Source organism: Cytophagales bacterium, from assembly GCA_019456305.1.
Classification (GTDB): domain Bacteria; phylum Bacteroidota; class Bacteroidia; order Cytophagales; family VRUD01; genus VRUD01.
Window position 1 is genome coordinate 1 of sequence record VRUD01000004.1, and the last position, 57,671, is coordinate 57,671.

The 57,671-nt window shown below is 37.1% G+C and carries 53 protein-coding genes and 3 pseudogenes; 28 read left to right on the plus strand and 28 right to left on the minus strand.

Features of this window, described 5'->3' with window-relative positions; genetic code table 11:
- From neuC to FVQ77_01300, 8 genes are all read right to left on the minus strand, one after another.
- The coding region (gene neuC / locus FVQ77_01265; GenBank protein MBW8048973.1) for a UDP-N-acetylglucosamine 2-epimerase (hydrolyzing) at positions 1–1,113 on the minus strand (1,113 nt) is incomplete at its 3' end.
- Between the two features lie 20 nt (positions 1,114–1,133).
- Positions 1,134–1,475 (minus strand): hypothetical protein, encoded by a 342-nt coding sequence (locus tag FVQ77_01270; GenBank protein MBW8048974.1) that lies wholly within the window; start codon positions 1,473–1,475, stop codon positions 1,134–1,136.
- Positions 1,468–1,797, minus strand: coding sequence for a hypothetical protein (locus tag FVQ77_01275; GenBank protein ID MBW8048975.1), 330 nt, complete (start codon positions 1,795–1,797; stop codon positions 1,468–1,470). The genes FVQ77_01270 and FVQ77_01275 overlap by 8 nt, the downstream gene beginning before the upstream one ends.
- A gap of 45 nt (positions 1,798–1,842) precedes the next feature.
- Positions 1,843–2,058 (minus strand): hypothetical protein, encoded by a 216-nt coding sequence (locus FVQ77_01280; protein MBW8048976.1) that lies wholly within the window; start codon positions 2,056–2,058, stop codon positions 1,843–1,845.
- Positions 2,059–2,262: 204 nt separating this feature from the next.
- The gene (locus tag FVQ77_01285; GenBank protein ID MBW8048977.1) at positions 2,263–3,294 is read right to left on the minus strand and encodes an N-acetylneuraminate synthase; all 1,032 of its coding nucleotides are present in this window, start codon (positions 3,292–3,294) and stop codon (positions 2,263–2,265) included.
- Between the two features lie 6 nt (positions 3,295–3,300).
- Positions 3,301–4,719, minus strand: a complete 1,419-nt coding sequence (locus FVQ77_01290; protein ID MBW8048978.1) for a hypothetical protein — start codon at positions 4,717–4,719, stop codon at positions 3,301–3,303.
- Positions 4,700–5,404, minus strand: coding sequence for an acylneuraminate cytidylyltransferase family protein (locus FVQ77_01295; protein ID MBW8048979.1), 705 nt, complete (start codon positions 5,402–5,404; stop codon positions 4,700–4,702). The genes FVQ77_01290 and FVQ77_01295 overlap by 20 nt, the downstream gene beginning before the upstream one ends.
- A 170-nt stretch (positions 5,405–5,574) precedes the next feature.
- Entirely contained in the window at positions 5,575–6,528 is a 954-nt protein-coding gene (locus FVQ77_01300) for a hypothetical protein (protein MBW8048980.1), read from the minus strand.
- Between the two features lie 108 nt (positions 6,529–6,636).
- Here FVQ77_01300 and FVQ77_01305 point away from each other — a divergent pair, with 108 nt between their 5' ends.
- On the plus strand, positions 6,637–9,054 hold the full coding sequence (locus FVQ77_01305; GenBank protein ID MBW8048981.1) for a polysaccharide biosynthesis tyrosine autokinase: 2,418 nt from the start codon (positions 6,637–6,639) through the stop codon (positions 9,052–9,054).
- 225 nt (positions 9,055–9,279) lie between these two features.
- Here the strand turns inward: FVQ77_01305 and FVQ77_01310 are convergent, their stop codons facing one another.
- The gene (locus tag FVQ77_01310) at positions 9,280–9,654 is read right to left on the minus strand and encodes a YraN family protein (protein ID MBW8048982.1); all 375 of its coding nucleotides are present in this window, start codon (positions 9,652–9,654) and stop codon (positions 9,280–9,282) included.
- A gap of 172 nt (positions 9,655–9,826) precedes the next feature.
- Between FVQ77_01310 and FVQ77_01315 the strand changes: the two genes are divergently transcribed.
- From FVQ77_01315 to FVQ77_01350, 8 genes are all read left to right on the plus strand, one after another.
- Entirely contained in the window at positions 9,827–10,825 is a 999-nt protein-coding gene (locus tag FVQ77_01315) for a bifunctional phosphoglucose/phosphomannose isomerase (protein ID MBW8048983.1), read from the plus strand.
- Between the two features lie 25 nt (positions 10,826–10,850).
- Entirely contained in the window at positions 10,851–11,051 is a 201-nt protein-coding gene (locus FVQ77_01320; GenBank protein MBW8048984.1) for a type II toxin-antitoxin system HicB family antitoxin, read from the plus strand.
- Positions 11,044–11,256, plus strand: coding sequence for an addiction module toxin, HicA family (locus tag FVQ77_01325; GenBank protein MBW8048985.1), 213 nt, complete (start codon positions 11,044–11,046; stop codon positions 11,254–11,256). The genes FVQ77_01320 and FVQ77_01325 overlap by 8 nt, the downstream gene beginning before the upstream one ends.
- A 36-nt stretch (positions 11,257–11,292) precedes the next feature.
- Positions 11,293–12,012 (plus strand): lipoyl(octanoyl) transferase LipB, encoded by a 720-nt coding sequence (gene lipB / locus FVQ77_01330; protein ID MBW8048986.1) that lies wholly within the window; start codon positions 11,293–11,295, stop codon positions 12,010–12,012.
- A 4-nt stretch (positions 12,013–12,016) separates the two neighbouring features.
- Positions 12,017–12,421, plus strand: coding sequence for a hypothetical protein (locus FVQ77_01335; GenBank protein ID MBW8048987.1), 405 nt, complete (start codon positions 12,017–12,019; stop codon positions 12,419–12,421).
- A gap of 259 nt (positions 12,422–12,680) precedes the next feature.
- Entirely contained in the window at positions 12,681–13,403 is a 723-nt protein-coding gene (locus tag FVQ77_01340) for a 3'-5' exonuclease (GenBank protein ID MBW8048988.1), read from the plus strand.
- A 50-nt stretch (positions 13,404–13,453) separates the two neighbouring features.
- Entirely contained in the window at positions 13,454–13,708 is a 255-nt protein-coding gene (locus FVQ77_01345) for a hypothetical protein (protein MBW8048989.1), read from the plus strand.
- Between the two features lie 177 nt (positions 13,709–13,885).
- Positions 13,886–20,275, plus strand: coding sequence for a hypothetical protein (locus tag FVQ77_01350; GenBank protein MBW8048990.1), 6,390 nt, complete (start codon positions 13,886–13,888; stop codon positions 20,273–20,275).
- A 332-nt stretch (positions 20,276–20,607) separates the two neighbouring features.
- Here FVQ77_01350 and FVQ77_01355 read toward each other — a convergent pair whose 3' ends face one another.
- Positions 20,608–20,796, minus strand: a complete 189-nt coding sequence (locus FVQ77_01355; protein MBW8048991.1) for an addiction module toxin, HicA family — start codon at positions 20,794–20,796, stop codon at positions 20,608–20,610.
- Positions 20,797–20,867: 71 nt separating this feature from the next.
- Positions 20,868–21,011: pseudogene (locus FVQ77_01360) on the minus strand (type II toxin-antitoxin system HicB family antitoxin).
- 425 nt (positions 21,012–21,436) lie between these two features.
- On the opposite strand from FVQ77_01360, the gene FVQ77_01365 reads away from it, so the two are divergent.
- Positions 21,437–24,274, plus strand: coding sequence for a T9SS type A sorting domain-containing protein (locus tag FVQ77_01365; GenBank protein ID MBW8048992.1), 2,838 nt, complete (start codon positions 21,437–21,439; stop codon positions 24,272–24,274).
- Between the two features lie 36 nt (positions 24,275–24,310).
- On the opposite strand, the gene FVQ77_01370 is transcribed toward FVQ77_01365, so the two are convergent.
- Together FVQ77_01370 and FVQ77_01375 are read right to left on the minus strand one after the other, a co-directional pair.
- Complete coding sequence (locus tag FVQ77_01370; protein MBW8048993.1) at positions 24,311–24,658, minus strand: DUF2442 domain-containing protein; 348 nt, start codon at positions 24,656–24,658, stop codon at positions 24,311–24,313.
- On the minus strand, positions 24,633–24,878 hold the full coding sequence (locus FVQ77_01375) for a DUF4160 domain-containing protein (GenBank protein ID MBW8048994.1): 246 nt from the start codon (positions 24,876–24,878) through the stop codon (positions 24,633–24,635). The genes FVQ77_01370 and FVQ77_01375 overlap by 26 nt, the downstream gene beginning before the upstream one ends.
- A 250-nt stretch (positions 24,879–25,128) precedes the next feature.
- Here FVQ77_01375 and FVQ77_01380 point away from each other — a divergent pair, with 250 nt between their 5' ends.
- A complete protein-coding gene (locus FVQ77_01380) occupies positions 25,129–27,207 on the plus strand; it encodes a PKD domain-containing protein (protein ID MBW8048995.1) in 2,079 nt (692 codons plus the stop codon).
- A 37-nt stretch (positions 27,208–27,244) separates the two neighbouring features.
- Here the strand turns inward: FVQ77_01380 and FVQ77_01385 are convergent, their stop codons facing one another.
- A complete protein-coding gene (locus FVQ77_01385) occupies positions 27,245–27,436 on the minus strand; it encodes a hypothetical protein (GenBank protein ID MBW8048996.1) in 192 nt (63 codons plus the stop codon).
- A 174-nt stretch (positions 27,437–27,610) separates the two neighbouring features.
- On the opposite strand from FVQ77_01385, the gene FVQ77_01390 reads away from it, so the two are divergent.
- From FVQ77_01390 to FVQ77_01410, 5 genes are all read left to right on the plus strand, one after another.
- Entirely contained in the window at positions 27,611–29,101 is a 1,491-nt protein-coding gene (locus tag FVQ77_01390; protein MBW8048997.1) for a hypothetical protein, read from the plus strand.
- A 69-nt stretch (positions 29,102–29,170) separates the two neighbouring features.
- Positions 29,171–30,328 (plus strand): S-methyl-5-thioribose-1-phosphate isomerase, encoded by a 1,158-nt coding sequence (mtnA, locus tag FVQ77_01395; protein MBW8048998.1) that lies wholly within the window; start codon positions 29,171–29,173, stop codon positions 30,326–30,328.
- Between the two features lie 78 nt (positions 30,329–30,406).
- Positions 30,407–30,895: a hypothetical protein gene (locus tag FVQ77_01400; protein ID MBW8048999.1), complete on the plus strand. Its 489-nt coding sequence runs from the start codon at positions 30,407–30,409 to the stop codon at positions 30,893–30,895.
- A gap of 12 nt (positions 30,896–30,907) precedes the next feature.
- Positions 30,908–31,324: a hypothetical protein gene (locus FVQ77_01405; GenBank protein MBW8049000.1), complete on the plus strand. Its 417-nt coding sequence runs from the start codon at positions 30,908–30,910 to the stop codon at positions 31,322–31,324.
- Positions 31,325–31,352: 28 nt separating this feature from the next.
- The gene (locus FVQ77_01410; GenBank protein ID MBW8049001.1) at positions 31,353–31,709 is read left to right on the plus strand and encodes a hypothetical protein; all 357 of its coding nucleotides are present in this window, start codon (positions 31,353–31,355) and stop codon (positions 31,707–31,709) included.
- A gap of 178 nt (positions 31,710–31,887) precedes the next feature.
- Here FVQ77_01410 and FVQ77_01415 read toward each other — a convergent pair whose 3' ends face one another.
- Positions 31,888–32,271: a RidA family protein gene (locus FVQ77_01415; protein ID MBW8049002.1), complete on the minus strand. Its 384-nt coding sequence runs from the start codon at positions 32,269–32,271 to the stop codon at positions 31,888–31,890.
- 91 nt (positions 32,272–32,362) lie between these two features.
- Between FVQ77_01415 and FVQ77_01420 the strand changes: the two genes are divergently transcribed.
- Entirely contained in the window at positions 32,363–33,085 is a 723-nt protein-coding gene (locus FVQ77_01420; protein ID MBW8049003.1) for a 3-hydroxyacyl-CoA dehydrogenase, read from the plus strand.
- Between the two features lie 214 nt (positions 33,086–33,299).
- Here FVQ77_01420 and glmS read toward each other — a convergent pair whose 3' ends face one another.
- The 4 genes from glmS to FVQ77_01440 form a co-directional block, all read right to left on the minus strand.
- Positions 33,300–35,135 (minus strand): glutamine--fructose-6-phosphate transaminase (isomerizing), encoded by a 1,836-nt coding sequence (glmS, locus tag FVQ77_01425; protein MBW8049004.1) that lies wholly within the window; start codon positions 35,133–35,135, stop codon positions 33,300–33,302.
- A gap of 61 nt (positions 35,136–35,196) precedes the next feature.
- On the minus strand, positions 35,197–35,451 hold the full coding sequence (locus tag FVQ77_01430; protein MBW8049005.1) for a hypothetical protein: 255 nt from the start codon (positions 35,449–35,451) through the stop codon (positions 35,197–35,199).
- A gap of 171 nt (positions 35,452–35,622) precedes the next feature.
- Positions 35,623–36,975: a DUF4270 domain-containing protein gene (locus FVQ77_01435; GenBank protein MBW8049006.1), complete on the minus strand. Its 1,353-nt coding sequence runs from the start codon at positions 36,973–36,975 to the stop codon at positions 35,623–35,625.
- A 122-nt stretch (positions 36,976–37,097) separates the two neighbouring features.
- The gene (locus FVQ77_01440; GenBank protein ID MBW8049007.1) at positions 37,098–37,910 is read right to left on the minus strand and encodes a glycogen synthase; all 813 of its coding nucleotides are present in this window, start codon (positions 37,908–37,910) and stop codon (positions 37,098–37,100) included.
- A gap of 117 nt (positions 37,911–38,027) precedes the next feature.
- Between FVQ77_01440 and panC the strand changes: the two genes are divergently transcribed.
- The 6 genes from panC (at position 38,028) to FVQ77_01470 (ending at position 43,985) form a co-directional block, all read left to right on the plus strand.
- Positions 38,028–38,972, plus strand: a complete 945-nt coding sequence (gene panC / locus FVQ77_01445) for a pantoate--beta-alanine ligase (protein MBW8049008.1) — start codon at positions 38,028–38,030, stop codon at positions 38,970–38,972.
- Positions 38,973–39,239: 267 nt separating this feature from the next.
- A complete protein-coding gene (locus FVQ77_01450; protein MBW8049009.1) occupies positions 39,240–40,247 on the plus strand; it encodes a flippase-like domain-containing protein in 1,008 nt (335 codons plus the stop codon).
- Between the two features lie 72 nt (positions 40,248–40,319).
- On the plus strand, positions 40,320–40,802 hold the full coding sequence (gene rfaE2 / locus FVQ77_01455; protein ID MBW8049010.1) for a D-glycero-beta-D-manno-heptose 1-phosphate adenylyltransferase: 483 nt from the start codon (positions 40,320–40,322) through the stop codon (positions 40,800–40,802).
- 18 nt (positions 40,803–40,820) lie between these two features.
- Positions 40,821–41,525: a zinc metallopeptidase gene (locus tag FVQ77_01460; protein MBW8049011.1), complete on the plus strand. Its 705-nt coding sequence runs from the start codon at positions 40,821–40,823 to the stop codon at positions 41,523–41,525.
- A gap of 292 nt (positions 41,526–41,817) precedes the next feature.
- Positions 41,818–42,957, plus strand: a complete 1,140-nt coding sequence (locus FVQ77_01465; protein ID MBW8049012.1) for an acyl-CoA dehydrogenase — start codon at positions 41,818–41,820, stop codon at positions 42,955–42,957.
- A gap of 104 nt (positions 42,958–43,061) precedes the next feature.
- Complete coding sequence (locus tag FVQ77_01470) at positions 43,062–43,985, plus strand: helix-turn-helix transcriptional regulator (GenBank protein MBW8049013.1); 924 nt, start codon at positions 43,062–43,064, stop codon at positions 43,983–43,985.
- A 103-nt stretch (positions 43,986–44,088) separates the two neighbouring features.
- Here the strand turns inward: FVQ77_01470 and FVQ77_01475 are convergent, their stop codons facing one another.
- The 8 genes and pseudogenes from FVQ77_01475 to FVQ77_01510 all read right to left on the minus strand — a co-directional run bounded on the left by FVQ77_01475 (position 44,089) and on the right by FVQ77_01510 (position 52,232).
- Positions 44,089–44,718 (minus strand): threonylcarbamoyl-AMP synthase, encoded by a 630-nt coding sequence (locus FVQ77_01475; protein MBW8049014.1) that lies wholly within the window; start codon positions 44,716–44,718, stop codon positions 44,089–44,091.
- A gap of 15 nt (positions 44,719–44,733) precedes the next feature.
- Positions 44,734–44,994 carry a DUF4160 domain-containing protein gene (locus FVQ77_01480; protein ID MBW8049015.1) on the minus strand — a complete coding sequence of 87 codons (261 nt, stop codon included), beginning with the start codon at positions 44,992–44,994 and terminating at the stop codon, positions 44,734–44,736.
- On the minus strand, positions 44,981–45,265 hold the full coding sequence (locus tag FVQ77_01485; GenBank protein ID MBW8049016.1) for a DUF2442 domain-containing protein: 285 nt from the start codon (positions 45,263–45,265) through the stop codon (positions 44,981–44,983). The genes FVQ77_01480 and FVQ77_01485 overlap by 14 nt, the downstream gene beginning before the upstream one ends.
- 102 nt (positions 45,266–45,367) lie before the next feature.
- A complete protein-coding gene (locus FVQ77_01490) occupies positions 45,368–48,457 on the minus strand; it encodes a T9SS type A sorting domain-containing protein (GenBank protein ID MBW8049017.1) in 3,090 nt (1,029 codons plus the stop codon).
- Between the two features lie 20 nt (positions 48,458–48,477).
- A complete protein-coding gene (locus tag FVQ77_01495; GenBank protein MBW8049018.1) occupies positions 48,478–48,822 on the minus strand; it encodes a 3-dehydroquinate synthase in 345 nt (114 codons plus the stop codon).
- 264 nt (positions 48,823–49,086) lie between these two features.
- Positions 49,087–49,821: pseudogene (locus FVQ77_01500) on the minus strand (3-dehydroquinate synthase).
- A gap of 47 nt (positions 49,822–49,868) precedes the next feature.
- A complete protein-coding gene (locus FVQ77_01505) occupies positions 49,869–51,134 on the minus strand; it encodes an insulinase family protein (GenBank protein MBW8049019.1) in 1,266 nt (421 codons plus the stop codon).
- Between the two features lie 18 nt (positions 51,135–51,152).
- Positions 51,153–52,232, minus strand: a complete 1,080-nt coding sequence (locus tag FVQ77_01510) for a 3-deoxy-7-phosphoheptulonate synthase (GenBank protein ID MBW8049020.1) — start codon at positions 52,230–52,232, stop codon at positions 51,153–51,155.
- Between the two features lie 102 nt (positions 52,233–52,334).
- Between FVQ77_01510 and FVQ77_01515 the strand changes: the two genes are divergently transcribed.
- Positions 52,335–53,540, plus strand: a complete 1,206-nt coding sequence (locus FVQ77_01515) for a proline dehydrogenase (GenBank protein ID MBW8049021.1) — start codon at positions 52,335–52,337, stop codon at positions 53,538–53,540.
- 309 nt (positions 53,541–53,849) lie between these two features.
- Here the strand turns inward: FVQ77_01515 and ruvC are convergent.
- Positions 53,850–54,248, minus strand: a pseudogene (gene ruvC, locus FVQ77_01520) (crossover junction endodeoxyribonuclease RuvC).
- Positions 54,249–54,280: 32 nt separating this feature from the next.
- Between ruvC and FVQ77_01525 the strand changes: the two are divergent.
- The 4 genes from FVQ77_01525 (at position 54,281) to FVQ77_01540 (ending at position 57,642) form a co-directional block, all read left to right on the plus strand.
- Positions 54,281–55,690 carry a glycosyltransferase gene (locus FVQ77_01525; protein MBW8049022.1) on the plus strand — a complete coding sequence of 470 codons (1,410 nt, stop codon included), beginning with the start codon at positions 54,281–54,283 and terminating at the stop codon, positions 55,688–55,690.
- A 28-nt stretch (positions 55,691–55,718) separates the two neighbouring features.
- Positions 55,719–56,120: a hypothetical protein gene (locus FVQ77_01530; GenBank protein ID MBW8049023.1), complete on the plus strand. Its 402-nt coding sequence runs from the start codon at positions 55,719–55,721 to the stop codon at positions 56,118–56,120.
- Complete coding sequence (locus FVQ77_01535; GenBank protein MBW8049024.1) at positions 56,089–56,244, plus strand: hypothetical protein; 156 nt, start codon at positions 56,089–56,091, stop codon at positions 56,242–56,244. Before FVQ77_01530 ends, FVQ77_01535 begins: the two co-directional genes overlap by 32 nt.
- A gap of 147 nt (positions 56,245–56,391) precedes the next feature.
- Positions 56,392–57,642, plus strand: a complete 1,251-nt coding sequence (locus FVQ77_01540; protein MBW8049025.1) for an ABC transporter permease — start codon at positions 56,392–56,394, stop codon at positions 57,640–57,642.
- Positions 57,643–57,671: the final 29 nt, after the last annotated feature.

The following is a 57,671-nucleotide window of genomic DNA, read 5'->3' on the forward strand; positions in this document are numbered from 1 at the left end:
AAGCAAATCAGCGATATTCTCCCCTGCCTCCCCATTCCCATATATAAAACTTTGTTCGTATTTTCCGTTTGAGATCTGTTTCCCGATTGCATTTATTATTTCGTTCTTATTATAACCGGTATCCATCACATTGCCGGCTCTTTCCCTGTTATTCTGACGTGTACCAATATTTATGATGGGCACGCCCATATATGAGCTTTCCCTTATACCGATAGAAGAATTACCCACCATGCATTTACAATTATACATCAGCTTCAGAAAATCACCGGAACGCATATTTTTAAAAAACCGTATATTCTCAGGATTTTCCAGTTCCCTGAAAGTTCTGATCGCCTTTGATGTACCATCAGAGCCGGCATCAATATTGGGCCAAAACCAAAAAGTGGGCATGTTTATATCTTTTATTGCATGCAAAGTTTCTAATGCCTGAACCTTTGCAACTTCATATTCGGTGGTAACCGGATGCTGCATAACAACTATATAGCCATCAGAAAAATCTATTTCATTCCCCACCCCTCCATATTTTTTAATAGGATCAAAGTCCAGTGCGGGATCATTAAGGATTTCCTTTGCCAGATCTATGGAAGGACAGCCGGTATGATAAACACACTCCGGGTCTTCACCCATGCTTATCACTTTTTCTGCAGCTTTATGCGTTGAAACAAAATGAAAATCTGCTAATTTAGTAATTGCGTGGCGCACTTTATCATCTATGGAACCTGTTTCTTCCCCACCCTGCACGTGAACCAAAGGGATATTCATATAAGCGGCTGCTATGGCAGTCGCTATGGTCTCAAATCTATCAGCAACGGTTATTACAACATCAGGGGAAAGATTTAAAAAAACATTTGATAGCTCCAACATTCCCAATCCTGTTGTTTTTGCCATACTCGTTAGGTTATCCCCCTCTATCACGTTATAAACTTTGGCAGCAATCTCAAATCCGTCTTCCTTAATATAGTTGATAATTGAACCTAATCTTTCAAGCAAAGCAGAGGTGCTTACAACCAATTGAAGTTCCATGTCTTTGTGCTTGTTTATTGCCTGCAGCGCTGTTTTAATTCTACTATAACTTGGCCGGGCGGTTATTACTACACAGACTTTACGTTTCATAATGAAAAAAATGAGTATATCTATTTATCTCTTAATCTACTTGCGATATATCTAAACACGTCAATGAGTTTATACTTTGAAGGCAAAATTTTATCTTCCACATGCTTATGATGGGGAAAAGACGCTATATTGGAGTGGTGGGGTGCATTATCCCACCCAATTATCTGCTTGTTTAATTCATCCAGCCAATAGTAGCTATAACGTTGCAAAGATTTATTAAATCTTTTTTCCCAAATCCTTAAACTACTTCCGTCAATAAGCCTCAATCTGATTTTAGTAAACTCAAAACCATATCTTTGTATTGTAGAGGTAAATTCTATGGTTTCAATAATATCACCAAATTCTTCTAAAATATCAGTCATTAGATTTTCCTAACACAAATCTCAAATCTTTTACTAAACTTTGTGCTTTATTGAAAACATCATTCCAAAAGGACCATTCAACAAAGTCTTCATGCAGCTTATGATCAGCATTCTTAGGAAGCGTTTTTTTGAAACCTTCAAAACTTCCATGGTATATCTGCTCAAATTTCAGTATGTTCTTTTTTGCTTCTCCTAACTCCACCTCTTTCTCCTTTAGTTGTATAGCAGCCACTTCTCGTAAGGCGCCTGTCAAAAGCTTATCGCGCAATTCAGGATCTATATTAGAAAATCTATCAGGTATTGATAATTCTATTTTAGTCATAATTGTGATATGTTTTTAATTATTAATAAACTACTAAATCTTACCTCAATCATCTTTGTCTAACATTTTTTTTAAATCTTCAATATTATCTGAAAAGGTCAACAATCCTTTCTCAAATTCACTTAATGAATCAATATGATTTTGGTAAATTTTTTCACGTTGGCTTTTAATTAAATAGCGTTTAGTAATAAAATATAAATCCTTGATTTCTTCTGTACTTAACTCTTTTATTTCTCCTACTATTTTTGTAAAAGTATTCATAGTATATGGATTGTGGATTACAAATTTAGCAAATTATTTCAATTCTAAAAAATAAACCAACCAAATGTCAGAAAAGTTTGGTAGGTGTGGCACACCTGTCGTTAAAAAGCCTTAGGACACCTTTAAGGTTTTTAAAATCTTATTAAGGGGAGGTGTGCCACATCTTACTTTCGTTTTGGTAGGTGTGGCACACCTTAAATCATATCAACCTAAATCATCCATGCTCAGAAAATGATCTTCCGGCACGTCCCTTATTAGCTTTTTCCCTATTATATTATTAATTTCACCGGGAGGTATCCCGTTTCCCGGCTTCTTAAAAGTGAGGTCTTCGTTTTTAAGGATCGTTCCTTTTTTTAATTTATTTTTTGTGATGATGCTTTTTGTAAAAAGCTTCCTTACAGACCGCATTTCAGAATAGATCTCATCTTTTTTTACAGGGTTTGCGTTCACCAGTTCAATATACCTAATCCCTTCCACTAAGGTTTTTAGCTCTTCAAGAGTAACTGATGCCGCTACATCCGGGCCGAACATCTGGCGGCTGAATGTTACGTGAATTTCCAACAGATCCATCCCTGATGCTGCACCTGCCAGGCCCGGGAAAATTGTCCCGGAGTGGTCAGAAAGCCCGGCCGGGCATTTGTATCTTCGCCTGAAATCATGGATTAAATTCAAACCTATTTTCTCTGGCGGACAAGGATAGGCTGCTGTACATTGCATTACAGCGTACTGGATCCCTTTCTTTTTAAATAAATTTACAGCCTGGTCTAACTCTTTAATGGCGCTCATTCCCGAAGAGATAATAACAGGCTTTTTTGTTTGTGCAATTTTATCCAACAGTGGTGTATTATTTACTTCTCCGGAGGCAATCTTCCAAACTTTAATCCCTATATCTTCCAGAAGATCAACAGCTTCAAAAGAGAAAGGCGAACTTAAAAACAACAATCCTTTTTCTTCTGCATGTTCTTTCAGGCCTTTCCATTGCACTTTTGTAAATTCCATCCTTTTCCAATAGTCATAGCGGGTTTTGTCTTGTTTGCTAAATTTCACCCGCCAGGGTTCTTCAGGAGTACTCTCTGCCTCTGCAATATGTGTTTGAAATTTAACAGCATCTGCACCGGCATCTGCAATGGCATCAATATAGGCATGCGCTGTACCTAAGCTGCCATCATGTGCCTGGGCCACTTCAGCAATTAAGCAGCATTTGTGCGTATTTTTATTAATACTTTCAAATAACATGGATTATTAGTCATTTAAAATTTTATACAAAGCATCGGCAACTCTTTCAGATGCCTTACCGTCACATACCCCGCACTCTATATATTTAGTTTTTTCTCTTTGTTCCAGATCCACGTCAGGGTTCTCCAAATATTTAATAATATATCTTTCTAATTCTTCAAATGATTTAGCTACTTTAACGCCTTTTAGGTCAATTAATTTCTTCAAATGCAAATATTCCTGCGTTCTTCTTACAGATCTAAACCATGGTAGCTGCTGGTCAGCATCAAAGGAGGTCAAAATTACAGGCTTATTTTGTACAATTGCATCAATTGATAATGTAGAGCCGGAATTCATTGATACGGAACAGCCGAAAATTAAGTTCACTAATTTAATTAAATCTTCGTCTTTCATATTCCAACGTAATTTACTTTCCTCTTCAAGTAAAGGAAAATCAACTGCCACCCTTTCATTTTGTATTTTTTTTAAACGAGGCAGCCAATTAAGATCCGCCAAATTACCCTGCACATTTTGAGGGTGCGGCCTGACCACCAACTGCATATCCCTGCCAAAATCATTTTTCGTGATCTTATTTGCCAGCCATTCAACGATGTCTATTTCATGTGGTGCGAAATAAGGAGAACTCATTCCCAAAAACAGGTATGGTTTTTCAGGATCAAGTTTTAAAAGTTTCATGTAATGGTTCAATTTCTCAGTATCAGGACTTAAAATATGTTTATCAAAATGCGGGACACCTGTTTCAAATATTTGCTTTTTTTCAAAATTGTAATATTCCACAATTTCACCTGACATAATAGGCCCCCAGGAAATAAAATAATCTGAAACTGCCGGGAAATGGCCTTTGCAGGTAATATTATCCCAACTTAATAGCTGGGTAACAGTTTTTATTTTATTGCGTACTCCCATGTGAATAAATGAACCCTCCAGAAAATCTGCCGGATACGTAGCAATTATCAAATTTGGGTTAATTTTTTTGATCAATTGAGCTACATTTTTATTTTTAAGCATGATTTTTTCAAACTTTTTGAAAAGTTCAACCATCCATTGATTTTTTCTTGAAAACAGGTGCAAAGGATAATAAATATAAGGAGTTATCTTTTTCCAGGGAATAATGCTTTCGTTAAATTTGATGCTTCTCAGATGTTTTGACCAAAGTGCAGGGTTATTTTTGATATCTTCGTAAATATAGCTTCTTAAAACTAAATATTCAGAGATCAATAAACGATTGGTTTTGGGGGTTTGAAATATCGAAATTCCTAGCCTGTTGGCAGTGGATTGCATACTTTCCTCATTGGCATTTGGTGTGACGATTGCTATTGACAATCCTTTATGCTTTAAATGAGGTATCAAATCTGAATCAAAGATCATTCTGGCAGAAAAACCGTGGCTTATAATATAACATATATCAAAGTTCATTCTTTTCATACAAAAAATTTGCAAACTCCAGATCAAATTCATCATTAATATCAATAGATCTTTCCCGTGGCATTACGTAGCCTTTACAAACGTCTCCGATTATTTTTCGACTGTCTATAACACGCCTTTTTGATGCATATACCGAACCATTCCTGATATACAATTTTGGTATCTGATGTGCTGCCGTAAGCCCTTTTTCATCTTCAAAATATGGTAACAGCACCGAATCTTTCAGTAGCTTTATTTTTTTTGGATGAAGGGCATGACTCAATTCACAAACGCTAACACTGCTGTCAACATTAGCATCTTCTAATAAGCGAATGGTATTTTCTATGTCTTCATTTGTAGTAAATGGGGAGCTGGGCTGTAAAATAACTATGTACTCAAAAAGGTTATCATTATCTTCTGTCTCATTCAGTGCATGTCTTACATATTCGATAGCTAAAGATTTATCACCTGAAATTTTCCCGGGTCTTTTGAGTTTGGTTATTTTATTGTATTGACTTGCCAGGTTCAATATTTTTTCATCATCTGAAGACAAAACGATCGTGGTCAATACGCTGGTATTAATAGCAGCCTCTATGATCCACTCAACAAGACGCTTTCCGCCAATTTCTCTTAGGTTTTTATTTTTTACCCTTTTAGAATCGCTTCTTGCAGGGATAATTGCCAATATGTTTTTTTTACCATTCAATTTAAACTATGATTTTATTCTAATGTCAAAATTAAAATTCATAATATCCACGATTTTAACCTGATGAAAATCCCTATGTAAAGGATTCAAAATAAAGTTATATTCCTGCGGAACAATAGTTGAAGGTATACGAATTATTAAAAATTCATTTTTTATTAAAATTTTTGAACCTAATTTTTTATTTTCAAATACTCAACCACCTTTTTTGCAATAAACACTTCTGTCTTCTCAAAAGATTCCTTTGTATTTCCACCAATATGCGGAACGATCAATAAGTTGGAATTATTATTTGCATAATTGATCAAAGGATGATCTTCGGTAATATCCGGCTCTCCATCCAAAACATCCACGGCAGCGCCAGCGAGTTGTTTTTTGTTTAATACATCAATCAGCGCCTGTTGGTCTACCACACCACCTCTGGAAGTGTTGATCAAAATTGAGCCCGGTTTAAAGTAAGAGAGTTCCTCTTTTCCTATCAAATTTCTTGTTGTGTCATCATAGTTTACGTGTAAGCTCACAATATCAGACTTGCTGATCAAATCATCCAATGTATTCACCTTGATCGCCAGGTCATCGGGAAAGTCCGGCCGAATATCATAACCTAATACATTCATTTTAAATGCCTTAAAGTAACCGGCAACAATTTTACCTAATCTCCCCATACCAACAATTCCAACGGTTTTCCCATACAGCTCAGTTCCCTGGAACAGATCTCGTTTCCAGGCGCCCTGCCTGACAGAATTTACAGCTTCGGGGATTTTTCTAATTAAAGCCAGGGTAATTCCAATAGTCAATTCTGCTGTGGCCCTTATCTCTTTTAAAAATTCCGTTTCCCCTTTCAGGCTGATCACTTTAATGCCGTACCGGCTGCAAGCTTCCGCGTCAATATGGTCAATACCTGTAACCGGACACGCAATTACACAGCAGCGATTATTTTTATTTATCATTTCACGGGTAACCCTATCAGAAAGCCTAAGCCACACAACATCAAAATCTTTGATTGCTTCTCTTATGCCTGATTGCCGGGTATGATCAAAAAAAATCTGACCGGCTTCTTTTAAAATATTGATCGCCTGATTGCTAAACTTTTCAGGAGCTGCTATATAAATCTTGATTTGCTTCAATTAATTCGTATTTTTGCACAAAATAAACATTTTTTTATTAAAAATCCTTATTTTTACCCGTATTAGGTGTCGCACACCTTGAAGAAATTATTTTGAACTATCAAACCCATGCCAGATCCAAAACAATACATAATCCAACAAAACGAAGTTGATTTTAAAAGAATAATCTTTCTGATTGCAAGAAACTGGCTGCTGATCTCTATTATCACAGCCATTACTTTGTCAATTGGTTATTTTATGATAAGATATTCAACACCTATCTATACATCAAGTGGAACGCTGCTCATTAAAGACAAAATGAACACTAGTGTAGGTACGGATGCAATATTAGAAGAATTGGACTTGTTTAATATAAAACGAAATATTGAAACTGAAGTAGAGATACTTCTGTCACGCTCGCTGATCAAAAGAGCATTATCCGGTATTGATGTTAATGTTTCATACTTTCATGCCGCACGGCAAAAACTAAAAGACCATGAATACTATAAAGATCCTCCTTTCATTGTTGAAACTAAGTATGCAGCCAAAGAACTTTATAACAAAGTTTTTAATGTAGAACTATTGGATAATAACAAATTTGTATTAACAAATAATGGAAATAAAAGCACCCACCATTTTGGCGCTGCCATAAATGAGTGGGGGATTACAATTACTAAAAATTTAAAAAATCTTAACAACATGCCTGATGTAACCTATTCATTTATTGTACATGATACTCTTACTCTTATTAATAAATTTAAAGCAGGGCTGGAAATATTTCCTCCCGGTAAGAAAATTTCAGTAATAAAAGTATCCTTTAAAGACCGCATACCTGAAAGGGCAAAAGATTTTATTAATGCTGTATTAGACGCTTATATATCCCGGGAGAAGGAAGATAAAACACAGATATTAACAAATACTATTAAATTTATTGACTCACAACTGAAGGATATCCAAAATAATTTAATATTCGCAGAATTCAGCCTTGAGAAATATAAAACAGATCACGGAATAGTTGATTTAGAAAAAGAAACAGAATTATCAATTACCAGATTATTTCAATATGACAAAGAAAAAGTAATATTAGAATTGGAGCTTCAATCCTTAGATTCTTTATATTCTTACATCATACAAAATAAAGACTTAAATTTAATTGCTCCGGCATTTATAGAAAAACAAGACCCTTTACTTTCCTTATTGATCAAAGATCTAATAGCAAACCAAACCAGAAAGCGATACTTATTAACAAATTCCTCAGAGTTAAATCCTGCTATAAAACAATTAATGCTTAAAATTGAAGATATTAAAGCTTCTCTGGTCGAAAATATTAACAATGTAAGAAAAAGCGCCTTGGATAATTTAAACAACCTTAAATTAAAGATCAAAAAGTATGAAAAAAACCTTAATACCATCCCCGCAACAGAGCGTGAATATATAGGTATTCAAAGACATTTTGTAGTAAATGAAAACATCTACATGTACTTACTTAAAAAGCGGGCAGAGATATCAATTGCTAAAGCAGCCACTGTTGCTGATAACGCAGTACTTGATTATGCTATTACGCCTACTGCTCCGGTATCGCCAAGAAAAAAACTTACATATATTGCCGCTTTACTCTCCGGAATATTATTATCCCTTGCATATATTTTCACGAAAGACTTTCTGGATGATTCCATTACCAGCAGAAGCCAGCTCGAAACTTTGAGTGATATACCCGTACTGGGCATTATTGGGCATAGTGCCGTTGGCAAAAAAAGAAATCTTGTCGTTATTGATAATCCCAAATCAGCGCTGGCTGAATCCTTCAGATCGGTCAGAACAAACCTTCAGTATATGGCCAGTGATGTTGATAAAAAAGTGATCTTAGTTACTTCAACAATAAGTTTGGAAGGGAAAACCTTCTGTGCTATAAATCTTGCTGCGATATTGGCATTTTCCGGGAAGAAAGTCATTTTAGTTGGTTTTGACCTGAGAAAACCCGAGATCCAAAAAGATTTTGGCATGACCAATGATGACGGGATAAGCCAGATATTAATCGGTAAAGCTACTTTAGATGAAACGATAAAAAGCTCTAAAGTAGAAAATCTGGATATATTGACCGCAGGGCCGAAACCTCCTAATCCTTCTGAACTCATTATGCACCCCAAAACCAAAGAGATTATTGAAAAGCTGAAGAAAAAATATGACTACATTATCATAGATACGCCCCCGATAGGGATCGTTACAGATGCACTTATATTGATGGGCTATGCAGATATTAACCTGTATCTTGTCAGACAAACATACTCCAAAAAACAGCATATTGAGACTGCAAACCAGTTGCTAAAAGACGGAACAGCTAAGAACCTGACGCTGTTATTAAATGATACAAAAAGAGACCGAATTTATGGGTACGGTTATGGATACGGCTATGGTTATGGATACGGGTATGGATATGGCTACGGATATTACGAAGAAGACAAAAAACAGAATGGTATGTTAAGAAAGATCAACGGGCTGTTTAATTCAAATGGCCTGGTAAGAAAAGTCGCAGGGCTGTTTAAATAATGGAAAATGGGAGATGGGAGATGGAAAATGGGAGATGGAAAATGGAATATCCGGGGTAGTAATTTGTATCAATAATTTCTTATAATAATGGATGACAAAACCATAGAATTACTGGAAAGAACATCTAAATTTGGAGTTGAGATATTAAAATTTATTAAATATCTAAGAAGATGGAAAATGTAAGATGAGTGAAGTATATTCCCATTTACCATTTACCATTTTCCATCAAAACGCGTCTTCAATATGCAAGATATCAAAAACGCCCTTTTCTAAAGTAACTGAAATGATATCAAAACGTATCTGCCCGCCACTCCCCGGCTCATGCCTCCTACCCCATGGCGATTCTTCCATGAAATTTTCAGCAGCTTCTTGTATCAGTTCAACCTTTTTTTCATTCACTGCCTCTTCAGGGTAACCAAAATCAATCCTTTTCCTTGCTTTCACTTCCACAAATATCAGCAGGCCTTCCTTTTGAGCAATAATATCAATCTCAGCCCTTTTATACCGGTAGTTCCGTTTAAGAATTTCATAACCATTTTTTTGAAGAAATTGGACGGCAAGATCTTCCCCTTTTTTCCCGAACTCTATGTGACCAGTCATGATACTAATATACGAATAAAAAAATGCTAATATACGAATGAATACTAATCCCGCCTTTGGCGGGACTAATAATGAAATCTATATTAAGAAGCAGAGTAAAAATATTCGTATAATTAGTATAAAGTAGTATATTAGCATTATAATTAGCATATTTGCATCGGGGATTCGTATTATGAAAAAATTAATATCTGGATTTAGCAAACAGCTCAAAGAAGCAATAGAAATTGGTAAGCAATTAAAACTAACAAAACCTGGCGCTGAGATCAGAAACATCGTTGTTGCAGGCATGGGTGGTTCGGGCATTGGCGCCAATTTAGTGGAATCCTTTACCGCTGATAAATTAAAGGTTCCTTTTGTTATTACAAAAAATTATGAAATCCCCGGGTTTGTGGGCAAAAATACGCTGTTTGTAGCTTCCTCCTATTCGGGCAATACCGAAGAAACCTTATCCTGCATTAAACAAGTCCTGAATAAAAAAGCAAAAATAGTTTGTATCACATCCGGTGGAAAACTTCTGGAAATGGCAAATGAAAAAGATCTTGATCATGCCAAAATTCCTTCGGGCATTGATTGCCCGAGAGCCTGCCTTGGCTACTCGTTTGTTCAATTGCTCTTTATTTTAAATGGCTATGGATTAATGAGCAACAAATTTATTGATGATCTTTTAGCAAGTATAAAATTAATAGATCAACTAAGTGATAATATTCACAAACAGGCAAAGGAAATTGCCCAACGATTACATCATAAGCTGCCAATCATATATGTTGACAATAGATCAGGCGCTGTGGCTACCCGTTTTCAGCAGCAAATAAATGAAAATGCCAAGCAGATATGCCATGTGAATCTATTCCCTGAAATGAACCACAATGAGCTTGTAGGCTGGGAGTTCCCGGAAAATATTTTTTCACAAACAGCTGTAATAATAATTCGTACCGGTTATGACCATCCGCGAAATTCTGTCAGAATGAATATATGTAAGTCGATTTTTGAAAGAAAATGTGGTTCGGTATTAGAAATAAAAGCGACTGGCAATTCGCTGATAGAACAATCTATCTACCTGATACATTTATTGGATTGGGTGTCTGTCTATCTTGCAGAATTGAACGAAATTGACCCGTTTCCTGTTGATATAATAAATTATTTGAAAGGAGAATTATCTAAACTAAAATAAAATAAATTTTTATTACCTTTGAAATATGAAATATAAAGTAAATCTAAAGAAATCAGAAGAAGGTTATGCTGTATGGGTTCCAGGTTTACCTGGTTGTTGCTCACAAGGGCAAACAGAAAATGAAGCCCTGGAGAATATTAAAGATGCTATACAGGCATGGTTAATGACAGTAGAAGAACTGAATAAAGAAGAAGAATCTCGTTATGTAGAAGTAAATCATGCCTAAGATACCAGGTATAAACCACAAGAGAGCTATACACGCTTTTGAAAAAGCAGGTTTTTGGATTGCAAGACAGGGAAAACATATAACGATGACCAATGGAAAACAAACTGTTACCATTCCCAGAGCAAATCCAATTAATGCTTTTACAATGGCCGATATTGTAAAAGGGTCAGGTCTAACTATTGAGGAATTTAAGAAACTTTTATGAGGTAAACTGTATGAATATAACTCATTCATTAAAAAAGTGTCAAAAAACAAAAAAGTCCATTTCAAACATCTCGGACTGATTGATTATAAAAAGGCCTGGGATCACCAGGAGCAATTATTCTCGAAAATTATTGACATTAAGCTTAAAAACAGAAAATTAGATCACCAGGATCATATTCCTACCCCAAATTACCTGCTCTTTTGTGAACATCCCCACGTGTATACCTTAGGCAAAAGTGGCTCCAAAGACAATTTATTAGTGAATGAAAAAGGGCTTAAAGAGAAAGATGCGGCATTTTATGCTATAAACCGGGGTGGCGATATTACCTATCACGGACCCGGACAAATCGTTGGCTATCCTATTTTTGATCTTGATAATTTTTTTACGGATATTCATAAGTATCTTAGACATTTGGAAGAAGCTGTAATTCGAACTTTAACAGATTACAATATCAATGCCAGGCGTATTGAAGGTTTAACAGGCGTATGGGTTGATAATAAACAAGATAATAGCTCCCAAAAAATTTGTGCAATAGGGGTAAGAACAAGCAGGTGGGTTACCATGCATGGCTTTGCTTTTAATATCAATACCGACCTTTCTTATTTCAATAATATTATCCCCTGTGGCATTTCGGGCAGATCGGTAACTTCTTTGGCTTTGGAACTTAATAGGGTGATTGATATTAAGGAAGTTGAAATAAAGCTCATGGATCACTTCCGTGAACTTTTTGGGTTGACAATCGTTAATACTAATTAATAAAATGAAAAAAGATATCTCCTTTCCACCGGTAGAAGATGTTGCGGTAGCTATAGCCCGCAAAAAGAGCAGTGTAAACAATTATGATTGGTATGTTTTTTTGATAAATAATAATGACATAGCATTAAAAAACGTATTGGTCAGCTCCAAGGGCTATGGATACCAGGATGGTAAAGAACGTAAAACCTCTGTACTAAGGCATCTCATAAACAAATTAGAACCTCAATGCCATACTATCATAGAACCCATTGATCCCGCCATTTTCCATCTCTGTAATGAATTTTGGGTAAGCTATTACATCAAAAAGCAGATATATGATAAAAAATTTATATTTGTGCCGGAAAGTATCATTGAGAAAAATTTAATGAATATACCACAACTTAATTTGGAAGGAATCTTGCATGAATAAGCGCATAGCGCTTAGAGCATGGCGCATAGCGCATGGCGTAAGACTACGGGTTGCTTTTACGCTATGCGCTTTGCTCTATGCGATTTTAATTATGACTAAATTTAGATTTCAAGATTTGGGAATATAGCAATTATCAAGAAAAATAACTAATTTTAAAAAAACTCTTTGAGCAAAGCGCAGTGCACTTTACCCCGCCAACTGGCGGGGCCATGCGACCATACGGTCGGGCGTATGCCCGCTATGCTCTATGCGCATTACCATGTTTGATACTAATTATCTAAAAAACATCCTCTTCCTTGACATTGAAACAGTTAGCTGCGAAGAATCTTATGACCAAATAGACGACAGGTTAAAAAGTTTATGGGATAAAAAGGCTCAATATATCAACTTGCCGGAATTGAGTAATAAAGAGAAATTCTACGAAAAAGCCGGCATTTATGCAGAATTCGGGAAGATCATAACGATCGGAATAGGTTATTTTTCAAAAAATGAATCTGCTGAATTAACTTTCCGGGTAAAAGCAATTGCCTCGCATAACGAAAAAGATGTACTTGCAGATTTTAAGCATCTGCTTGAAAATAAATTTGATGCCTCAAAACTTTTCCTTTGCGCGCATAACGGTAAAGAATTTGATTACCCCTATATATGCCGCAGGATGCTGGTTCATCAAATAGGCCTGCCAAAGGCGCTTGATATTTCTGATAAAAAACCCTGGGAAGTTCGCCATCTTGATACGATGCAAATGTGGAAATTTGGTGACTATAAACACTATACTTCTCTTGATCTGCTTGCTGCTCTTTTCGGTATTCCTACAAGCAAAGACGGGATAGACGGCAGCATGGTGAATCATGTTTATTACAAAGAAAAAGACCTGGATAAAATTGCTGAATACTGCAAAAGAGATGTGGTAGTAACGGCTCAGTTGTTTTTAAGGTTGAACAATCATCCTGTTATTGATGAGGCGAATATTCATTTGTTGTGAATGCAGAAGTGCTAAACTATTTTTTTTATCTTTACGTAGTAAATAAAATTATGGAAACAATCAAAATAAAAGTAGATACCAAAGAGAACGCAAATTTTTTAATCAAACTCTTCACAGATCTAAATTTTATTAGATCCATTGAACAGAATGGGACTAGTGTAAAAGAATTTGATAATTACGTTACACCCGGTGAACCAATGAGTATTGAAACTTTTAGGATGCGTATTAAAAAAGCCGAAAGAGATATTAAAAAAGGAAAGATGCATACATCCGGAGCGATACGCCAAATGATGGAAAAATGGTAATAAAAGTTAGGTGGACAGAGAATGCTCTGGATTCGTTAGAAAAATTATTCAATTATATTGGTGAAGATTCCCCACTTAAAATGCAGTAGAATTTACTTTAAAACTACTTGATTTTGTTGATACTTTTATGGAATTATCTGTTTTTTGCACCTCCTTATAAAACATTATTATTAAAAAATGAAATCTTCAGCCCCGTTTGAAAGGAAATTAATCCACTTCACCTTAATTTTTATAATTGTTGTTGCAGCAGGATATAAATTATTCACTGTAGTGAACGACCCCCAACATCATCGGGAAGTGCAACGTGTGCGTTCACTACAATATGATGAACAGAACATGCTAACCTTTCCTAAAGGCAGCAATTATGAAAAAGAGTGGCAAAAAGTTGACTCATTAACAAAAAAAGGACTGAACAAATCAGCCCTCAAGGCTGTAAATGCTATTTATGCCAAAGCAAAAGCAGAGAACAATGCTCCCCAGTTTGTAAAGGCAGTTATCCACAAAATGAAGTTCAGGTCTGCCATTGAAGAAGATGCTGTTGTAAAATCAGTCATTGAACTTCAGCAGGAAATAGAAAGTGCCTCATTCCCTGTAAAGCCCGTGCTGCACTCTATGCTGGCAGAGATCTACTGGAGTTATTATCAGCAAAACCGCTACAAGTTCCTGAATCGTTCAGAAACCCTCAATTTTGACCAGGAAGATATCCATACCTGGGGCCTCAAAAAAATTGTCAAAGAAGTTATAAAAAATCATCACTTCTCTCTCCGAAATACAGACAGCCTGAAAAGAACTCCCCTGAATATCTATGACGAAGTTATTCATTCCCCCCTTACTAAAGGGAGGTCTGGGGGTGACAAGGTGGTATCCAGAAAATTAAGGCCTACCTTATACGATTTTCTTGCACATCGTGCCGTTGATTTTTATATGAATGAGGAATCATCATTGACCAAACCTGCTTATAAATTTGAACTTGACAGTAAAGAGTATTTCCAACCAGCCGGCCAATTCGTAAATCTTTCCATTACAACCAAAGATTCATTATCCTTAAAATTCTATGCAATCAATATTCTACGGGATTTATTAGAATTTCATTTAGAAGATCAGGATCCTGCTGCTTTAATTGATGTGAATTTAAAAAGATTGAAGTTTGTCCATGATCATGTAATCATTGAAAACAAGGATAGCCTGTATCTTCAAGCCTTAGAAAAATTTGAAAACAAGCACAAAGTACACCCCGCTTCAACAAACGTCTCTTACCAGGTTGCAAATCAATATTTCCTGAAAGGTGAGAAATATAACCCCAGGCAATCTGAAAAGAATAAATGGGATAAGAAAAAAGCATTAAAAATATGTGATCGTGCCATCAAGCGTTTTTCGGAGGCAGGTGGGGCTAAAAATTGTAGGTATCTGATCGCCAGGATAAAAGAAAAAGCATTGTCCTTTACGATTGAAAATGTAAATCTTCCCGATAAACCTTTCAGGGCGCTGGTAGCATACAAAAACGTGGAAAAGATATATCTCCGCGTTGTAAAGACTGACCGGGCAGAGATAAACAGCCTCAAGCAAGGTTATAGCTACCAGAAAAATCTGCTTGATCATTATTCAAAGAAGAGATCAATACATAGTTGGTCAATTACTTTACCTAATGACAAGGATTTTCAAAAACATTATGTAGAAATAAAGATACCGGCTCTTGAAATTGGCCAATATGTAATTTTAGCAGGAACAGATGAGAAGCTAAGCTATCACGAAAATGCTGTTGCCTACACATTTACCACCGTCTCCAATATCAGCTACGTTTTCAGGCGTGTCCCGAACCCCGCCAAAGGCGGGGAGGGAACTTATGCTGGGTATGATCTATACGTAATGCACCGGCAACATGGAACACCATTGCCTAATGTAAAAGTCCAGGTATGGTATAAAAAGTACAACTATAAATTAAGAAAATATGAATCCACTACAGGAGGTATATTTACTACCAATGATCAAGGCTATTGCCGCATTCCTGCCAGTAAGAAAAGGCACAATTTTTACCTTGAATTTATAAAGGGTGAGGACAAGGTTTTTACAGATAATTCATTTTATAATTACGGCTATTATTCTCCTAAAGAAAAAAAACATTTGAAAACGATATTCTTTACCGACAGGTCAATTTATCGTCCGGGGCAAACTATCTATTTCAAGGGAATAATGATTGAAACAGATGGAGAAACCAATAGCATCAAAACCAAGCAAACTACAACTGTATCCCTTCTTGATGTAAACTATCAGAAAATAACCACCTTAAACCTGGTTACCAATGAGTACGGTACTTTCAGCGGTTCATTTACCGCCCCTACAGGTGTACTAACCGGCCAGATGCATATTCAAAACAGTTCAGGTTCAGTATATTTTTCTGTGGAAGAATATAAACGCCCTAAATTTGAAGTTACCTTCAATCCTGTAAAAGGCAGCTACAAATTGGGCGGGAATATTTTGGTTACCGGGACTGCAAAGGCGTATGCAGGCTCCAACATAGATAATTCAGAAGTCAGATACCGTGTTGTTAGAAATGCCCGGTTCCCTCCCTGGTGTTATTATTGGTTCAGGTATATCCCCCCTTCCCCGGAAATGGAAATAGCCAACGGTGTTACGAAAACAAATGAAAAAGGGGAATTTGAGATAAATTTCAAGGCGATCCCTGATCTGAATATTTCAAAAAAACTGCATCCTACATTTACTTATACTGTTTATGCAGATGTTACCGACATCACCGGAGAAACCCGGAGTGCACAGCAATACGTGAACGTTGGTTATACCGCTTTATTAATAGATGTAAACATACCGCAAGAATTAAACAAAGAGCAGGAACAGGAATTTAAGATCACCACTACCAATCTCAGCGGGGAATTTGAACCTGCAAAAGGCACTATTGCTATATTTCAATTACAAGAACCAAACCGCATTTATCGTAAACGCCTTTGGGAAAAGCCCGATAAGTTCATCATGAATAGGCCGGAATTTTATTTCAACTTCCCGAATGATGTTTATGATGACGAAAATAATATCTATAAATGGGAGCGTGCGAACAAAGTACATGAAACCAAATTTGACACAGATAAGGAAAAAACAATTGTGCTAAACAATATTTCTACCTGGAAGCAGGGCAAATATCTGATGGAACTAATTTCAAATGACAAATATGGGGAAGAAGTGAAGCAGATAAAATACTTTACGCTCTATTCCACAAAAAATAAAAAGCCGCCATACAAAACAATAGATTGGTTCTCTGTACTTAATTCCAAAGCAGAGCCGGGTGAAAAAGTACAAATACTGATCGGTTCAGCAGAAAAGGATGTACATGTACTCTACGAAATTGAACATAAACAAAACATCATTAGCAAAAAATGGCTCACTTTAAGCGGCCAGCAAAAATTGATTGAAATACCCATTGAAGAAAAACACAGGGGCAACATAGCCGTTCATTTTACTTTTGTCAAAAACAACCGCATCTACCGGCACGACCACGTCATCACAGTTCCCCGGACCAATAAGGAGCTTGATATTGAATTTGAAACTTTCAGAAATAAACTTTATCCCGGTCAAAAAGAGGTGTGGAGGATCGTAATTCGGAATGGTATTCCGTCCAACGAAGCCAACGAAGCCGATAAAATAGCCGCAGAAATGGTCGCCACCCTATACGATGCTTCCCTTGATGCTTTCAGACCCCACAACTGGTATTTTGATATTTACAAAAATTACTATTCAACGCTCACATGGCAAAGCAGCAATGTTTTTGCGACCCGGAATTCAACCTTATATCAAACAAACTGGAACCTCTATCCGGGATTTATTACCACCTACTATGACCGGCTAAACTGGTTTGGCTTTAGCTTTTATTGGGGGAGGTACCACATATATAGAAAAGGAGCGGTTAGTTTAGCTTTAGATGCAACGGCAGGAGTGTATTCTGCAGATGAGACAGTTGAGGCAGAAATGGCTGATGAAACCAAAGTAATAACTAAAAAGATAGCAGGAGCCACTGCTCCAACAGATAAAGACACAGAATCCTTTGCATGGAATGGGCATGCCCGTTCACCAAAAGGGAAAACAGGTGGTAAGATGGCAGCCATCAAAGCCCGCACCAACTTCAACGAAACCGCCTTCTTCTACCCACACCTTAAAACCAATGAAAAAGGAGAAATAATCATTGCCTTCACCATTCCCGAAGCGCTGACAAGGTGGAAAATGATGGGTTTTGCCCATACCAAAGACCTGAAATATGGTTTTGTACAGGAAGAATTGATCACTCAAAAAGAATTGATGGTGATGCCCAATGCCCCGCGGTTTTTCAGAGAAGGAGATCATATTACCTTCACAGCCAAAGTTTCCAATGTTTCTGAAAAAGACCTGTCCGGAACGGCTCAATTGATGCTCTTTGATGCCCTCACGATGAAACCGGTTGATAATGAGTTAAAAAACACAAATGCCACTATAAAATTCAAAGCCAAAAAAGGGCAAAGTGCTGGTTTAAACTGGGATCTGACAATCCCGCAGGGGATCCAGGCGGTAACTTACCGTGTGGTAGCCAAAGCAGGTAAATTTTCTGATGGTGAGGAAATGGCGATCCCTGTATTGACCAACCGCATATTGGTTACCGAATCGTTGCCGTTGCCCATAAGAGGCAAGGGGAGTAAGAATTTTACCTTCAGTAAATTAGTAAACTCCGGCTCTTCCGTTACCCTGCGCAATCATAAAGTAACGCTGGAATTTACTTCCAATCCTGCCTGGTACGCCATCCAGGCATTGCCCTATTTGATGGAATTTCCTTATGAATGCACCGAACAGGTTTTCAGCCGCTACTATGCCAACAGCATCGCTTCGCATATTGCAAATTCAAGTCCCAAAATAAAGCAGGTTTTTGATAGCTGGAGATCAAGTGCACTTGCTTCAACGAACGATGCCATCGCTTCGAGCGATGGCATCGTTAATTCACTTTTATCTAACCTGGAGAAAAACCAGGAATTGAAATCGATATTATTAGAAGAAACCCCCTGGGTATTAAACGCGCAGAATGAGACCGAAAGAAAAAAACGGATTGCTCTTTTATTTGACTTAAACAAAATGGCAAATGAATTGGGTATAGCTTTTAAAAAGCTGAAAGAAGCACAGGCCTCCAATGGCGGCTGGCCCTGGTTCAAAGGAATGCCCGACAGCAGGTATATTACCCAGCATATTGTGGCGGGTTTCGGACATCTGGATCATCTGGGTATTACAAACGATGCCATCGCTTTAAGCGATGGCATCGTTAAAATGTTAAACAACGCTGTTCGCTACCTTGATGACAGGATAAAAGAAGATCATGAAAAATTAAAAAGGCACGCAGATAGATCAAAAGACCCTGACTATATGGATAAAAACCACCTTGGTTCAACCCAAATTCATTATTTATATACCAGAAGCTATTTTTGGGACAAAGTTGAAATTTCGTCAAAAAATAAAGAAGCATTTGGTTATTACAAAGGCCAGGCGAAAAAATATTGGCTCTCTAACAATAAATACCTGCAGGGAATGATAGCACTCGCATTGCACAGGTTTGGAGAGAAAAATGTCCCTACGGATATCATTAAATCTTTAAAAGAAAACGCTTTACATTCCGAAGAGATGGGTATGTATTGGAAAAATATGGATTTTGGCTATTACTGGTACCAGGCGCCCATAGAAACACAAGCGCTTTTGATTGAGGTTTTTGACGAAGTAGCCGATGACAAAAAAGCAGTTGAAGACTTGAAGGTATGGCTTTTAAAACAAAAACAAACACAGGATTGGAAAACCACCAAAGCCACCGTTGAAGCCTGTTATGCCTTGTTATTAAGGGGCGGTGACTGGTTAGATACAGAGCCATCAGTTAAAATAAAATTGGGTAAAAAAATAATTGACCCGGCAAAAATGGATGATGTAAAAGTAGAAGCCGGAACCGGCTACTTTAAAACTTCCTGGACAGGCAGTGATATTGTACCTGAAATGGGTAATATTACCGTTACAAAATATGTCCCGAGCGTTAGCGAGGGACCCCCCGGAAAAAGCGAGGGAACTGGAAGCGTATCATGGGGTGCACTGTACTGGCAATATTTTGAACAGCTTGATAAGATCACCACTTTTGAAACACCTTTAAAACTGAAAAAGCAGTTGTTCTTGGAAAAAACTTCCGATACAGGGCCGGTGATAACACCCATTACTGAGAAAACCAAATTAAAGCCAGGTGATAAGGTCAAAGTCAGGATTGAGCTGAGGGTTGACAGGTCTATGGAATACGTTCACATGAAAGATATGCGGGCTTCGGGATTTGAACCCATCAACGTGATATCACATTATAAATACCAGGACGGATTGGGCTATTATGAAAGCACCCGCGATGCAGCTACCAATTTCTTCTTCAGCTACCTGCCAAAAGGCACTTATGTGTTTGAATATCCTTTAAGGGTAACGCATAAAGGTGACTTTTCAAACGGCATCACCACCATTCAATGTATGTATGCACCAGAGTTTGCTTCACATTCGGAGGGGATAAGGATTACAATTGAGTAGTAATTTGTAACGCTACATTCATGTTCAGACCTCCTGACCTCGCAACACACAATTCAAATAAATATCGCAAAATAAAATACTTGAAAAATACTTTAGTGGGATTTGGTGCTTTGGTGGCTAAAAATAAGTTGCCACCAAAGCACGAAAACACCAAATCCCACCAAAAAAGACAAAAACAACGCATTTTTACTTTGCGAGAGGTCACGAGTTCTGAAATTACTTTTCCGATTCTTTTAACTCCTTACCGTCATTCCAAAATGACCAAAACCCAATCAGAGGTATACTCATCATAAGAAGAAAAATTGGTTCTGTTTTATAGTATAAGCGGGGTATCAAGGCATATTCGATATTCCCAACTGTTTACATATCTTTTTGCACATAAGGTTTGATAGTTCCGTATGTCTGGCTACCGCTGATTGTTTCCTGTTTTTTGTATTCTGAAAGATGGAATGATTAGCCCCTTCCCGTAGTAAAGCACAATCATGTCTTTTTAAATGCTTTATAAAATCATTTCTCTTCACTACGCAAGAACTAAATTTTCACGGATTACTTTTTTACCCCTATGTTCTTTTTCAACATTTTCCCTGTTGCTTTTCATCAGTAAATTTAAAGCATCTAATAAATTTACTTTTAATTCTTCAATGGTTTTACCCTGGGATATGGCTGCAGGAATTTCTCCTATTTGACCTACATACCATCCGTCATCCGAATTTTCTATTATTGCTGTAAGCTTCATGTCAAAAGTTTTATACAAACTCAACGTTTTTTTCTCTCTTTTGTTTCATGTAATACCCATAAATTGTGTGCGCTTTGTTTTTTTGGGTTACGGTTTGTCATGGTTATACTAAAAATTTATGTTTTTTAAATATAAATGTCCTTTGTTTTTTCATTGAAAGTAGATAAAACGGAGCAAATCAAACCCCTTACCTGTCAAGTTCCACAAGTTTGATGTAAAGTTATAAAAACTTATGCGTAAAATTTTTTTTTCAAACGTAATGTTTAAAGTTTTTTAAAAAAAGTTGCTAAATTATTTGGAAGTAATAAAAACCCTTTTTAAATTTACGGTAGCAAGATTGATGTAATCTTAGAATATAGTTTTGATTTTCTGCTGATTATAGGGGATAAGTACAGTTTTATTTATTAACTCTAAACATATACACCATGAAAACATTAAAATTAGCTATTGCATTCATGTCAATCTGGATGATTGGCAATGCACAGATCACAAGAAATTGTGGTACGATGGAGAATTTAGAGCGATTAAAGGGGCTGGACCCGCAGTTAGAGAGCCGGATGGATCAAATTGAGCAATTCACACAGCAGTGGATAGCCGCAAACGCAGCTATGAAATCGCCACAGGCGATTAAAACCATTCCTGTAGTGATGCACGTGGTTTATAAATTATCACCTGAAAATATCAGCGATGCTCAAATTCAATCTCAGATAGATGTGTTAAATGAAGATTTCAGAAGAACGAATGCCGATAAGATAAATACACCATCCTTTTTTGCAGGGATAGCGGCAGATGCCCAGATTGAATTTTGCCTTGCGGTACGAGACCCAAGTGGAAATGCTACCAATGGAATAACACGAACAGCCACTACTGTTACTTCTTTTTCCAGTAACGATTATGTAAAATATACGTCAACCGGTGGCATTAATGCCTGGCCCGCAAACCAGTATTTGAATATTTGGGTATGTAATATGGGTGGAGGATTATTGGGATATGCTCAATTTCCCGGTGGTTCAGCATCCACGGATGGGGTTGTAATTAATTATCGATATTTTGGAAGGGGAGGCACGGCACAATATCCGTTTGATAAGGGCAGGACAGCTACCCATGAAGTCGGACATTGGCTCAACCTGCGGCATATCTGGGGGGATGCTTATTGCGGTAACGACTATGTTGGTGACACACCCACTCAGCAATATTCGAGCTCGGGTTGTCCAAGCTACCCGAGAACCACTTGCGGCTCCAGTGATATGTTCATGAGTTATATGGATTATACAGATGATGCCTGCATGAATATGTTTAGTAATGGACAACGAGACAGGATAAAAGCATTGTTTAGCGTAGGAGCTCCCAGGGCGAGCATCTTAAATTCTCAAGGTTGTGTGCCGGTTGGCGGTGGGGGATATTGTGCGTCTGTAGGCACAAATGCTTCTTATGAATGGATAGCGAGTGTGAATGTTGCATCTATTCATAACAATACCGCTTCAAATGGGGGATATGCTGATTTTACAGGCATTTCCACAGATTTAGATCGGGGATCAAGCAATGCTGTTACCCTCACACCTGGTTTTGCATCAACAACGTACAATGAATACTGGAAGATTTGGATTGACTTCAACCAGAATGGCAACTTTTCAGATGCCGGTGAACTGGCTTTTGATGCAGGGGCGCTTTCAAGTACGACAGTTAGCGGCAATTTGATTGTCCCGACAACTGCTTCTTTAGGAACGACCAGGATGCGTGTTTCAATGAAGTACAATGGTGCACAAATCGCCTGTGAGACATTTTCCTATGGAGAAGTAGAAGATTATAGTGTGAATATTATTATCCCCTGCCCGGTGCCGGGTGGCTTAAATGTATTGGATATTACATCTAATAGTGCAACGTTGAAGTGGTCATCTACAGGTGCTTCCAGTCATGATGTTAGGATCAGGGCTACCGGGGCGCCTACATGGTCAACATTTTCTACGACAAATACCTTCATATCTGTAACCGGCATGTCAGCGGCTACTACTTATGAGTTCCAGGTCAGAAATGTGTGTTCGAGTTCCAGTAGTTCTTATTCCGGCTCGGTTACTTTCACAACACTTACAGGCGGTGCATATTGTTCTTCGCAGGGCACTAATGCTACTTATGAATGGATAGCCGGAGTGAGTGTTGCTTCCATTACTAATAATACCGCTTCAAATGGGGGATATGCTGATTTTACCGCTATTTCTACTGATTTAGAGCAGGGTTCGGGCAATACTATTACCCTGACACCTGGTTTTGCATCATCAACCTATGATGAATACTGGAAGATATGGATTGATCTGAACCAGGATGGCGACTTCTTAGATGCCGGTGAGTTGGTTTTTGATGCGCTGGGAGTTTCCAGTACAACGGTTACAAAAAATTTGAATATTCCTTTAACCGCTACTTTGGGAACGACCAGGATGCGCGTTTCAATGAAGTACAATGGTGCACAAACCGCCTGTGAGACATTTTCTTACGGAGAAGTGGAAGATTATACCGTAAATATCGTCAAGCCGGTTGTCATCTTATCTTATTGCAACTCAGCGGGCAATAATGTTTCTTATGAATGGATAGAAGGAGTATCGGTTGGAACGATCAACAACATCTCCGGCTCAAATTCCGGGTATGGAGATTTTATCAGTACATCAACGGTTTTAGTGCAGGGCTTGAGTTATCCGGTCACGCTCACACCCGGCTTTGCCTCAACAGTCTATAATGAGTATTGGAAGATATGGGTTGACTTCAACCAGGATGGCGACTTTGATGATGCCGGTGAACTGGCTTTTGATGCAGGGGGGCTTTCTAATGCAACAGTTACCGGTAATTTGAATGTTCCGTCTGCTACCTCTCTCGGAACCACCAGGATGCGTGTTACAATGAAATACAATGCCGCACCTTCATCCTGCGGTGCCTTCACATACGGAGAAGTGGAAGATTATACCGTTGATATTGCAATTGCAAAAATGACCGGTGTTGGTAATATTGCTAAGGATGTAATTGCTTTTAACCTATATCCCAATCCAACACAAAACGCTTCTGTTATTTCTTTTTCAATACCCAAAGAAGCCCACAGCATTGTGTTAAATGTCTATGACCTGCAAGGTAAATTGGTTCATACCAAAAGCTGGAATGGCAAGGATGGAGAAGTGAAAACCACGCTATCATTCGATAACCTGCCTGGCGGTGTTTACCAGGTTTCACTTCAGGCGGGTGAATTTTATGGTGTTAAGAGGTTGGTGGTGGTGAAGTAGTGTAAGTTGTATTTTTATTCGACAATAATCTCCATATTAATCTAAAATAAGAATATCTTCATATTGGAACTTTTTCATAACACTGTCTACAGTATTACTTTCCAGTAAACTTTTAAGGCTTATATCATAATTAAGAGATCTCCATTCAAATCCTATTCCTCCCTGAACTGATTTCCAATCATTCAAAACCTTATCAGAGGCCTTTTTCAGAATAGGATAGTTAGATAAACTTGCTTCTAATACTTTACGGTTATTTAATACAACCACAATTAGATCCTGCTTTTTGTAAAACCGCAAATCAATTGCCCTTAATCCTTTTTCAAAAATTAATCTTTCAAAAAGATTTTTTGACCGTATATCATTGGTATTTATCGAAGTATTCATACCATTTCTTTATTAATAATTTCCTATTATTTTTCACAATTTTGAAAATTGATCTTTTTTCTTTTGGCTTGAAACCATAACAAAATGCCCAACTTATTTCAGGTTCCAACCATATTTTTGCATTACCATCACCTTTGGTAACGTGTATGTGAACAGGTTCTTTGATGTCAGAAGAAAAGAAACTGAAATTAAATCCTTTATTCTCAAAGACGCATGGCATTATGTAATGACGTAAAATCACAAAAATAGTTTTTATTTAAAAAACTTCCTACCTTTGTGAGATGAAAAAACAAAACCTCTCATTTATTTTATTCATAATAACTCCCCTCCTTTTAGGAGGAGTCGGAGGCGGTACGACTACCGCACAAATTTTAAAACTTTAATCGTAACAAATTCACATATGTTGGAAAAATTAATAAAATATAAGAAGAAGATTTATACACGAGAGGCGATTTAAAAGAAGTTTATAAATGAAAAAACAAAACCTCTCATTTATTTTATTCACAATTGCTTCCCTACTTTTAGGAGGAGTCTGGGGTGGTATGACTACCGCACAAATCACCTTTCAAAAAACCTTTGGGGGAGATACAACTGATTATCCCTGCTCAGGTCAACTTACTAATGATGGGGGAAGTATAATTGTGGGGCGTACCGGGGGACCATTTAATGCTGCTAGTAATGATGTTTATGTTATAAAAACTGATGCCAATGGAGATACCCTGTGGACAAAAACATTCGGAGGAACAAATTACGATGATGGCGCTTCAGTTCAGCAAACTGCTGACGATGGGTATATAATCGCAGGCTCAACTAATAGTTTTGGGGCAGGAGGTCTTGATGTTTATTTGATTCGCACCGATTCGTTAGGCGATACCTTATGGACAAAAACCTATGGAGGAACAGGTCAGGATAGTGGCTTTTCAGTTCAGCAAACAGTTGATAAGGGATATATTATCGCAGGATTTACGAACAGTTTTGGAACTGGGGGTGATGTTTATTTGATTAAAACCGATATGAATGGAGATACTTTATGGACAAAGACCTATGGAGATACACTTAACGATGCGGGCAATTCAGTTCAGCAAACTGCGGATAGTGGTTATATTATCGCTGGATATACTCAGAGTTTTGGGGCTGGAGATTATGATGTTTATTTAATTAAGACCGATGCAAATGGAGACACATTATGGACAAAGACATTTGGCGGAACAGGTCCCGATTATGGCAGGTCGGTACAACAGACTACTGATGGAGGATATATTGTTATAGGAAATGCTAATGGTTTAGGGGCTGGAGGTTGGGATGCTTATTTGATTCGTACAGATGCTAATGGAGATACACTTTGGACAAGAACCTATGGAGATACACTTAACGATGATGGATTTTCAGTCCAGGAAACTACTGATAGAGGATTCATTATTACCGGCTATATGTACAATTCTATAGCTGGAAGCTATGATGTACTTCTGATAAAGACTGATTCTATTGGGGATACGCTGTGGACAAAAACTTATGGAGGGGCAAACTGGGAAGTAGGCCATTCAGTTCAACAAACTACTGATGGAGGCTACATAATTACCGGCTACACAGTTAGTTTTGGAGCAGGAGATCATGATTTTTATCTGGTCAAGACTGATTCCAACGGTAACAGTGGTGGTTGCAATGAATATTCTACCAATACAATTGTCAGCAATCCTGTAACACAGGTAGGTAGTGGAGGTATAGTTGGTTCAGGAGGAATAGTTAATAATACCGCAACCATAGTCAGCAATACAGCAACTATTGACAGCATATTATGTTTTTCTTGTCCTTTACCCAATCCGGCATTTACCTACAAAATAACCTCAGACAGCAGCAACTTCGATGTAAATTTTGTTGACTTCTCCACCAATGCAGCGTCCTGGTTCTGGGATTTTGGTGATAGCGCTACCGATACCATACAAAGCCCCACGCATATCTATACCGATTCCGCCATCTATAATGTTTGTTTGATAGTATCCAATTCCTGCGGGTCGGACACTTTATGTGAACTGGTGAATGTTTGGTGTGACTTGCCGACAGCAGGCTTTACCGTTGCCTACTCCTCTGGCTTGGCAGTATATTTTTTCGATTCTTCAATGAATGCTACTTCATATTTTTGGAACTTTGGGGATGGCGCCCAATCCACCCAGCAAGATATATCGCACACCTATTTGAGTCCCGGCCCACACAATGTGTGTTTGACTGTGAGCAATGATTGCGGCTTTGATGCACTTTGTACAATAATTACGGTATTGGGAACGGGCATAAATGAGTTTGGAGTTCAGAGTTTGGAACTCAGGGTTTTTCCTAACCCTGGCAGGGGAGTTTTTGTATTGACGATTGACGATTTACGATTTACGAATGGGGAATTGACAATATACGATATGTTAGGATCTATTATATCAAAATCTAAAATCGTAAATCGTAAATCCGAAATATATCTATCCTCCTATCCGGCTGGCATTTATCATTTGCAGGTAATGACAGGTAAAGCATTGGCGATTAAAAAATTAGTGATATTAAGATAATTGAAAACAACCTGAATAATTATTTTTATAAACAAATTCATTTTTTCTTCCATTTCATTTCCAGTATTTCCGCCTTACTAACCAGCACTTCCAGCAAAATTGACATTGAATTAATAGTAGATTTACCCGCCTTTATTTGATACCAGGTAGGCAAGGTGGGATTAACATAAACATTACTGTACTCAAATCCCTTCACTAAAGACCCGATAGCTTTCTGTGAATAACCCAATGCGATAACGAAGTCTTTTTGGTCTGCATAAAAAGTTGCTTTTTTGTATTTATAAAAAAGTTTTTTTTAGCAAAGGCGCAAAATCTTTTAAACCTTTTCTTTGCGAGCTTTGCGTCTTTGCGAGAAACTTTTACTTTATAGACAGACACTAATTAGTAATTCGCAGTAAAGTTCATGATGAGATTTATTTTAAAAATATTTTACTTTCTGAATATCATACTGATACTAGCACGTTTTTCTTCAGCACAGGAAATGCTGGGGCTTACTGCAGGTAATTATGCAGGTACAAATGGGTTAATGCTCAACCCGGCTTCTATGCTAAACCTGGAAGTACCCTGGGAGGTGAACCTTTTTACTTTCGGTCTGTTTGTTGATAATAACTATGCCTATTTGCCTGATGCAAGTGTGTTCGGGTTTTTGAGGCAATTGAAAAATAAAGGAGAGCTAATAGCAGAGCAATTTGAAGAACCTGAGGAATTTAAGAATAATCTTGAAAGAAAATCAGCTTATGTAAACCTCATGATACGGGGGCCGGCAGTAATGATTGAGCCAATACACAATCATAAGTTTGCATTTTATACCGCTTTCAGAACCATTGTAAGCGCTAACCGTATCCATTTTATCTTACCTAAATTCGCAATCGGAAAAGTGAATGATCCCCAGAACTACTTCTTAGATTTCAATGATGAAACTTTTAAGATACCGAAATTCAGGATCAATGCTATGAGTTGGAGTGAACTTGGGCTGAGCTATGCAACCACCATAATTCAAAATCCATATTTCAGCATAAATGCCGGAGCTACCATAAAAAGATTGTATGGTTATGCCGGTGGTTATTTATTAAACAGAAGCCTTGAACTCCAGCTGATTGACCAGGATATTTATTCTGACATCAATGTAGAATATGGTTTTATAGATCCGGATTCTTATGATCCGTCTTTTTCTGATGATCCGTCATTTTCTGAATACAGGCAATATATGAAAAGTTTAAAAAAAGGAAAAGGTTATGGATTGGATATTGGTATTGTGATCAAACAAATGGATGTTTTCAAAAGAGTATATTACAAAGGCGGCTCAAAAGTTATTCGTCTGTTAGGTGAAAAAGATAAAATTAATTATCAGTGGCGGCTGGGGCTATCATTAATAGATGTTGGAAGGATTAAATTTAATAAAGATGCCCAAAAATATGAAATTAAATCTCTATCTAATACGAGTATTATTAAAGATCTGGATATTCTTCTAAACAGTAAGGATTATGATTTCCCAGATACAAATTTAAATTTTGCAGCTTTCAATATGATGCTCCCAACCGCTTTTTCCATGCAGGCAGATTATAAGATCAAAGGCAAATTTTATATGAACAGTACTTGGGTACAAAAAATTGTATTCAGAGGTCCGGGTGTGGACCGGGCTAATATCTTTTCTTTAACCCCGCGCTTTGAGCTTGATTGGTTTGAGCTTGATCTTCCCTTTGTCTTGTATCAATACAGGTATCCAAGATTTGGAATGGCCGTACGTATCGGATTTTTTACAATAGGGTCTGATAAGATTGGCAGTATCCTTATTCCCGGCAAATTTTCAGGTACGGATATATATTTTTCTTTCAGGATAAAGCCAATGAGAAAGGAGGAAGTGCCTATTGGTTGTTCATTTGATCCATATTAAAAACGAATTTCTTTTTTATTCTGAAATTTTAACTAATTTTGTTTAAAAAAATTCTTGTGGTTATTATTTATGTTAGTCAACGGCAAACCATACCGAACAATCCGGATAAAACCTGATGATCCAAAGATCATCCAAATCATTGACCAGCGAAAGCTGCCTTTTGAATTTGTGATAGAAAACCTTTCTACTGTAAATGATGCTGCCCGGGCTATCAAAGAAATGTATGTGCGTGGTGCTCCGCTTATCGGTGTTACGGCTGCCTATGGAATGTATTTAGCCGCATTACAGGTTTCAAAACCTGATGATAATTTTATGCAGAAGGCAGCAGGGAAGTTGAAAGCTACCCGGCCTACAGCCGTAAATCTTCTATGGGCTGTTGAAAAACAGCTAAAAGCTATCAGCCAGGGAAAAACTATATTAGAAATGAGGGACATTGCCCTAAAAACAGCCAATCAATTGGCTGAAGCCGATGTGCAAACCTGTAAAAAGATTGGAGAATATGGATTAAGTTTAATTGAAAAAATATATCAAAATAAAAAAGAACAGCCCGTCAACATCCTTACCCATTGCAATGCCGGCTGGTTAGCCTGTGTTGACTATGGAACGGCAACCGCACCTATGTTTTTAGCGCATGATAAAGGTATTCCCATTCACATCTGGGTAGATGAAACCCGCCCGAGAAACCAGGGCTCAAAACTTACTGCATGGGAATTGGCTCAGTATGGTATCCCACATACAGTGATCGTAGATAGTGCAGGCGGGCATTTGATGCAGCGTGGCTTGGTAGATATGGTTTTAGTTGGAACAGACCGTACTACTTATACGGGGGACGTTGCCAATAAAATAGGCACCTACCCGAAGGCATTAGCGGCAAAAGATAATAGCATTCCTTTTTATGTTGCATTGCCTTCATCTTCAATTGACTGGAACATACGGGACGGGTTAAAAGAAATACCTATAGAACAACGTGATGCGGATGAGGTACACTACGTTGATGGCTGGTGTGAGGGAGTTGGTAGAATAAGTGGCAGTAGTAGTAACAGTAGCAGTAAAAAGGTACGTATTACACCGAAGCGAAGTCCTGCAGCCAATTATGGATTTGATGTTACCCCTGCCCGCTTGGTTACTGCGCTGATCACAGAAAGAGGTATTTGCCTGCCCAATGAGGAAAGTATATCAGGGCTGTTTCCTGAAAATCAGGAAATGCGCGTAGAGCATGGCGCATAGAGCATAGAGCATAGAGCATAGAGCATAGAGCATAGAGTTAGCTGCAAGCGGGCTTTGACAATCGAGGACTATTGAATAATGACACGTAAGACAATCATATTAATAGCGGCAGGACTTTTGACAGTTTCGATACTCATCGGCCTGGGAGTTTCAAACGGGACAATTTTTGGATTCATTTATCTTGGCTTTTTGACCCTTGGGTTTCTCGGACTTACAATTTTAATCGGTATTGTTGACTTGATAAGAAAAACGCGAATTTTTATATACCCTGGACTTGGGTTACTCTATTTAACATTTTCAATGGTGACAGCAATTACAGCCCACAAACTCAAAGAAAACGAAAGACAAAATGCAGCTATACAAATTATCGCAGACCTTGACCAATACAAAGACGATAACAGACAATATCCAGAAACACTGGACAAGCTAAAATCAAAAGACCATTTACCTGACATTTCCTATTACATTGACTCGACAAAGCAAAAATTTACAGTGAGTTACAATTTGGACGGCTGGCATAGAAAAGTATATGATAGCCAAATAAAAAAGTGGACCGTGCGCGATTAAAAAAGAAAACAAATGAAAAGGGTTATCATTTTGTTCTGTTTTGTATCAATTGTCACATACGGATTTTCTAAAGGATTAAGAGGGGAAATCACTATGGCCGGGACAATATTTGATAAAAAGACTAAGAAACCTTTAACAAATATGATATTCTATTTTAATGGAGTTAGAGTTGAAACGAATGAAAACGGAAAATATGAAACTACAATTACTTGGGCTACGTGTGACCTTGGAAATGCAATTAAAATATGGAGATGCAATTCAAAAAGTAATAGGAACATTGAAATAAAGAAAGACACTTCAGAGCACATCTTGAAAATCAAAAGTAAATGGAAAAAGTACGGACTCCGTACTCATCGAAGATTTGGGCATTATAATAACACTCGAGAAAAAGAAATTTATTTCAAGGACATATACTGGCACAAAATTTAACAGCCACCAACAATGGCTATAAAATAATATGGAAGGATTTTATTTAATATCCATTTGGCTGATTCAGATTGTTCTATTTACACTCATGGTTTTAGACAAAGTAAAATGGAAAATTAAAAGGAGAGAGATTTTTTATATAGCATTCGTACTGTTTCTTATTGCTCCTTGGATATTTCCAGTGCAAGTCGGGTATAATTCTGAAACGGGAGAATATATATGCGGTCTGGCAAGCCTAATTCCGATTGGGATATTTTGGATATTAGGAAATGGAGTAAATATTGTAATTCTTCTGTTGTTTTGGGGGATTGGATTTTTAATAAAAAAATCCCTCTGGAAACTAAATCTTAAAAAAAGTACAAAGCGGAAGAATGCGAGCAAAAGATGATAACAATGTGCATAAGCAATAGCGGTTGACGAGTAAATATACAGTTTAGTGCTTTCAATAAACATTACGTTTCGGGGACAAGGACGTAGTTTTAAACCGCTACTGCTCATGCACCAACCGCATGGCGCATAGCGTAAAAGCAACCCGTAGTCTTACGCCATGCGCTTTGCACTTTGCTCTAAGCGCTATGCGCAATACACGATATTTCTACATTAACATCCTTAGGCAACCTGCTAACCTCTACCGTTTCCCGGGCAGGAGGATTAAATGAAAAATAACTGCCATAAACATCATTTATCTTTGCAAAATCATTGAGGTCTTTCACGAAGATCGTACATTTGACAACATTGGTAAAATTCATATCAGCCTGTTTTAAAACAGCGCTTAAGTTTTTCATCACCTGGTGCGTTTCATTTTCTATAGTATCATTTACTATTTCACCTGTAGCAGCATGAATGGCTATTTGGCCGGATACGTATAAAATATTATTGTTCAAAACCGCCTGGCTATAAGGGCCAATGGGGGAAGGTGCATCATCAGTTTTAATTATAGTCTTATCCATAAATAAATTAGTATATTAGCATTATACCCTTATTCGTATATTAGCATTTTATTATTAGTATATTAAACTTTTAACAAAACTACTAAATATCATGGAAATATTAGTTGTTGGAGAACAAAATTCTTTTGATGAGTTCCGGGAAAAATTTATATCAAAACATTCTTACACGTTTATCGGTATTGAAAAACTGACAAAAGATGTTGTCAGGAACATAGAAGTTGTATTTGATTTCACACTGGAAAATAATCCTGAAGGTATAAAATTATATCTGCCTGCGCCTTTGGGGATTCGGGAGGCAGGTTCGAAACAGGAAAAACTGGTCTTATTTGTGAATGCAGTAAAAATATCTTTGGCAGAAATTTATTATAAATATCCTGTTACCAAAAATTCCAAATCCGCAATCCCCATGTTTGGATTCAATGGCTTACCTACGATGGTGAACAGAACCATATTGGAAGTATCCATTCCGGATGAAAAAAATGCGGATATCTTAGATCGTGTATGTAAAGACTTAGGTACTGAATATTTGGTAGTCAAAGACAGGGTAGGTATGGTTACACCGAGGGTGATATGTATGATCATCAATGAAGCCTGCTACACATTGCAGGAAGGCACTGCAAGTATTGCCGATATTGATCAGGGAATGAAGCTTGGTACGAACTATCCTTACGGCCCTTTTCAGTGGGCAGATATGATAGGTGTGAAAAACGTTTATGAAACATTGAAAGCAATTTATGAAGATACGAAAGAGGAGCGTTATAAGACCTGCCCTTTGCTAAAGGAAAAATATCTGAAAAAAGAATGTTTTTATTGAAAGTAAAGTTGAAAAGCAGCAAAATAATTTAGCCACTAAATTAGATTTAGAGAAAGTAAGAACTGAATTTAAAGAAGAAATAGGAAAAGTAAAAGCTGAATTATTACTTGTTAAATGGATGTTGGTAATAGTACTGGCTGGCATTATCTCCTTGGTTTTTAAAGCATTTTTTATTTAAAATGTAATTCGTGGTTTCATTATCTGGCTTCCGGCATCATTCCACTGTCACCGACTTAGCCAAATTCCTCGGCTGGTCAACATTACATCCCCGCAATACTGCAATATGATAAGAAAGCAACTGCAAAGGAATCACAGAGATCAGCGGCATGAGGGTTTCATCTGTAGCAGGTACTTCAATAACAAATTCAGCCATTTTTGGGATTGTATCATCTCCTTCTGTTACAATTGCAATTACACGGCCCTTTCTGGCCAGCACTTCCTGGATGTTTGATACTACCTTATCATAAGAGCTGTCTTTTGTTGCGATGAAAACCACAGGCATTTTTTTATCTATCAAAGCGATGGGGCCATGCTTCATTTCTGCAGCTGGGTAACCTTCAGCGTGTATATAAGATATTTCTTTCAGTTTAAGCGCCCCTTCTAAAGCCACGGGGAAATTATATCCCCTGCCGAGGTACAGGAAGTTCTTAGTATCTTTAAAGGTTTTAGCTATTGTTTTGATCTTGCCATCAAGTTTGAGCGCTCGTTCAACTTTAGCAGGAATATTATCAAGTTCAATGAGCAATTCTCTGAATTTACTCTCAGTAATAGAGCCTTTTTTACGGGCAATGATCAAAGCCAACATTGTTAGCACAGTAATTTGGGCAGTGAATGCTTTTGTACTGGCGACTCCAATTTCCGGGCCTGCGTGTGTATAGGCGCCTTCATGCGAAGCCCTTGCAATAGATGAGCCAACTACATTACAAATACCAAAAATAATGGCGCCTTTTGCCTTGGCCAGCTCGATAGCAGCCAAAGTATCAGCTGTTTCACCAGATTGAGAAATGGCAATGACCACATCACCCTCTTTGATCACAGGATTTCTGTAGCGGAATTCAGATGCATATTCAACTTCTACGGCAATCCGGGCAAACTCTTCAAAGATATACTCTGCTACCAGGCCGGCATGCCATGAAGTGCCACAAGCAACGATTATTATCCTATCAGCATTTAACAGCTTGTTTTCGTATTGTTGAATACCACCCAGTCTCAGATGACCTTTAGCTGCGATAAGCCTTCCTCTCATGCTGTCTTTGATAGATCGCGGCTGCTCAAATATTTCCTTGAGCATAAAATGATCGTAACCGCCCTTCTCCAGAGATTCTAAATGTATATCAAGCTTTTCTATATAAGGTGTGCTCTCAATGTCTTCTATGGTGCGAATTTTTAGCTTACCGTTACGGATCACAGCAATTTCATACTCGTTCATGTAAACCACTTTATTGGTATATTCAACAAATGGCGTAGCATCAGAAGCTATGAAAAATTCATTTTTTCCTATACCAATAACCAAAGGACTGCCTTTGCGTGCTGCAATGAGCTGGTCGGGAGCATCTTTTGAAATGATCACGATAGCGTAAGCGCCTACTACCTTGGTTAGCGCCAGCCTTACTGCTTCTTCCAAGGAACAATTATTGTTTTGCTGAATATCTTCTATAAAATGAATAAACACCTCCGAATCCGTACCACCCCGGAACTTATGCCCTCTGCTCATTAATTCTTTTTTAAGTGAATAATAATTCTCAATAATACCATTGTGGATGATGGTAAGATTCTTAGATGCAGAGTAATGCGGATGGGCATTGATATCATTGGGTTCACCATGGGTTGCCCAGCGGGTATGCCCCATCCCTACGGTACCTTCTGTGTCTTTATCCTTAACGAATTCAACCAGATCGCTCACCTTACCTTTTCTTTTATAAACATTAAGCTCTCCATTAAGGAGTGCGATTCCTGCACTATCATACCCCCTGTATTCTAACCGGTGAAGACCTTCGATAAGTACCGGATAGGCTTGTCTTTTTCCTACGTATGCTACTATTCCGCACATTTTTATTTAATCCTAAAAATCTAAATTAAAAAAAATAACTATTATTGCAAAAATGAAATTATCACATTACAGAAGCTATTTCAGGTTTAATAAGCCTGGATTTAACCGGCTTTAGGCCCTTCACATTTACATAAATCGCAGATTGATTTGGTTCACGTTGCTTTTCAGCTAATTGTCTGCTCCATTCATTATATTCTTCGTCATCCTCAATTTGTAATATAATTTGAGCATTCCGTGGAATTTTCTCTGCAAATTCGGGGTGCTCAATTACATAACGATCGAATTCTGTACCTAAAATAGCGTGTTTATATTCCAAAGTTTCCATAGTTTATTCTTACTTTATAAAAGCATTTTTATAATTTTTCCAATTTTCATTAATGTCTTCGTCTGCAAATGGAAATTAGGAATTGGATTATACTATTTTCCCTGCCTGCGCTGATCCCGAGTTACTCGGGACGGCTGGCAGGCATTTTCAAATTTCCATTTTCTATTTAATAACGGTATAATAAACTTTTAGTTTCATTGGGTTAGCCAGGTGTTTATTACTGCCAAATAATAGCCTGTTGACAGTTAAGTTAATCGAACTTGGAGAAATAATAATTCCATCACTAGATATTTTATTATACGAGAAAGCTTGTATATAACTCGACAAGTCAGCAGTATAAGTTTGTTCATCTTCATCATAGCAAATAGCTTCAGGGATAAGGGAGATACAGCTAATATCGGGGTAAATAATTTTATTGACTCCATTTTCAGATTTGGTAATTTGGCTATTTGAGTCTGCCTCAAACAAGATAAGAACAAAAGGCTGCTCAAAGTTGTCTATACTACCATCTATAACATCTAATACAAGTTCAGCTTTATTGATAGCAATATCACCCACGCTGTCTTTAAAAATATCCAGATAAGGAAATTCTATTTTTGTTCTTATTCCTATTCCTGCCTGTAAATAACATTCTTCATTTGTTTGATTACTCGGAAGTTCATTGGTATTGGTTAAAAATTCTATTGCGGTACCAGTTCTATTACTTTCAATGTGATTAAATCTGGCACCAGCTGTATTGATTTGGAATTTCAATTCAATACTATCCTCTATCTCATTTTGATAATATAATATTATGGCTGAATTATTGGTTAAAGCTGAAATAGTAAATCCGCAAATAAGGCCGCTGTTTTTTGGAACTAAAGCTATCCCTTTAAATTCATTATTAATAAATTCAGTAGAATCTAGTAAAGCCGAATCAAGTATCAATAGTTCATTACCAATTTGATCCGAAAGTTTAATTGATAATATCGTAGTACCCAACTGAGATGGTTTAAAATTTATTGAGCCTAAAAGCTGATTACCAAATGGTTTGGTATCAAAATTGTAATAGGTTGTACTGGATAATGTATCATCCAATTTATAAATTTCAATAGTCTGAACATTATTCCTATCCCCATAAAAATAAGCGGTATCCAGATAAAGCACTATGGAGTCTAAAACACGATTGGTACCAAATTTTGTGTTAAATCGAGCAGGTTGTACCTGTGCATAGCTTTCTGCTTTTACAATCCCAAATTTCGGATCATTATACTCTCCAACCAAAAGAAAAACAGTGTTAGAGGTTTTAATCGAATCAATAAGAATAATTGAAGATCTTATTGTGAAGGTATCCGTAAAATGCGTCCCGATCCGTTCATCGGGAATAAGGCCAATATCAGGGTCTTTACAGGAGGTAATAAAAACCGTTACAAGCAAATATATACTGATGAAAGCAGATAAGGGAAAGTCTTTTTTAGAAAATATTTTTTCCCCGCAAAGACGTAAAGCACGCGAAGTCTTATAAATCGTTAACATTCGTTGTAATGCCTTTTTACTAAATTAACAAATCAATCCTCGTTGCGTTTTTAGCGTCTTTGCTCCTGTGCATACCCCCAGGTATTCTGAGGGGGCACACAGGTGCGGGATATTTATCCGCCTTAATTTAAAAGTTCATTATAAAGGTTAAAGTGTGATTCTACCAGATTTTCTTTAGCTTCTACCGTATCAACCTTCATTTTGTTTTCATATTCTGCAAAAAGCTTATTAAGGGTATCGCTGTATTCATCTTCAGCTTTAACCACAGCATCGGCATACTCCATACCCGTCTTGATAAAACCTTCCAAATCTACAGTCTTAAGACTTTTGAGCATGTTCTCGTCAGTATCAAACATTTTAACCTTACCTAACAAGCTATCGTCAAACTTATAATTAGAAAAGTGATTATAAACAGCAAAAATCACCTTCGAATTTTGAAATATAGGATCTTTCTTGTAAGTAGTTTTCAGATACATTGGGATCAGGCTGCTCATCCAATCATGGCAATGAACAATATCAGGAGCCCAGCCTAATTTCCTAACCGTTTCAACAACACCTTTACAGAAAAAGATAGCTCTTTCATCATTGTCGTGATAGAAATTGTCATCTTTATCAAAGAATACCGATTTTCTGTGAAAGTAATCTTCATTATCTATAAAATAGACCTGCAGCTTTGCATTGGGTATAGATGCAACTTTTATGACCAACGGTTTTTCTTCTTCACCTACGGAAATATTTATTCCCGACAGCCTGATAACTCCATGCAATCTGTTTTTTCTCTCATTTATAAGTCCAAAACAGGGGACCATGATCCTTATTTCCATGCCTCTTTCCTGCATACCCTGAGGCAACTTGCGAACAAATTCAGCCACACTTGATGTATGCAGAAAAGGATCAATCTCGCTGGCTACGTAAAGTATTTTTAATTTTGACATTTTTTAGTAGTTTAGGTTTGAAGTAGATTAACAGACTGCAAAGTTATATAATTATTTTAATATTGCAAAATATTATGTAAAAAATTTTTAATATTGTTTTCTGATTTCTGAAAGATCATGGAAATATTCTATAAACCTCACGCTCTAAAAGAATATTTAGCAAAAAAAAAGCGAAGTTCAAAGGCAATTGGCTTTGTACCAACGATGGGTGCATTGCACCAGGGGCATTTGTCATTGGTTCAGGCCTGCAAAAATGATCATGATATCACGGTTTGCAGCATTTATATTAATCCCCTCCAGTTTAACGTCAAATCAGATCTGCAATCCTATCCCAGAGATATTGACAAGGATAGTGAATTATTAAAAAAAAATGAATGTGATGTTTTGTTCTGCCCGGATGATCGTATTATATATCCTGAATCGCTATTGGTAAAGTTTGATTTTGGTTATTTAGACACGATTATGGAAGGAAAACATAGACCAGGACATTTTAGCGGTGTTGCCACAATTGTCTCAAAGTTATTCAACATTATAAAACCTGATGTTGCTTATTTTGGTCAAAAGGATCTGCAGCAGTTTATCATATTAAGGCAATTGGTCAAAGATCTTTCTTTCGGTATAAAATTGGTTTGCTGCCCGGTTGTGCGTGAAAATGATGGGTTGGCAATTTCTTCAAGAAATATTAGATTAAGTAATGAAGCCAGGAAAATAGCTCCCAATATTTATAAAGCGCTTGTTTTAGGTAAAAATTCTTTAGTACGGATTGTTAAGCATCAGCGAAATCCCGCCTGTCCCCCCGGGTTACCCGGGGAGGATAATATCGGGGGTAATCAGTCAGCTCTAATAGAAAAATTACAAATCAATCATATAATTAAAGATACTAAAAAAAAAGTTAAAGAGTTTATTTCTCAGTTTCGGGGTATTGAACTGGAATATTTCGAAATTGTAGATGGTGAAACTTTGAAAATATTAAAGGATATAAAAAATCATCATAAAATTGCACTGTGTATAGCGGCCTTTGTAGGTAATGTTAGGTTGGTTGATAACTTAATGATAGAATGAATAGTTAATGATAGTACGGTTGCATGATTGCCTAACATGGTTAAAAACAGTTAATAGCGGTTAATAATGGTTAATATCGGTTACTTTTTTATATGCTTAATCTTGAAAAAAAGGAGCATATAGCAAAAAAGCAGTGTTTTAAGCAACCGTTGTTAACTGTTGTTAACTGCTATTAACTTTATGTAATATGTGGAGGTGCATACATACATATATTCATGCAATTATTTTGCAACCCTATATTTTTCGTACCTTCGTATCTTTTGTAAAATGAAGAGAATCCTCATATCCATCTTAAAATACACTTTATCATTAGCCATTGCTATCTTGTTGCTCTGGTATGTCTTTAAAGACATAGATTGGTCCAAAATGCAGCAAGACTTACAAAATGCTGATTATAAATGGGTTTTGGCTTCGATTGTAATTTCATTGATAAGTCATCTCTTGCGTTCATTAAGATGGAACCTGATCCTGCAGCCGTTGGGGTATTCTCCTAAAGTCAGCAATACCTTTGTGGCTGTGATGGTTGGCTATTTGGCAAATTTTGTTTATCCCCGCCTGGGAGAAGTGACAAGATGCGGTATCTTACACAGAATTGAAAAAATACCTTTTAAAACTTCTATTGGTACAGTGATAGCAGAACGTGCATTTGATCTGATCACGCTTCTCTTTTTAATAGGAGTAACACTTTTGTTTGAGTTTGACCGCTTGAGTGGGTTATTTGCAGGTGTTTTTACTGAAATAATTAAGGGTATAGAAAGAAATTTGCAGCAATTTTATTTATTTATTATAATATTTATTCTTGCTGTTGTTATAGTAATTGTCCTTGCCATTCTTTATAAAAAAAAGATCAGAAGAACATTAATATATGTAAAAGTTATGAGATTTTGGCAAGGGATCGTGGAAGGTTTTTTGAGCATTTTGAGACTAAAAAATAAATGGCGATTTTTATTATACACTTTTTTAATGTGGTTCTTATACTATCTGATGACCTATACTTTCTTTTTTGCATTAGAATCCACCAGCAGGTTAGGTCCATTGGCTTCTATAACAATTTTGGTAGTTGGAAGCATAGGTATGACCGCTCCTGTCCCGGGTGGTATTGGTGCATTTCATCTTTTTGTTGCTAAAGCACTAGAATTGTATGGTTTACCTTTTGATGACGGAAAAGCCTTTGCAACACTATATCATACATCGCAATTTATTACAGTAGCATTGACCGGAAGTGTTTGTTTTATTATTAGCATAATAATAGCAAAAAAACTAAAAAAGATATGAAATGTGTGGTTGTCTCAAACCTCATATCTCATGTCTCAATACTCAAAATAAATCCATGACGACCAATGTCCAATGAACACTGCAGAAAAAATAATGAATACGAAACACTTAACCCTCAAACTAAAAGAGTGGAAAGCTAAAGGTTACAAAATTGTTTTCACCAATGGCTGTTTTGATATTCTTCATCTCGGACATATTGATTATTTGGAAAAAGTCCGTAAATTTGGGGATAAATTAGTAGTAGGATTAAATACTGACGATTCAATAAAACAAATTAAAGGGCAAGACAGGCCTGTACAGGATGAAAAATCGAGGGCAAGGGTATTGGCTTCGCTTGAATTCATAGACGCAGTTGTATTATTTAATGAAGATACGCCTTACGAGCTCATCAAATTGCTGGCACCTGACGTTTTGGTAAAAGGGGATGATTATGCGGTTGATAAAATTGTGGGACATGATATTATAAAAAAAAATGGCGGAGAAGTGAAAACAATTCCTTATATTGAGGGCTATTCAAGTTCCGGTATTATTGAAAAGATAAAATCGTTAAAATAATTAATCAATAAATCAACAATAATTATGATAGGAGTATACATTATTGGCGGAATTATGTTTGTTATCAGCCTGGTTATAAGTAAAAGGCTGAAGAATAAATTTAAAAAATATTCACAGATTGGTTTAAGATCTGATCTCAGCGGAAAGGAAATTGCTGAGAAAATGTTGCTTGACCATGGGATATTTGATGTTAAAGTACTTTCTGTGCAAGGCCGGCTTACTGACCACTATAACCCGGTTAAGAAAACTGTGAATTTGAGTCCTGAGGTTTATCAAGGCAGGAATGCTGCTGCTGCTGCAGTGGCTTCTCATGAATGCGGGCACGCGGTTCAGCACGCTTCAGCTTATTCGTTTTTACAATTGCGTACGGCTTTGGTCCCTATTCAAAATATTAGCGGAAAAATTATGAATATTATAGTAATGGTAAGTATTTTTGGCGGAGCATTTTTATTTGAAGCTTTCCCATATGATAATATTTTATTGCTTATTATTGCATGTTACAGCATTATGACCTTATTTACTTTTGTAACTTTACCAGTTGAGTTTGATGCAAGCCGAAGAGCATTGACCTGGATCAACCGGCAAGGTATAGTAACCAGCCAGGAACATGCTATGGCAAAAGATGCTTTATGGTGGGCCGCAATGACCTATGTGATTGTAGCGATTGGCTCACTGGTTACGTTGCTGTATTTTATTGCAATGTTTATGGGAAGAAGAGACTAGTGTAGCAACAATTTAATTACGCAATATTGTAATCATAAAATATATTATTTCATTGTTCAATTGTTAAGATGGTTATATGGCTTTATGGCAACTAAATTGCCAGCAATTAAGCAGCGAGTTTAAACCTATTAGATTAGAGACGCCCAAATTGGGCGTCTCTAATCTAATCACAAACCATTTAACCATATAGCCATATAACCATTTGTTGATTAATAACGAAAGAATCTATTTATTACGAATTCATAATTCGGGAAATTCGTAATTCGTAGGGCTAATATTCGTAATTCGTAAAATGGATTTTCAATTTACCGAAGAACAATTGTCAGTGCAGGAAGCCGCAAGAGATTTTGCACAAAATGAACTCTTGCCAGGCGTTATTGAAAGAGATGAGCGCCAAAAATTTCCCACAGATCAGGTGAAAAAAATGGGAGAGCTTGGTTTCCTGGGAATGATGGTAAGTACAAAATACAATGGTGGTGGTATGGATAATATTTCCTATGTGTTGGCAATGGAAGAGATATCTAAAATTGACGCATCGGCTTCTGTGATCATGTCTGTCAACAACTCTCTTGTATGCTGGGGATTAGAAAAATATGGTACCGAACAACAAAAACAAAAATATCTGACTCGCCTGTCAACAGGAGAAATAATAGGAGCCTTTTGTTTGTCTGAACCTGAAGCCGGTTCTGACGCTACTTCACAAAGAACCACTGCTGAAGATAAGGGCAATCATTATTTGCTCAATGGTACTAAAAACTGGATATCAAATGGAGGTACCGCTTCTGCATATCTTGTAATGGCACAAACCCATCCTGAAAAAGGTTACAAAGGTATTAATACTTTAATTATTGAAAAAGATACACCTGGATTTAAGATTGGTCCTAAAGAAAATAAGCTGGGCATCCGGGGTTCCGACACGCATTCCATTATGTTTACTGATGTAAAAGTTCCCAAAGAAAACAGGATTGGAGAAGATGGATTCGGGTTTAAATTTGCCATGAATACCTTGAATGGCGGCAGGATAGGGATTGCAGCACAGGCAGTAGGGATTGCATCCGGAGCTTATGAATTGGCGCTAAAATACTCAAAGGAAAGAAAGACCTTTGGAAAACCAATATGCGAGCATCAGGCAATTCAGTTTAAACTTGCTGATATGGCTACAAATATTGATGCCGCAAGATTGTTGTGTCTGCAAGCTGCCTGGTTAAAAGATCAGGAACTAAATTACAGTTATGCAAGCGCTATGGCAAAAGTATATGCCTCTAAAGTCGCAATGGAAACTGCCAGCGAGGCTATACAAATACACGGAGGATATGGATATGTGAAAGAATATCACGTAGAAAGATTTTTAAGAGATGCTAAAGTCACCCAAATATATGAAGGTACATCAGAAATACAGAAAATTGTTATTTCAAGGGAAATACTGAAATAAAAGGTTCTGTTTTATAATATTGTGGAATATCTGATAATTACGATAAATAAGTGTGCAATAACATGCATTATCTATAACCATAAACTAATAAACCAATAACTAAAGTGGTTGATTATAACAAAATAATAGAATCATTGAGTATACGGTTCGATCATTCGAACAATATAGCATTAAAAAGTTCTTTAACAATTGACGATTTTTTTGATGTCGCTAATACGATTATTCTAAACCATAAAGGTCCTATTTATTTCGGTGAAAAGCATGAAAAAATTGGCGAAGGTGATATGCTTTTCATTCCCGGAGGAAGAAAAATACCAATCACTTTTGGGGAGAATAGCCCTATGAGGATATCCCAGGATGATTATATCATTAAAAAAGAAAGATTTTTAACTGTAAATAAAAATAAAGATTTGATTGGTTCCCAGCCAGATAGTTATAGTTGCGTCAGTTTTGAAGCAAAGGTTTTTAATTCGGTAAACTTCTTCGCATCATTGGATATACCTGCATTTATTATATCCAAACACGATAAGCTTGCAGAATCGATCGTAGTGGTTGCAAAAGAAACTTTGGAAAATCTACCCGGTAAAGAAAGAGTAATAAAAATTTATACAGAACACATTGTTGTAGAAATTATCAGATACATACTAAAAAATAATTTATTCATAGAAGAGTTAACAACTAATAGTACCTACTTTAATGACCCGAGATTAATTAATATGTTTGCTTACATCAAAGAGAATCTGGGAAACGATCTTTCAAATAAAAAGTTAGCCAAAATAGCCGGAGTATCCGAAGACTATGTAGGTCAATATTTTAAATTGCTCACAGGTATTAACCCACAGGATTATATTGAATACCAGAGAATGGAATATGCCATTGATCTGCTTCGTTCAACCAAAAAAAGTATCAGGGAAATCGGAGAGCAAATTGGCTTTAGAGATACTGCATATTTTTGCAGAAGATTTAAGATGATGTTTGGAATCCCTGCAGGTAAAATGAGAAAAAGGGAATTACTCATGAACATTTAGCGCATGGTGCATTGAACAGAGCGCATGCGTATTTGCAACTTAAAGGTATTTTAATTGACCAATCGCAAAACGCTAGTAGATAGCTAACATCCAACATCCAGTATCAAGCTATTAATCCAACATCCCCTAATCCCTCTCTGATAACCGCCAATTCACTATTTGTACAATCAACGATCGTTGAAGCTACGTTATTACCATAGCCACCGTCAATTATGATATCTACCAGATTTTTATATTCTTCATAGATTAATTTAGGATCAGTAGGGTATTCTATAATTTTATCATCATCTCTTAATGAAGTAGTAATGATGGGATTTCCAAGTTCATGAACAATATTTCTTGGGATATTGTTATCCGGCACCCTGATCCCAACGGTTTTTTTCCTGGTCTTCAGTATTTTGGGGACATTATTGTTTGCTTGCAGAATAAACGTAAATGGTCCTGGTAAAGCTTTTTTCATCGCTTTAAAAACAGGGGTATGAATATTTTTTGCATATTCTGCAATATTGGACAGATCGTAACATATAAATGAGAGGTTTATCTTTTCAGGCTTTACTACTTTTATCCTGCATACTTTTTCAACCGCTCTTTGATTAAAAATATCGCAACCTAATCCATATACAGTGTCAGTGGGATATATGATCAAACCGCCTTTTCTGATGCAATCCACTACTTTGAGGATCTTTTTTTGCTGAGGATTATCCGGGTTGATCTTGATGAACTCTGCTTGCATGTGTTGTCAGGTTTTCTATATTAAAGGTTCGATTTTTACCCAACGCTGCCCTTTTTGGATTTTGTCCCAGTTTTTCAACAATTCTTTTTTATGACTACCTGCCCATTCCATTACTAATCCCAGGGCTTTAGGAGGAAGATGTCCATACATTATTCTTAGATCCTTTATGCTAATTTGTGCTTCATATTCATTATACTTAGCATGAAAGTGAGGAGGATTATGTTCTCTAAAGTACATGTAGATCACTATCCCATAAAAGCGACTAATCGAAGGCATAACCTTTTTCGCTTTTGAACTCTGCTTCCGGATCAATGTTATTTATATCATAATATACACTATGCGGGCAAATCTCAATTTCTTCATTCCAGGCTATAGCTCCGGTATCTTTGTTAATATAAACTTTTTCAAAGTTTTTATTAATATCCCAAAATTTAAATACAGGTTTACCTGAAAGATCAAACAGATCAATTTCACCCGCAGAGCCATCCTCATATCTAACCCAAATTTTATATTTTTTTAATGCTTTAACTTCAATTGGTTTATACATTTGATATAATTAATTTAATGTTAACAACAAACATACAAATTATCTAACAAAAATAATAATCTTCACAAAACCACTTACTTGTCTACAACTGTAGTCTAATCCCTATCTTACAACAGATACCCGCTTCGTGAATTGATCTCTGTCATTATATATATTCAATAAATACAACCCGCTTTGGAGACCGCTTATATCAATTACTGCATCGCTGGTAATGATCTTTGATACCTTTAATTGTCCGGTTACATTGTAGATGTTTAGCGTATAAGGCGAAAATTCGCTATTTGGAAAAGTGATATGTATCAGATCGTTGGCCGGATTTGGATAAATTCTGATGCTGTTAGCTGCATCAAACAATTCGTTTACTCCAATAGTAAAACAACTATCTACGCCAATCTTTTGGACAGCAGAATTTGGACAACCAGTAACCGAATCCACATAAGTATAGGAAATAGAGTGTGAGTCCACTCCTGCTATTGCCGGGTAGAAATAATTAGCAATTACACCTGTACCTGAGTATGTCCCGCCTGCCGGACTTCCACCTGTTAATGCAAATGGTGGAGTAGTATCACAAACATTTGTAAATGGAGCTAAAGTAACCGATGGCAAGGGATTTTCGGTAACAGTTACAATTGCTGATGTATCTCCACACCCAAAGGTATTCCAAACTACCACCTGATAATTTCCACCTATAAATGCATTATAAGTCCGGCCAGTTGCACCCGTTGAAGCACCATTTAATAACCAATCATAACTACTAATACCTGCACTATCCGATACTAATACCACACTGTCACCGGTACCGGTACAGAAAGCTGTTGGTCCACTTACTGTGATATTAGCTACAGGTATGGAATTAACTGTTATGTAACCCGCCAGAGTAATTGCGCTATCTACAGAACACCCAAATGCAGTTAACGTAACATCAAAAGTCCCAACAGAATCATAAGTTACTACCGGATTTTGAACTGTGGTATCTGCTGTAGTTCCACCAGGTAAATTCCAGCTATACCCTATCGCATTTGTAGAAGTGTTGGTGAAAGTTACTGTTACACTATCACATCCGCTTGTAGTATCGGCTGTAAAGTCAGGAAGGGGTGCAGCAGTACTTAATTGTACTGAAACTGTTGCAGTGTCTGCACAACCAATAGAATCAGTTCCTACTACTGTGTAAAGTATATTTGTACTTGGATTAGCATACACAACAGCACCTGTAGTATCGCTTAAGCTGTCTGAAGGTGACCATGTATAGGTTAAAGCTCCACTTGCTGTTAGCATTACCGAATCTCCGGTGCCACATACTGTTCCTGGTGAAGGAGTTACAGAAACAGTGGGAATGCTCACTACTACCGTTGCCATTGTATCATTGATACAACCGTAGATATCTGTGCCGGTGACCGTATATGTTGTCGTTGTTGTCGGGAATGCTTTTACAGTATCAGCGGTTGAATCATCTATGCTAATAGACGGTGACCAACTATAAGTATATGGCCCACCAACTGCCATCATAGTTGCAGAGTCTCCCAGGCATATAGCGAAACTGTCCATGGGACCAGGAGGAATTATAGGGATTATACAAACAAAGGGTAAAGGAATTGCCAATATTGTAACCGTATCCTTATCACTACAGCCTAGTGTATCTGTTACAGTAACAACATAATCGGTTGTAGTTAAAGGGCATGTTATAGGATTTGCTATTGTGCTATCACTTAAACCGGCTCCAGGACTCCAACCGTAAGCAGCTCCACCACTTGCCAGTAATTGTGAACAATCTCCTGAGCAAACAGTATCATCCACGCCTGCATTGGCGGTTGGAAGTGGAAGTACCAGTACCACTACTGTCACCGTATCTACATTACCACAGCCTGTAACAATATCTGTCGCAGTTACAATATAATTAGTTGTAGCTGATGGACTTGCAATAGGGTTGGCAATACTTGTGTCGTTTAGTGTTGAGTCGGCATTCCAGATAAAATTGTAGTTGCCGGTACCACCAGCAGCTAAAGCATTTAAAGTTGTGGATTGACCAGCACATAATGTATCATTGAGTCCTGCACTTACTAAAAAGTTTGTACAGATAATAGCACCACAAGAGTCATTGGTATGAGCGCCAATATGTGAACTATCATTTATAGGATAAACAATCCATTCTGTAGCCCCTATTGACCAGTCTGTCTGTCCTCGATTGATGGTAGAATCTCTTACAAGTGTGTTATTCTGCGTGGAGCCAGCGCCTACCGGCCATATTGAATCCTGTCCGATTACGCCAATAATATCCTGGGCAGCTGTGAGGTAATAAAGAGCAACCGCATCATTTCCATTGAAATTTGTAACACCACCGGAAATAATATCGGCTTTATTGATTAAATTTGAGTTAGTGGCACTGCTATGAGTAATAACATAAACATCACCGGGAGGTAATAACCCCGACAAATTAAGTGTGCTGTTCGGTGTAGTGGCTCCGTTGTTATAAAGTTCCACTGAATAATTACTAAGATCAATTGTTGTCGTAGAGGGATTATATATCTCTAAAGCTTTATTGAAAGAAGAACCTTCATAATATTCCGAAAAAAATAAATTTAAACAATTTCCTGCCCAAAAAGCAACTCCAACATCCGTTGCCGATCCATCTCCAATATAATAAAATGGCCCCACACCAGGAAGAAAATCTCCGGTTGACCAAATTCCCTTAGCTACAGCTACTAATTCTCTGCCATTAGGAGAGCTCCCCCATTCAACAAAATCTACCATTGCAGTAGAACTGCCAAATACACCTGTGGGCAAATAAAAACTTAAATCAGAAAGAGTGCTCAAGGGTTTTCCTGTAAGGGATACCGTGCTATCAGGAGCTAAGTTAAGTGAGCCATTTAATATCGCCATAGCGCTTAAGGTTGCTGGAATGTAACTAAAATTAGCACAAAATCTGTAACTGGAAATATCTACAGTGGTGCCGCCAAAGTTTTTTATTTTTATAATATCGGCAACAGGATCTACATATATAAGCCTGACGCCTTGCCCATTTACTTCAAATAGCGCTATTATAAAAAGTAAAACGGGGATGATTTTTTTCATTTTGTGTATCATGATTACGATTTTTAGGGTTTTAAATCGGGTTGCAAAGCTAATTATTAAAATTAAAAATGCAAAAAATTGAGAAAAAATAACATAAATGCTTGCATGAATATATGCCTGCATGACTCATGCATCCATGCATTTTAACATATTTGTTGCAACCCTAATATCTTACTATAGTAAATCAACGAATCTCTGATATCATCTTTTGAAACAAAATTATCAAACGAAGCTTTACCAATTTCCTTCAGTAATGTACAGTTTATTTTGCCATTTTCATTTTTCTTATCCTGTAAAGTAATTGAAATAATATTTTCAAAATCTGCTTCATCAATTTCTATCTTGCCAAATGTAGAAATAATATAATTTGTAATGCTGGATAGTTCATCTTTTGAGACCATGCCTCTTTGGTGGGAAATAAAGCTTTCGCAGACGATGCCAATAGCTATGGCTTCACCATGGCGTAAATTATTTGGTGATTTGATGATTTGGTGATTTGATGATTTGTTAACTGCCGGCTGCCGACTGCTGACTGCCGACTGCTGACTGCCGACTGCCGGCTGCCGACTGCTGACTGCCGACTGCTGACTGCCGACTGCCGGCTGCTGACTACCGACTGCCGACTGCTGACTACCGACTGCCGACTGCCGGCTGCTGACTGCCGGCTGCTGACTGCTGACCGCTGACTGCCGGTTGCCGACTGCCAGTTGCCGGCTGCCGACTGCCGACTGCTTATTGGGATTTGTTCGCTCAAGATAAAAACTTTCCAGCGCATGGCCAATAGTATGTCCGAAGTTCAATACCTTTCTTAATCCTTTTTCTTCCGGATCATTTTTAATAATGGCTAATTTTACATCAACAGAGTGGGTAATAAGGGCTTCCCAATCCTGATCCTCTAAACCTTTTTGTGATATTTCGTTCCATTTTTGCCTGTCAGCGATCAAACAATGTTTGATGATCTCTGCAAAGCCGGATAATTTTTCTTTTTTATCAAGCGTTTTCAGAAAGCCTGGATAAATGAACACGGCTTCGGGGTCTTTGAACAGCCCGATATGATTTTTGTAATTTTGAAAATCCACCCCTATCTTTCCGCCTATGCTTGCATCTACTTGTGCCAGGAGCGTAGTGGGAACCTGAATAAAGGCAATGCCCCGTTTAAAGGTAGCTGCACAAAAACCTCCCATGTCCCCAATCACACCTCCGCCAAGGTTAATGATCAGCGATCTCTTGTCAAAATGCAGATCGGTGAGTTGCTGCCATATATTTTCACAAGTGCTTAGGTTTTTATGATGTTCACCACTGGGGATGGTTATAATTGAAGATTGAAGATTGACCTGCCCCGACAAAGTCGGGGCGATTGACGATTGAAGAATAGGAAGGCAAAATTTTTGGGAGTTTTCGTCAGTGATTACAGCTATTTTTGTAAAATGTTTTTTATTTAGAAAAGCGTTAAGGTCTTTTAAACTTTGTTTGCCGATAGAAAGCATGAGATGTGGTTAGCGGTTAGTGGTGATTTGAAAAATTTTAATCAGTTTTAAATTTCTAAAATTTTTTCTAACTTTCTTTTGTTTTTAAAAGGCCCTATTACAGCTAAATTTAGGTTCCCGGGTTGAAAAATATCTTTGGCCGTCATCAAAATATCATCCTGGCTAATTCTATCAATTTTAGCAAAAATTTCTTTTGGTTTTAAAATTCTATTTTCAAAAAGCTCTTGATTGGCATAGAAAGAAGCTTTAGCATCAGACGATTCTAATAACAGCGTAGTTTTGCCTTTAATATAATCTTTAACTTTTTTTAATTCTTCGTTAGAAACCTTCTTTTGTTTTATCATCTTAAATTGCTTCAAAATAGCTGAAATTACTTTTTCTGTTTTTTTAATATCTGCTCCGGCCGTGGCCGCTAAATAGCCGCTATCAGTATCCGAATGAGAATATGCGCTAATGTAATATGCGGCTCCCAATTTTTCACGTATTTCAATGAATAATCTAGAACTCATCATGCCCCCTAAAATAACTGATAATAACTTTTGTGTGTATTTCCTGGGATGAGTTAGGTTGTAACCTCTTACTCCCAGGTACAAATGAGCTTGGTCTGTTTTTCTATATTCAAAAATAATTTTTGGCTCCGATTGTTTTTCGATCAACGCTGGTTTTTTTGATGGAGTAGATAATGATATACTGTTAAAATAGCTTTCTACCTTTTTTACTACTGAAGAACTATCTATTTTCCCGGCAATACACACAATAGTATTTGCAGCCACGTATTGTCTGTTCATATAATCGACTAAATTTTTTCTTGTTATACTGCTTACACTATCTTTGGTACCTGCTATATCCCAACCCGCTGGCTGATCGCCATATAAAAGTTTAGTCCACAGACTCCCAATATGATTCATAGGATTATCGTATCCCATATTAATTTCTTCAATGATCACTCCTTTTTCTTTTTCGATCTCTTTACCTGGTAAGGTTGAGTTAAGAAAGATATCAGAAACCCACTCTATGGCAGTTTCAAAATGTGCTGAAGCTACCTTTGCATAATACCCGGTATATTCTTCTCCGGTAAAAGCGTTATATATTCCACCTATTTTATCTAAGGTTTCAGCTATATTAATAGGCAGATGCTTCTTCTTAGTACCTTTAAAGTACATGTGTTCCAGAAAGTGTGATATACCATTTACTTCTTTTTTTTCATATTTTGAACCCGTTCCAACCAATACCAAAATTGTTATAGCTTCTGTATTCTTTTGAGGTATCGTTATGACCCTTAGCCCATTTTTTAATACTGTCTTTTTATACATTTTTATTGTATTTTTAAATTATTTTACTGAGTTATGTCCTTTATTTGCGCTTTTAAATACCCCGGTTTGCTTACGAATAGACTCATCATGTATGAGCTTGTATAGCTCGGCAATGAATTTTTCATTGAGGTTCATTTTTTTTGCCCACTGCGGCCTGGTTTTGAAGATTTCCCGCCAACGTTCTACCTGCAAAATGGTCACATTATGCTCTTTTTTATATTTCCCGATTTTTTCAACTACTGCCATTCGTGCAGTTAAGGTTTCTAATAATTCGCGGTCCATATTGTCAATTTTACTTCGCAACTCCTCTAATTGGTTGATAAATTCAACATTATCAGAAGATGGTTTTCTTATCTTCAGGTCGCCTAATATCTTTTTTAGTTGATCAGGAGTAACCTGCTGTTCCTTATCGCTCAGCGCTTCATTTGGATCAATATGGGTTTCGATCATCAGGCCATCGTAGTCAAGGTCCAGGGCTTTTTGTGCCACTTCAAATATCAAAGCCCGCTTGCCGCTGATATGGCTTGGGTCACATATCAAGGGGATGTCAGGTAACAGGCGTTTTAATTCTATGGGTATTTGCCATGTTGGTGTGTTTTTGAACTTAGTGTTATCAAATGATGAAAACCCGCGATGTACGGCTGCAACGCTTTTTATTCCGGCATTTTGGATTCTTTCAATAGCTCCGATCCAAAGGCTTAAGTCCGGATTGATGGGATTTTTTACCATCACCTTGATATCTGCACCTTTCATCGCTTCGGCAAGTTCCTGGACAATGAAAGGGTTTACTGTGGTTCTTGCACCAATCCACAAAATATCAATTTCGTTTTTTAAAGCTTCTTCTATGTGAACGGGCTTTGCTACTTCAACGGCCGTTGGCAGCCCGGTTACCTTTTTCACATTTTTAAGCCATGTCAAACCTATGCTTCCAACACCTTCAAAGCTGTCGGGCCGTGTACGAGGCTTCCACACACCTGCCCTGAAGATATCAATATTAAGCTTTTTTAAAGCGCTGGCAGTAGCCAATAATTGCTCCTCAGATTCAGCGCTACAAGGGCCCGCAATGATTAATGGGTGATTGTTACTTTGTGTAGGCATAGAATATCAACTTCTTTATCGTATTTTACTTTCATTGTTGTTTCCAGTATTTAGAAATTTTAAAGACTTATATTTGTATTTATTTTTGGGCAAAGAAAAATTATGAATGCGTCTGATAACCTCACTTTCGAAGATACCTCCATCGCTTTTGCTTCAAGATCTGATCCGGAGCTAAGAAAAATGCATCTCCTTTTTAGGCTTATGAATGATCAATTGCTTACAAAAGTAGGTACTTTTTTTATTAAATCTGCCTTCATGCTTCATTTTCCCATAAAATTGTTGGTAAAGAAAACAATATTTGAACATTTCTGTGGAGGCGAAACAATTAAAGCATGTGAAAAAACTATCAAAGAATTAGCAAAATATAATATTAAATCTATCATAGAATACTCCGTTGAGGCATCAAAAACCGAAGCAAGTTTTGAAAAGACCGCTCAAGAGATCATCGCAACATTTCAAAGAGCAGGGAGCACCCCGCCAGTTGGCGGGGCCATGCGCCTCCCGTTCTGTGTTTTTAAAGTTACTGGCATTGTATCAATAGAACTATTAGAAAAAATTCAGCAAGGCGCTCATCTTACTTCATATGAACAGAAAGCATTCTTTCAAACTAAAAAGAGGATTATTAATATTTTTAACAAAGCCTATGAGTATGGCGTCAAAGTGCTTATTGATGCAGAAGAAAGCTGGATCCAGGATTCCATTGATTTTATAGCTGACAGGATGATGAAAAAGTATAATAAAGAGCAGGCTATGGTTTACAACACCTACCAGATGTATAGGTGGGACAGACTTGAGGTAATAAAAGAAGCATACAACAGCGCTGAAAAAGAAAAATATTTCATTGGTGCAAAATTAGTACGCGGAGCATATATGGAAAAAGAAAGGGCAAGGGCAAAAAAGCAAGGCTGCAAAAGCCCCATATATGCTGATAAACAGGGAACTGATGAAGCATTTGACAACGCCTTATCTTTTTGCATTGACCATATTGAAAGGATCGCAATTTTTTCAGGAACCCATAATGAACAGAGTTGCTATCACCTTGCTCAATTGATGAATAAAAACAACATTGCTCCTGATGACTCTCGTGTGTATTTTGCACAATTATATGGAATGAGTGATCATATTTCCTATAATCTGACCAGGGCAGGTTATAATGTAGCTAAAACCATTGCTTATGGACCTGTAAACCTGGTACTACCTTTTCTTATCAGGCGTGCCGAAGAAAATACGGCAATCACAGGGCAAAGCAGCAGGGAATTGCAGCTTATTAAAAAGGAGATGAGGCGGAGAAAGGAAGAAAAATTTTAGACTTTTGTAAATCGTAAATCATTTAACACGTTCAGGGTTTTCTTTAATAAACGATTCCCAGCTTTTGGTTTTCCTATTGTCTGTAATATCATCCTCTTTACTTTTTATTTTATCGTTTTTACTTGTATAATAATGACACACAGCAACTGCTAAAGCATCGGTTGCATCAAGAGCCCCCTTATCAGCCCCCCCAAAATCCTCTCTCCCTTCATTCCTTCCCGAAATGGTGAATGGATGAATGGGTGAATCGGTGACTCGCCTTCCCCGTTTCTCCGATTCAGGGGAGCTTGGAGGAGGGCTAATGGTTTGCTCAAGCATACTTGCCACCTGCTCTTTGGAAGCGTTACCGTTACCTGTTACCACTTGTTTGATCTTTCTTGGAGCATATTCAACTATTGGTATATCACGTGAAATGGCTACAGCAATAACCACTCCCTGAACCCTGCCTAATTTTAACATGGATTGAACATTTTTTCCATAAAATGGCGCTTCAATAGCCATTTCATCGGGTAAATATTCTTTAATTAGCTGAATAGTTCCCTCATAAATTTTTTCTAATTTTATGGCATGGTTGCTGTATTGGCTTAAATGTAACACACCCAACTGTATAGCTTTAATCCCGGCAGGACTTGCCTGAATGATACCATAGCCCATGATGTTGGTACCGGGGTCAATGCCCATAATTATTTTGTCGTTATCTTTGTGCATCCGAATCGCAAAACTCGTAATTTTTTTTTAAAATGATCGAACTTTTTACTATTTACTATTTACTTTTCACTTCTTTATTAATAATATTTTACATTTTTTATTTATTCAGGATGTTGTTAGTGTGGCGGGGCATGCCTGACTATGAATTTGACAGTGATATTCCTCAAACCACCGCCATTTCAGTAATAGTTCCAGTAAGAAATGAAGCAATAAATATTTTTTATTTACTTGAAGATCTGAACAGGCAGGACTATCCAGTGCAAAATTTTGAAGTGATCATTGTGGATGACAATTCGGAAGATGATACAATTAAAATTGTTAATGAATTTTCAAAAAAGGCATTATTTACGTTAAGAATATTTGCTTTAAAGGAAGAAGGGATAGCCTCGCCCTCACAGGAAGCAGGGACTCGTCCCGATTATATTCCCCCCGAGTTACCCGGGGGTGCAGGCGGGATAGGCAGCGACATGCCTTCAGGTAAGAAAAAAGCAATTGAGACTGGTATCAATTATGCATCCGGAGAATTGATCGTTACTACTGATGGGGATTGCAGGTTAAATCCAGGATGGTTAAGTATTTTGCAGAATTTCTATGTTTCTAAAGCTGCAAAATTTATTAGTGCTCCTGTTAGCTATTTTACCGTAGAGCACAGAATGTATAGCCCCGCCACTGGCTTGGCTATGCCCGACACAATGCAGGCGATTGAATTTGCAGGATTAATTGTTATAGGCGCAACTTCAATTGCTAAAAGAAGTCCTAATATGTGTAATGGCGCTAACATAGCATATCCGAAAAAAATATTTTATCAAGTCAATGGATTTGAAGGAAACATAAACGTTGCATCGGGTGATGATGAGTTTTTAATGCACAAAATCTATGCGCATGGCGCAAAGCGCATAGCCCCGCCGGTAGAGACGCCCAATTTGGACGTCTCTACCGGCGGGGCTATGCGCTCCCGGGTTACCCGGGACTCTTTGCGCCATGCGCACGTGTATTTTTTGAAAAACAGGGAAGCAATGGTTTTTACCAAACCCGCAAAGAATTTATCTGGCTTTATTGCGCAGAGAATGCGCTGGGCTGGTAAATGGGCACATTATGCTGATATTAAAGTAAAGCTCCTGGCAATATTTATCTTCAGTGTTAATTTTTGCCTGATGGCAAGCATAATTTTTATTATAATCAATCAATACTGTTTTGCCCCGCCAACTGGCAGGGTAGAGGGCGGCATAGTGCAGAACGCTATGCCCTATGCGCTATGCACTATGCTCCTTAAGGTGTTTGCTGAATTCGTATTTTTAAAGACGGTAATGAAATTCTTCTCCAAAAGGTTTAATTACCTTGCTTTTGTATTGATTGAATTAATTCATCCCTTTTATGTTGTATTTTTGGGGTGTTTGAGTAATTTGGGCGGTTTTTGGTGGAAGGGGAGAAAAGTAAGATGATGGGAGATGAATAATTGGGTAAATCAATATGTATTTAAAGGTTTATTTATCAGTTTTTGCTATTATTTGCTCCTGTTCTGGTGAGAATGGAAAGAATATGGATTTACAATACTTTAATGTAGATTATAATAATATTGAAGAAGTTCAAGTATTACACCGAAAGACAAATAAAAAAATATTAGTTGCTAATAAGAAAACCATTGAACAGTTATTTAGTGATTACATTAATGATCGTGAGAAGAATATTGCGAAGTTTATGCCCGAATATATTGTTGATGTTAAGTATAGAGATTCAATAGATACATACTTGATAAGTGGTTATTACATAAACATGGACGATATAACATATAAGATGAAAAGAAATTTTAACGACTTTTATAATTATATAATAGAGGACAATAATCATAAAAGACATAGAGTTCGTCAATGATAAGGTGGGATTTATAGTTGGAGAGGGCGGTGCGGTGTTCAAAACGATCAATGGCGGTAAAAGCTGGAAGAAAATAAAAATCCGAAATCCGAAACCACTAATTACACTAATTACACTAAATTAGTGAAATTCTTAATTAGTGTAATTCGTGTAATTAGTGGTTTCAAAATTAGTGAAATTCTTAATTAGTGTAATTCGTGTAATTAGTGGTTTCAAAATCAAGCATTAATATCCATCTTCCATTTTCCATTATACATCTTACATCAACCATATGTCACAAAAAGATCAAAAAGAAATAATCAGGGCTCCTTCGTATTATGTCAAAAAGCGGCTGCTGAAGAACAAACCGGCAATGTTTGGATTGGTTGTAATTGTAATTGCCCATATTATTGCAATATTCGGATACCTTATAATGCCCGATAATACTTCAAATGCAAATGATGGAGCAGTTCAAATTCAAAAAAAACTACCTGGTTTTGAAGTGACATTGCTGAATTCAAGAAAAAACATGGAGGTACTAAAGGTGAACTTCATTAAGAAAATGTTATTTGGTCAGGAAAGGGAGTATTACATTGTTCCAATATCTGACTATTTGATAAAAAATTTAACCGTTTATATTCAAATATATGGAAGAAAAAACAGATATGAAGATTATGATCTGGTCAATCTTGTCAAACCTTTGTATGTCGGCCATTCAGATAAAATTATTCCGGAATTTGATATGAATTATAAGGTAGATGGTGATGTTATTACCTATCTTGATCATAATGAAACTATTCAGACAATAAAAAAAGCAGATTTAGTAAAAGAATTTAAAGAAAAATGCATTGAGCAACGAAAATATATATTAGGTACAGATAGATCGGGCAGAGATGTTTTAAGTAGATTGATATTTGGTATAAGAGTTTCGCTCGCGATTGGTTTTATCGCTGTATTGATCTCGCTTGCTGTAGGAATTACATTAGGTGCTCTGGGTGGTTTTTTGGGTGATCGGGTTGATAAAGTTATTTTGTGGCTCATGACCGTAGTATGGTCAATACCAGGCATCATGTTAGTTATTGCTATAAGTCTGGCTCTGGAGAGTAAAGGCATTTGGGTTGCTTTTGTGGCAGTAGGTTTAACTATGTGGGTAGATGTTGCCCGGGTAGTTAGAGGCCAAATCCTTAGTGTTAAAGAGAAGACATTTGTTGAGGCTGCAAGAGCTTTAGGTTTTGATACGCTAAGGATAATTTTCATACATATATTACCAAATATAACGGGTCCCATTATTGTTGTAGCTACTGCAAATTTTGCTGCAGCCATACTAATAGAAGCTGGCTTATCGTTTTTAGGATTGGGTGTGCAACCGCCAACACCTTCATGGGGCGTGATGGTAAATGATGGTTTTAAAACAATTGGAAGCAAAGACAGCTGGTATCTGATAGTTTTTCCCAGTGCTTGCATTATGTTAATGGTATTTGCTTTTAATTTATTTGGCAATGGTTTAAGAGATGCGTATGATCCGAAGGGTTCTGTTAAATGAAATAATTTTATAAGAAAGCAGATAGTCAT

What these genes read in the sequence shown, in the direction of transcription:
- FVQ77_01345 (MBW8048989.1), top strand. Translation starts at nt 13,454, where the DNA reads ATGGAAACAATCAAAATAAAAGTAGATACCAAAGAGAACGCAAATTTT.
- FVQ77_01370 (MBW8048993.1), bottom strand. Translation starts at nt 24,658, where the DNA reads ATGAATACTTCGATAAATACCAATGATATACGGTCAAAAAATCTTTTT.
- FVQ77_01475 (MBW8049014.1), bottom strand. Translation starts at nt 44,718, where the DNA reads ATGCAAGCAGAGTTCATCAAGATCAACCCGGATAATCCTCAGCAAAAA.
- FVQ77_01285 (MBW8048977.1), bottom strand. Translation starts at nt 3,294, where the DNA reads ATGTTATTTGAAAGTATTAATAAAAATACGCACAAATGCTGCTTAATT.
- FVQ77_01450 (MBW8049009.1), top strand. Translation starts at nt 39,240, where the DNA reads ATGAAGAGAATCCTCATATCCATCTTAAAATACACTTTATCATTAGCC.
- FVQ77_01400 (MBW8048999.1), top strand. Translation starts at nt 30,407, where the DNA reads ATGACACGTAAGACAATCATATTAATAGCGGCAGGACTTTTGACAGTT.
- FVQ77_01440 (MBW8049007.1), bottom strand. Translation starts at nt 37,910, where the DNA reads ATGTCAAAATTAAAAATACTTTACGTAGCCAGCGAGATTGATCCTTTT.
- FVQ77_01490 (MBW8049017.1), bottom strand. Translation starts at nt 48,457, where the DNA reads ATGCAGGCATATATTCATGCAAGCATTTATGTTATTTTTTCTCAATTT.
- FVQ77_01365 (MBW8048992.1), top strand. Translation starts at nt 21,437, where the DNA reads ATGAAAACATTAAAATTAGCTATTGCATTCATGTCAATCTGGATGATT.
- mtnA (MBW8048998.1), top strand. Translation starts at nt 29,171, where the DNA reads ATGTTAGTCAACGGCAAACCATACCGAACAATCCGGATAAAACCTGAT.
- FVQ77_01390 (MBW8048997.1), top strand. Translation starts at nt 27,611, where the DNA reads ATGATGAGATTTATTTTAAAAATATTTTACTTTCTGAATATCATACTG.
- FVQ77_01480 (MBW8049015.1), bottom strand. Translation starts at nt 44,994, where the DNA reads ATGCCTTCGATTAGTCGCTTTTATGGGATAGTGATCTACATGTACTTT.
- FVQ77_01525 (MBW8049022.1), top strand. Translation starts at nt 54,281, where the DNA reads ATGATCGAACTTTTTACTATTTACTATTTACTTTTCACTTCTTTATTA.
- FVQ77_01485 (MBW8049016.1), bottom strand. Translation starts at nt 45,265, where the DNA reads ATGTATAAACCAATTGAAGTTAAAGCATTAAAAAAATATAAAATTTGG.
- FVQ77_01315 (MBW8048983.1), top strand. Translation starts at nt 9,827, where the DNA reads ATGAAAAAATTAATATCTGGATTTAGCAAACAGCTCAAAGAAGCAATA.
- FVQ77_01280 (MBW8048976.1), bottom strand. Translation starts at nt 2,058, where the DNA reads ATGAATACTTTTACAAAAATAGTAGGAGAAATAAAAGAGTTAAGTACA.
- FVQ77_01310 (MBW8048982.1), bottom strand. Translation starts at nt 9,654, where the DNA reads ATGACTGGTCACATAGAGTTCGGGAAAAAAGGGGAAGATCTTGCCGTC.
- FVQ77_01375 (MBW8048994.1), bottom strand. Translation starts at nt 24,878, where the DNA reads ATGCCATGCGTCTTTGAGAATAAAGGATTTAATTTCAGTTTCTTTTCT.
- FVQ77_01275 (MBW8048975.1), bottom strand. Translation starts at nt 1,797, where the DNA reads ATGACTAAAATAGAATTATCAATACCTGATAGATTTTCTAATATAGAT.
- FVQ77_01270 (MBW8048974.1), bottom strand. Translation starts at nt 1,475, where the DNA reads ATGACTGATATTTTAGAAGAATTTGGTGATATTATTGAAACCATAGAA.
- FVQ77_01305 (MBW8048981.1), top strand. Translation starts at nt 6,637, where the DNA reads ATGCCAGATCCAAAACAATACATAATCCAACAAAACGAAGTTGATTTT.
- FVQ77_01340 (MBW8048988.1), top strand. Translation starts at nt 12,681, where the DNA reads ATGTTTGATACTAATTATCTAAAAAACATCCTCTTCCTTGACATTGAA.
- panC (MBW8049008.1), top strand. Translation starts at nt 38,028, where the DNA reads ATGGAAATATTCTATAAACCTCACGCTCTAAAAGAATATTTAGCAAAA.
- FVQ77_01380 (MBW8048995.1), top strand. Translation starts at nt 25,129, where the DNA reads ATGAAAAAACAAAACCTCTCATTTATTTTATTCACAATTGCTTCCCTA.
- FVQ77_01540 (MBW8049025.1), top strand. Translation starts at nt 56,392, where the DNA reads ATGTCACAAAAAGATCAAAAAGAAATAATCAGGGCTCCTTCGTATTAT.
- glmS (MBW8049004.1), bottom strand. Translation starts at nt 35,135, where the DNA reads ATGTGCGGAATAGTAGCATACGTAGGAAAAAGACAAGCCTATCCGGTA.
- rfaE2 (MBW8049010.1), top strand. Translation starts at nt 40,320, where the DNA reads ATGAACACTGCAGAAAAAATAATGAATACGAAACACTTAACCCTCAAA.
- FVQ77_01335 (MBW8048987.1), top strand. Translation starts at nt 12,017, where the DNA reads ATGAAAAAAGATATCTCCTTTCCACCGGTAGAAGATGTTGCGGTAGCT.
- FVQ77_01350 (MBW8048990.1), top strand. Translation starts at nt 13,886, where the DNA reads ATGAAATCTTCAGCCCCGTTTGAAAGGAAATTAATCCACTTCACCTTA.
- FVQ77_01465 (MBW8049012.1), top strand. Translation starts at nt 41,818, where the DNA reads ATGGATTTTCAATTTACCGAAGAACAATTGTCAGTGCAGGAAGCCGCA.
- FVQ77_01510 (MBW8049020.1), bottom strand. Translation starts at nt 52,232, where the DNA reads ATGCCTACACAAAGTAACAATCACCCATTAATCATTGCGGGCCCTTGT.
- FVQ77_01530 (MBW8049023.1), top strand. Translation starts at nt 55,719, where the DNA reads ATGTATTTAAAGGTTTATTTATCAGTTTTTGCTATTATTTGCTCCTGT.
- FVQ77_01405 (MBW8049000.1), top strand. Translation starts at nt 30,908, where the DNA reads ATGAAAAGGGTTATCATTTTGTTCTGTTTTGTATCAATTGTCACATAC.
- FVQ77_01325 (MBW8048985.1), top strand. Translation starts at nt 11,044, where the DNA reads ATGCCTAAGATACCAGGTATAAACCACAAGAGAGCTATACACGCTTTT.
- FVQ77_01410 (MBW8049001.1), top strand. Translation starts at nt 31,353, where the DNA reads ATGGAAGGATTTTATTTAATATCCATTTGGCTGATTCAGATTGTTCTA.
- FVQ77_01515 (MBW8049021.1), top strand. Translation starts at nt 52,335, where the DNA reads ATGAATGCGTCTGATAACCTCACTTTCGAAGATACCTCCATCGCTTTT.
- FVQ77_01505 (MBW8049019.1), bottom strand. Translation starts at nt 51,134, where the DNA reads ATGTATAAAAAGACAGTATTAAAAAATGGGCTAAGGGTCATAACGATA.
- FVQ77_01415 (MBW8049002.1), bottom strand. Translation starts at nt 32,271, where the DNA reads ATGGATAAGACTATAATTAAAACTGATGATGCACCTTCCCCCATTGGC.
- FVQ77_01420 (MBW8049003.1), top strand. Translation starts at nt 32,363, where the DNA reads ATGGAAATATTAGTTGTTGGAGAACAAAATTCTTTTGATGAGTTCCGG.
- FVQ77_01290 (MBW8048978.1), bottom strand. Translation starts at nt 4,719, where the DNA reads ATGAAAAGAATGAACTTTGATATATGTTATATTATAAGCCACGGTTTT.
- FVQ77_01320 (MBW8048984.1), top strand. Translation starts at nt 10,851, where the DNA reads ATGAAATATAAAGTAAATCTAAAGAAATCAGAAGAAGGTTATGCTGTA.
- FVQ77_01435 (MBW8049006.1), bottom strand. Translation starts at nt 36,975, where the DNA reads ATGTTAACGATTTATAAGACTTCGCGTGCTTTACGTCTTTGCGGGGAA.